56 protein-coding genes (2 of these 56 running past the window's edge) are annotated in these 55,212 nt (G+C 71.0%); 23 read left to right on the top strand and 33 right to left on the bottom strand.

Going from position 1 to position 55,212, the window contains the following annotated elements; all coding sequences use genetic code 11:
• A protein-coding gene (locus tag OG798_RS46485; RefSeq protein WP_095850937.1) for a GlxA family transcriptional regulator crosses the window boundary here: on the bottom strand, window positions 1–17 show its start. The gene continues 940 nt to the left of window position 1, outside the view; only the first 17 of its 957 coding nucleotides appear in the window; it begins with the start codon at window positions 15–17; its stop codon lies off the left edge, out of view.
• A 69-nt stretch (window positions 18–86) separates the two neighbouring features.
• Between OG798_RS46485 and OG798_RS46480 the strand changes: the two genes are divergently transcribed.
• Window positions 87–1,037 (top strand): NADP-dependent oxidoreductase, encoded by a 951-nt coding sequence (locus tag OG798_RS46480; RefSeq protein WP_095857550.1) that lies wholly within the window; start codon window positions 87–89, stop codon window positions 1,035–1,037.
• Window positions 1,038–1,083: 46 nt separating this feature from the next.
• Here the strand turns inward: OG798_RS46480 and OG798_RS46475 are convergent, their stop codons facing one another.
• Entirely contained in the window at window positions 1,084–2,190 is a 1,107-nt protein-coding gene (locus OG798_RS46475; protein WP_095850938.1) for an NAD(P)-dependent alcohol dehydrogenase, read from the bottom strand.
• A 32-nt stretch (window positions 2,191–2,222) separates the two neighbouring features.
• Window positions 2,223–3,680 (bottom strand): aldehyde dehydrogenase family protein, encoded by a 1,458-nt coding sequence (locus OG798_RS46470; protein ID WP_120986609.1) that lies wholly within the window; start codon window positions 3,678–3,680, stop codon window positions 2,223–2,225.
• Between the two features lie 105 nt (window positions 3,681–3,785).
• Here OG798_RS46470 and OG798_RS46465 point away from each other — a divergent pair, with 105 nt between their 5' ends.
• Both OG798_RS46465 and OG798_RS46460 read left to right on the top strand, forming a co-directional pair.
• Window positions 3,786–4,223: a MarR family winged helix-turn-helix transcriptional regulator gene (locus tag OG798_RS46465; protein ID WP_095850940.1), complete on the top strand. Its 438-nt coding sequence runs from the start codon at window positions 3,786–3,788 to the stop codon at window positions 4,221–4,223.
• Window positions 4,224–4,387: 164 nt separating this feature from the next.
• Window positions 4,388–4,768 carry an anti-sigma factor antagonist gene (locus OG798_RS46460; protein WP_095850941.1) on the top strand — a complete coding sequence of 127 codons (381 nt, stop codon included), beginning with the start codon at window positions 4,388–4,390 and terminating at the stop codon, window positions 4,766–4,768.
• 68 nt (window positions 4,769–4,836) lie between these two features.
• On the opposite strand, the gene OG798_RS46455 is transcribed toward OG798_RS46460, so the two are convergent.
• Both OG798_RS46455 and OG798_RS46450 read right to left on the bottom strand, forming a co-directional pair.
• Window positions 4,837–5,019, bottom strand: coding sequence for a hypothetical protein (locus OG798_RS46455; protein WP_147474129.1), 183 nt, complete (start codon window positions 5,017–5,019; stop codon window positions 4,837–4,839).
• Window positions 5,020–5,608: 589 nt separating this feature from the next.
• A complete protein-coding gene (locus OG798_RS46450) occupies window positions 5,609–6,514 on the bottom strand; it encodes a LysR family transcriptional regulator (protein ID WP_328759083.1) in 906 nt (301 codons plus the stop codon).
• 135 nt (window positions 6,515–6,649) lie between these two features.
• Here OG798_RS46450 and OG798_RS46445 point away from each other — a divergent pair, with 135 nt between their 5' ends.
• Window positions 6,650–7,489 (top strand): inositol monophosphatase family protein, encoded by an 840-nt coding sequence (locus OG798_RS46445; protein ID WP_121414008.1) that lies wholly within the window; start codon window positions 6,650–6,652, stop codon window positions 7,487–7,489.
• Window positions 7,490–7,537: 48 nt separating this feature from the next.
• Complete coding sequence (locus OG798_RS46440; protein WP_121414009.1) at window positions 7,538–8,134, top strand: NADPH-dependent F420 reductase; 597 nt, start codon at window positions 7,538–7,540, stop codon at window positions 8,132–8,134.
• 53 nt (window positions 8,135–8,187) lie between these two features.
• Here the strand turns inward: OG798_RS46440 and OG798_RS46435 are convergent, their stop codons facing one another.
• The 4 genes from OG798_RS46435 to OG798_RS46420 all read right to left on the bottom strand — a co-directional run bounded on the left by OG798_RS46435 (window position 8,188) and on the right by OG798_RS46420 (window position 11,437).
• Window positions 8,188–8,388, bottom strand: a complete 201-nt coding sequence (locus OG798_RS46435) for a hypothetical protein (protein ID WP_328759081.1) — start codon at window positions 8,386–8,388, stop codon at window positions 8,188–8,190.
• A 115-nt stretch (window positions 8,389–8,503) separates the two neighbouring features.
• The gene (locus OG798_RS46430) at window positions 8,504–9,388 is read right to left on the bottom strand and encodes an NmrA/HSCARG family protein (RefSeq protein ID WP_121414011.1); all 885 of its coding nucleotides are present in this window, start codon (window positions 9,386–9,388) and stop codon (window positions 8,504–8,506) included.
• Window positions 9,389–9,980: 592 nt separating this feature from the next.
• Window positions 9,981–10,307, bottom strand: a complete 327-nt coding sequence (locus OG798_RS46425; protein WP_328759080.1) for a hypothetical protein — start codon at window positions 10,305–10,307, stop codon at window positions 9,981–9,983.
• A gap of 176 nt (window positions 10,308–10,483) precedes the next feature.
• Window positions 10,484–11,437: a ribose-phosphate diphosphokinase gene (locus OG798_RS46420; RefSeq protein WP_095850964.1), complete on the bottom strand. Its 954-nt coding sequence runs from the start codon at window positions 11,435–11,437 to the stop codon at window positions 10,484–10,486.
• A 247-nt stretch (window positions 11,438–11,684) separates the two neighbouring features.
• Here OG798_RS46420 and otr(A) point away from each other — a divergent pair, with 247 nt between their 5' ends.
• The 3 genes from otr(A) (at window position 11,685) to OG798_RS46405 (ending at window position 15,154) form a co-directional block, all read left to right on the top strand.
• Window positions 11,685–13,568, top strand: coding sequence for a tetracycline resistance ribosomal protection protein Otr(A) (gene otr(A) / locus OG798_RS46415; RefSeq protein ID WP_328759079.1), 1,884 nt, complete (start codon window positions 11,685–11,687; stop codon window positions 13,566–13,568).
• 185 nt (window positions 13,569–13,753) lie between these two features.
• Window positions 13,754–14,416: a DUF4230 domain-containing protein gene (locus OG798_RS46410; protein WP_095850966.1), complete on the top strand. Its 663-nt coding sequence runs from the start codon at window positions 13,754–13,756 to the stop codon at window positions 14,414–14,416.
• 156 nt (window positions 14,417–14,572) lie between these two features.
• On the top strand, window positions 14,573–15,154 hold the full coding sequence (locus OG798_RS46405) for a VanZ family protein (RefSeq protein ID WP_095850967.1): 582 nt from the start codon (window positions 14,573–14,575) through the stop codon (window positions 15,152–15,154).
• A gap of 105 nt (window positions 15,155–15,259) precedes the next feature.
• Here the strand turns inward: OG798_RS46405 and OG798_RS46400 are convergent, their stop codons facing one another.
• The 4 genes from OG798_RS46400 to OG798_RS46385 all read right to left on the bottom strand — a co-directional run bounded on the left by OG798_RS46400 (window position 15,260) and on the right by OG798_RS46385 (window position 17,263).
• A complete protein-coding gene (locus tag OG798_RS46400; RefSeq protein WP_373558896.1) occupies window positions 15,260–15,637 on the bottom strand; it encodes a peptidase inhibitor family I36 protein in 378 nt (125 codons plus the stop codon).
• The gene (locus tag OG798_RS46395; protein WP_328759078.1) at window positions 15,634–16,362 is read right to left on the bottom strand and encodes a hypothetical protein; all 729 of its coding nucleotides are present in this window, start codon (window positions 16,360–16,362) and stop codon (window positions 15,634–15,636) included. The genes OG798_RS46400 and OG798_RS46395 overlap by 4 nt, the downstream gene beginning before the upstream one ends.
• Window positions 16,363–16,365: 3 nt before the next feature.
• The gene (locus OG798_RS46390; protein WP_121414015.1) at window positions 16,366–16,752 is read right to left on the bottom strand and encodes a hypothetical protein; all 387 of its coding nucleotides are present in this window, start codon (window positions 16,750–16,752) and stop codon (window positions 16,366–16,368) included.
• Window positions 16,753–17,026: 274 nt separating this feature from the next.
• Entirely contained in the window at window positions 17,027–17,263 is a 237-nt protein-coding gene (locus tag OG798_RS46385; protein ID WP_328759076.1) for a hypothetical protein, read from the bottom strand.
• Window positions 17,264–17,390: 127 nt separating this feature from the next.
• On the opposite strand from OG798_RS46385, the gene OG798_RS46380 reads away from it, so the two are divergent.
• Window positions 17,391–18,428, top strand: a complete 1,038-nt coding sequence (locus tag OG798_RS46380) for a PHP domain-containing protein (protein WP_095850971.1) — start codon at window positions 17,391–17,393, stop codon at window positions 18,426–18,428.
• Between the two features lie 475 nt (window positions 18,429–18,903).
• Window positions 18,904–19,863, top strand: coding sequence for an SDR family NAD(P)-dependent oxidoreductase (locus tag OG798_RS46375; protein WP_328759075.1), 960 nt, complete (start codon window positions 18,904–18,906; stop codon window positions 19,861–19,863).
• Window positions 19,864–19,876: 13 nt separating this feature from the next.
• On the opposite strand, the gene OG798_RS46370 is transcribed toward OG798_RS46375, so the two are convergent.
• Complete coding sequence (locus OG798_RS46370; protein WP_328759074.1) at window positions 19,877–20,710, bottom strand: alpha/beta fold hydrolase; 834 nt, start codon at window positions 20,708–20,710, stop codon at window positions 19,877–19,879.
• A gap of 179 nt (window positions 20,711–20,889) precedes the next feature.
• Complete coding sequence (locus OG798_RS46365; protein WP_097223736.1) at window positions 20,890–21,255, bottom strand: MerR family transcriptional regulator; 366 nt, start codon at window positions 21,253–21,255, stop codon at window positions 20,890–20,892.
• A 91-nt stretch (window positions 21,256–21,346) separates the two neighbouring features.
• Here OG798_RS46365 and OG798_RS46360 point away from each other — a divergent pair, with 91 nt between their 5' ends.
• The 3 genes from OG798_RS46360 (at window position 21,347) to OG798_RS46350 (ending at window position 23,528) form a co-directional block, all read left to right on the top strand.
• A complete protein-coding gene (locus OG798_RS46360; protein WP_183127008.1) occupies window positions 21,347–21,826 on the top strand; it encodes a hypothetical protein in 480 nt (159 codons plus the stop codon).
• A gap of 319 nt (window positions 21,827–22,145) precedes the next feature.
• Window positions 22,146–22,697, top strand: a complete 552-nt coding sequence (locus tag OG798_RS46355; RefSeq protein WP_121414019.1) for a DUF3455 domain-containing protein — start codon at window positions 22,146–22,148, stop codon at window positions 22,695–22,697.
• Window positions 22,698–22,934: 237 nt separating this feature from the next.
• Window positions 22,935–23,528, top strand: a complete 594-nt coding sequence (locus OG798_RS46350; RefSeq protein ID WP_328759073.1) for a hypothetical protein — start codon at window positions 22,935–22,937, stop codon at window positions 23,526–23,528.
• A 52-nt stretch (window positions 23,529–23,580) separates the two neighbouring features.
• Here the strand turns inward: OG798_RS46350 and OG798_RS46345 are convergent, their stop codons facing one another.
• The gene (locus OG798_RS46345) at window positions 23,581–24,963 is read right to left on the bottom strand and encodes an ROK family transcriptional regulator (RefSeq protein WP_328759071.1); all 1,383 of its coding nucleotides are present in this window, start codon (window positions 24,961–24,963) and stop codon (window positions 23,581–23,583) included.
• A 175-nt stretch (window positions 24,964–25,138) separates the two neighbouring features.
• Here OG798_RS46345 and OG798_RS46340 point away from each other — a divergent pair, with 175 nt between their 5' ends.
• From OG798_RS46340 to OG798_RS46325, 4 genes are read left to right on the top strand one after another with little or no spacing between them, the layout of a single operon-like run.
• Window positions 25,139–26,455 carry an ABC transporter substrate-binding protein gene (locus tag OG798_RS46340; protein WP_328759070.1) on the top strand — a complete coding sequence of 439 codons (1,317 nt, stop codon included), beginning with the start codon at window positions 25,139–25,141 and terminating at the stop codon, window positions 26,453–26,455.
• Window positions 26,456–26,469: 14 nt separating this feature from the next.
• Complete coding sequence (locus OG798_RS46335) at window positions 26,470–27,471, top strand: carbohydrate ABC transporter permease (protein WP_120987653.1); 1,002 nt, start codon at window positions 26,470–26,472, stop codon at window positions 27,469–27,471.
• On the top strand, window positions 27,464–28,357 hold the full coding sequence (locus OG798_RS46330; RefSeq protein WP_121414022.1) for a carbohydrate ABC transporter permease: 894 nt from the start codon (window positions 27,464–27,466) through the stop codon (window positions 28,355–28,357). The genes OG798_RS46335 and OG798_RS46330 overlap by 8 nt, the downstream gene beginning before the upstream one ends.
• Before the next feature lie 29 nt (window positions 28,358–28,386).
• Window positions 28,387–29,745: a GH1 family beta-glucosidase gene (locus OG798_RS46325; protein ID WP_328759069.1), complete on the top strand. Its 1,359-nt coding sequence runs from the start codon at window positions 28,387–28,389 to the stop codon at window positions 29,743–29,745.
• 79 nt (window positions 29,746–29,824) lie between these two features.
• Here the strand turns inward: OG798_RS46325 and OG798_RS46320 are convergent, their stop codons facing one another.
• Complete coding sequence (locus tag OG798_RS46320) at window positions 29,825–30,808, bottom strand: phosphotransferase family protein (RefSeq protein WP_328759068.1); 984 nt, start codon at window positions 30,806–30,808, stop codon at window positions 29,825–29,827.
• Between the two features lie 21 nt (window positions 30,809–30,829).
• Complete coding sequence (locus OG798_RS46315) at window positions 30,830–34,009, bottom strand: cytochrome P450 (protein ID WP_328759067.1); 3,180 nt, start codon at window positions 34,007–34,009, stop codon at window positions 30,830–30,832.
• A gap of 160 nt (window positions 34,010–34,169) precedes the next feature.
• Here OG798_RS46315 and OG798_RS46310 point away from each other — a divergent pair, with 160 nt between their 5' ends.
• Window positions 34,170–34,802 (top strand): PAS domain S-box protein, encoded by a 633-nt coding sequence (locus tag OG798_RS46310; RefSeq protein ID WP_328760167.1) that lies wholly within the window; start codon window positions 34,170–34,172, stop codon window positions 34,800–34,802.
• On the opposite strand, the gene OG798_RS46305 is transcribed toward OG798_RS46310, so the two are convergent.
• On the bottom strand, window positions 34,742–35,635 hold the full coding sequence (locus OG798_RS46305; RefSeq protein ID WP_328759066.1) for a DUF3626 domain-containing protein: 894 nt from the start codon (window positions 35,633–35,635) through the stop codon (window positions 34,742–34,744). The genes OG798_RS46310 and OG798_RS46305 overlap by 61 nt on opposite strands.
• 85 nt (window positions 35,636–35,720) lie before the next feature.
• The gene (locus OG798_RS46300; RefSeq protein WP_095850983.1) at window positions 35,721–36,719 is read right to left on the bottom strand and encodes a quinone oxidoreductase family protein; all 999 of its coding nucleotides are present in this window, start codon (window positions 36,717–36,719) and stop codon (window positions 35,721–35,723) included.
• Between the two features lie 134 nt (window positions 36,720–36,853).
• Here OG798_RS46300 and OG798_RS46295 point away from each other — a divergent pair, with 134 nt between their 5' ends.
• From OG798_RS46295 to OG798_RS46280, 4 genes are all read left to right on the top strand, one after another.
• Window positions 36,854–37,483, top strand: a complete 630-nt coding sequence (locus OG798_RS46295; RefSeq protein WP_328759065.1) for a CGNR zinc finger domain-containing protein — start codon at window positions 36,854–36,856, stop codon at window positions 37,481–37,483.
• A gap of 130 nt (window positions 37,484–37,613) precedes the next feature.
• Window positions 37,614–38,885, top strand: a complete 1,272-nt coding sequence (locus tag OG798_RS46290) for an aromatic acid exporter family protein (RefSeq protein ID WP_328759064.1) — start codon at window positions 37,614–37,616, stop codon at window positions 38,883–38,885.
• Between the two features lie 52 nt (window positions 38,886–38,937).
• Window positions 38,938–39,978 carry a hypothetical protein gene (locus OG798_RS46285; protein ID WP_328759063.1) on the top strand — a complete coding sequence of 347 codons (1,041 nt, stop codon included), beginning with the start codon at window positions 38,938–38,940 and terminating at the stop codon, window positions 39,976–39,978.
• A gap of 137 nt (window positions 39,979–40,115) precedes the next feature.
• Window positions 40,116–41,345 (top strand): lactonase family protein, encoded by a 1,230-nt coding sequence (locus tag OG798_RS46280; protein WP_328759062.1) that lies wholly within the window; start codon window positions 40,116–40,118, stop codon window positions 41,343–41,345.
• Here the strand turns inward: OG798_RS46280 and OG798_RS46275 are convergent.
• Together OG798_RS46275 and OG798_RS46270 are read right to left on the bottom strand one after the other, a co-directional pair.
• Window positions 41,313–42,038, bottom strand: a complete 726-nt coding sequence (locus tag OG798_RS46275; RefSeq protein WP_120987647.1) for a DUF2470 domain-containing protein — start codon at window positions 42,036–42,038, stop codon at window positions 41,313–41,315. The two genes, OG798_RS46280 and OG798_RS46275, sit on opposite strands and share 33 nt — an antisense overlap.
• Before the next feature lie 98 nt (window positions 42,039–42,136).
• Entirely contained in the window at window positions 42,137–42,754 is a 618-nt protein-coding gene (locus OG798_RS46270; protein ID WP_095850987.1) for a TetR/AcrR family transcriptional regulator, read from the bottom strand.
• A gap of 122 nt (window positions 42,755–42,876) precedes the next feature.
• On the opposite strand from OG798_RS46270, the gene OG798_RS46265 reads away from it, so the two are divergent.
• The gene (locus OG798_RS46265; protein WP_121414026.1) at window positions 42,877–44,361 is read left to right on the top strand and encodes a cytochrome P450; all 1,485 of its coding nucleotides are present in this window, start codon (window positions 42,877–42,879) and stop codon (window positions 44,359–44,361) included.
• Here OG798_RS46265 and OG798_RS46260 read toward each other — a convergent pair.
• From OG798_RS46260 to OG798_RS46210, 11 genes are all read right to left on the bottom strand, one after another.
• On the bottom strand, window positions 44,329–45,171 hold the full coding sequence (locus OG798_RS46260; RefSeq protein WP_328759061.1) for a pentapeptide repeat-containing protein: 843 nt from the start codon (window positions 45,169–45,171) through the stop codon (window positions 44,329–44,331). The two genes, OG798_RS46265 and OG798_RS46260, sit on opposite strands and share 33 nt — an antisense overlap.
• A gap of 298 nt (window positions 45,172–45,469) precedes the next feature.
• Window positions 45,470–46,372, bottom strand: a complete 903-nt coding sequence (gene sigJ / locus OG798_RS46255; RefSeq protein ID WP_328759059.1) for an RNA polymerase sigma factor SigJ — start codon at window positions 46,370–46,372, stop codon at window positions 45,470–45,472.
• 31 nt (window positions 46,373–46,403) lie between these two features.
• Window positions 46,404–47,705 carry an alpha/beta fold hydrolase gene (locus OG798_RS46250; protein ID WP_121414029.1) on the bottom strand — a complete coding sequence of 434 codons (1,302 nt, stop codon included), beginning with the start codon at window positions 47,703–47,705 and terminating at the stop codon, window positions 46,404–46,406.
• A 147-nt stretch (window positions 47,706–47,852) separates the two neighbouring features.
• A complete protein-coding gene (locus OG798_RS46245) occupies window positions 47,853–48,878 on the bottom strand; it encodes a LacI family DNA-binding transcriptional regulator (protein WP_328759058.1) in 1,026 nt (341 codons plus the stop codon).
• A 76-nt stretch (window positions 48,879–48,954) separates the two neighbouring features.
• The gene (locus tag OG798_RS46240) at window positions 48,955–50,379 is read right to left on the bottom strand and encodes a BNR repeat-containing protein (protein ID WP_328759057.1); all 1,425 of its coding nucleotides are present in this window, start codon (window positions 50,377–50,379) and stop codon (window positions 48,955–48,957) included.
• A 72-nt stretch (window positions 50,380–50,451) separates the two neighbouring features.
• The gene (locus OG798_RS46235; protein ID WP_067360338.1) at window positions 50,452–50,772 is read right to left on the bottom strand and encodes an L-rhamnose mutarotase; all 321 of its coding nucleotides are present in this window, start codon (window positions 50,770–50,772) and stop codon (window positions 50,452–50,454) included.
• A gap of 17 nt (window positions 50,773–50,789) precedes the next feature.
• On the bottom strand, window positions 50,790–51,875 hold the full coding sequence (gene rhaS, locus OG798_RS46230) for a rhamnose ABC transporter substrate-binding protein (protein WP_120986579.1): 1,086 nt from the start codon (window positions 51,873–51,875) through the stop codon (window positions 50,790–50,792).
• A 100-nt stretch (window positions 51,876–51,975) separates the two neighbouring features.
• Window positions 51,976–52,956 (bottom strand): ABC transporter permease, encoded by a 981-nt coding sequence (locus tag OG798_RS46225; RefSeq protein WP_095850995.1) that lies wholly within the window; start codon window positions 52,954–52,956, stop codon window positions 51,976–51,978.
• On the bottom strand, window positions 52,949–53,989 hold the full coding sequence (locus OG798_RS46220) for an ABC transporter permease (RefSeq protein WP_328759055.1): 1,041 nt from the start codon (window positions 53,987–53,989) through the stop codon (window positions 52,949–52,951). The genes OG798_RS46225 and OG798_RS46220 overlap by 8 nt, the downstream gene beginning before the upstream one ends.
• Entirely contained in the window at window positions 53,986–54,204 is a 219-nt protein-coding gene (locus tag OG798_RS46215) for a hypothetical protein (RefSeq protein ID WP_328759054.1), read from the bottom strand. Before OG798_RS46215 ends, OG798_RS46220 begins: the two co-directional genes overlap by 4 nt.
• A protein-coding gene (locus tag OG798_RS46210; RefSeq protein WP_095850996.1) for a sugar ABC transporter ATP-binding protein crosses the window boundary here: on the bottom strand, window positions 54,201–55,212 show its 3' portion. It continues 506 nt past the right edge of the window; the window shows 1,012 of its 1,518 coding nt (coding positions 507–1,518); the start codon falls outside the window, past its right edge; the stop codon is at window positions 54,201–54,203. The genes OG798_RS46215 and OG798_RS46210 overlap by 4 nt, the downstream gene beginning before the upstream one ends.

Here is a 55,212-nt window from a genome sequence, read left to right as displayed (position 1 = left end):
CGCTCCACTCGGCTCATGGCACGATCTTATCGAAGGTTGGCAATCTTGCCATTTCGCGGAGCGTGCCGGCCCGGCACGCTGTGTTCATGAGCACTGCGAACACGATGCGCGCGATCAGTCAGGACGTCCTCGGCGGGCCCGAGGTACTCAAGGAAGTGGAGACGGAGCGGCCGGCACCCGGGCCGAGCGAGGTACTGGTGCGGGTGCGGGCGGCCGGGGTCAACCCGACCGACTGGAAGCACCGGGCGACGGGCGGATTCCTGGGGCAGCCGCCCTTCGTCCTGGGCTGGGACGTCTCCGGAGTGGTGGAGGCCGTCGGGGTCGGCGTCACCCTGTACGAGCCCGGCGACGAGGTCTTCGGCATGCTGCCCTACCCGTTCGGACACGGCTCGCACGCCGAGTACGTGACCGCGCCCGCCCGCTCCTTCGCGCCCAAGCCGGCCGGGATCGACCACACGGAGGCGGGCGCCCTGCCGCTGGTCTCGCTGACCGCCTGGCAGGCGCTGGTCGACACGGCCGATCTGCGGCCGGGGCAGCGGGTGCTGATCCACGCCGCGGCCGGCGGCGTCGGGCATGTCGCCGTGCAGATCGCCAAGGCGCGGGGCGCGTATGTGATCGGCACGGCGAGCGCGGGCAAGCACGAGTTCCTGCGCGGCCTCGGCGCCGACGAGCTGATCGACTACCGGGAGACCGACTTCACCGAGGCGGTCCGGGACGTCGACGTCGTCCTGGACACGATCGGCGGGGAGAACACCTTCCATTCGCTGCGTGTGCTGCGCGAGGGCGGGATCGTGGTGTCGATCCTGCCGATGGGGCCGGAGGAGCTCTACAAGGAGGCCGCGGCGCTCGGTGTGCGGGCGGCGCGGATGCTGGTGGAGGCGGACCACGCGGGCATGCGGGCGGTCGCGGACCTCGTCGACGCGGGCAAGCTGCGCGCGACGATCGCCGGGACGTTCCCGCTGGCCGACGCCGCCGAGGCACACGCGCTCGGCGACACCGGCCGGACCACGGGGAAGCTCGTGCTCACGGTCGACTAGAACGCAAGTACGGGGTGCCGACTAGAAGGTCAGCACAGGTTGTCGACTAGAAGGTCAGTACGGGCTTGATCGTCTTGCCCGCCTTCATGTCCCGCACCGCCTGCTCGATGTCCGCGAACGGATAGTGGCTGATCAGGCGGTGCAGCGGGAGCCGCCCCTCCTTCACGAGCTGGACCAGCGCGGGGATGATGGTCTGGGTCTCGCCGTCCCCCAGGGTGAGGCCGACGATCCGCTTGCCGGGGATCAACCCGTTGACGTCCAGGGCGACTTCGGTACCGAAGGGTGGGGCGCCCACCACGACCAGGGTGCCGCGCGCGGCGAGCGCGTCGGCGCCCTGGCGCAGTACGGCGACGCTGCCGGTGGTCTCCACGACACCGTCGGCACCGTGACCGTCCGTCAGCAGCGCGACGACCTCGCCGAGGTCGGCCTCGCCCGCGTCGATCGTGTGCGTCGCACCCAACTCCTTGGCCAGGGTGAGACGTTCGGCGACCCGGTCGACCGCAATGATCCTCGTGACGGGGGTCAGGGCGGCGGCCATCACCGCCGACAGGCCGACCGCTCCGGCGCCGAGCACGACGAGGGTGTCGCCGAGCCCGGGCTTCAGCACGTTCCAGACCGCACCGACCCCTGTCTGCACCCCGCAGCCCAGGGGAGCGACGGACTCCAGCGGCACATCGGGGTCGACCTTCACCAGGCTGCGCGCGTCGACCAGCGCCCGCTCGGCGAAGGAGGACTGCCCGAAGAAGTGCCCGCCGAGCGGGGCCCCGGCACGGCTGATCGTGCTGGTGCCGTCGGCGCGCCGGCCACCGATGAGGTTCAGCGGCAGCCAGGTGGCGCAGTAGGCGGGATGCCCGTCACGGCAGTTGCGGCAGCCGCCGCAGGAGGTGAAGGACAGGACGGCATGGTCGCCGGGGGCGACGCCGGTGACGTCCGGTCCGACGGCCTCGACGACGCCCGCTCCCTCGTGGCCGAGGACGCCGGGCAGAGGGAAGGGCAGACCGCCGCTCGCCACACCGAGGTCGGTGTGACACAGGCCGGTCGCCACCATACGGACGAGGACTTCGCCGGAGCCGGGCTCGTCGAGTTCGACATCGGCGAGCGTGAACGGCGCGCCTGAGGACTCGACCACGGCCGCGCGGGTGGGGGTGGACATCGTACGAACTCCCTTTGGTGATGGTGCGCGGCTCAGTCGAGCGAGACGACGACGGACTTGACCTTGGTGTAGGAGGCGAGGGCCTCGGGCCCGTACTCCCGGCCGAAGCCGGAGTCCTTGACCCCGCCGAAGGGGACCGCGGGGTCGAGCATCGCCCAGTCGTTGATCCAGACGATGCCCGCCTGGAGCCGGTCGGCGACGCGGTGCGCGCGGGTGAGGTCGGAGGTCTGGATGCCCGAAGCCAGGCCGTACGGGGTGGAGTTGGCCAGTTCGACGGCCTCGTCCTCGGTGTCGAAGGGCTGGACGGTGAGGACCGGGCCGAAGATCTCCTCCTGGATCACGCGGGAGTCGTTCGGCAGGCCCGCGAGGACCGTGGGCTTGTAGTAGTAGCCACCGTTCAGTTCGAGCCGCTCGCCGCCGCAGACGATGCGGGCGCCCTCCTTGCGGGCCAGTTCGACGTACTCCTCGACCTTCCTGAGGTGCCTCTCCCCCGCCATCGGACCGACGACGGTCTCGGGGGCGCGGGGGTCGCCGACCGGGACGCCGGGGACGGCGTCGGCGAGGATGTTCAGCAGGGTGCTGTACACCGAGCGTGCCACCAGCAGCCGCGGGCCGCCCATGCAGAACTGCCCGGTGTTGAAGACGAATCCCTTGATGACCGCGCCGACCGCCTTCTCCAGGTCGGCGTCCTCGAAGACGACGTGGGCCGCGTTGCCGCCCAGTTCCATGGTGACCGGCTTGAGCGCCTCGCCCGCGACGCTCGCGGCGTGCCGGCCGACGGCGGTCGAACCGGTGAAGGCGAGCTTGTCGATGCCGGGGTTGCGCAGCAGCGCCTCGCCCGCGACCGGTCCGCTGCCGGTGACGACGTTCACCACGCCGTCCGGGACCCCGGCCTCCTGGAGCAGGCGGGCCATGTACAGGGCGCTGAGCGGGGTCTCGTCGGCGGGCTTGTGCACCACGGTGTTCCCGGCCGCGAGAGCCGGGGCGAGCTTCGAACTGGAGAGGATCAGCGGGAAGTTGAAGGGCGTGATCGCGGCGACCACGCCGAGCGGTCCCCGGCGCGTGTAGGCGAAGGCGCCCAGCGGGGTGTCGCGGGTGGCGCCGTCAAGGGTCTGGGCGAGCGCGGCGCAGTACTCGTACTCGTCGGCCGCCGTGAGCACGTCGACGGGGCGGCACAGGGAGAGGGGCTTGCCGACGTCGAGGCTCTCCAGGGCGGCGAGCTCGTCGGCGTTCTCGCGGATGAGCTCCGAGACGCGGTGCAGCACCCTGCCCCGCTCCCGTCCGCTCAGGCCGGCCCAGGGGCCGTGGTCGAAGGCCTCCCGTGCGGCGCGTACGGCGGCGTCCACGTCCGCCGCACCCGCCTCGGCGACCGTCGTGACCACCTGGCCGGTGGACGGGTCGATCACGTCCGTACGCGCTCCGTCGGCCGCCTCGCGCCACTGTCCGCCGATGAACAGCCGCCCGGGCCCGCTCTCGAAGGTGGTCGTCATTGCCCACTCCTCAGCCTTGATCGCCAAGATTTCAACCAACAGGATTCCTGTTGGTTCGCAGTTTCATTACGGACAGGATTCCTGTCAATGGCTTAGGCTGAACCCATGGTCGGCACCCAGGCAACGAAGGCACCTCCGTCCCTGCTCTACATGGTCAAGCAGGTGGAGCTAGTCGTACGCTCCCACCTCGACGAACTGGTGAAGCCGGCGGGGATCACCGCACTGCAGTACACGTCACTCACCGTGCTGGAGCGACACGACGGCCTCTCGGCGGCACAGCTCGCGCGGGACTCCTTCGTGACCGCGCAGTCGATGGCCGACCTGGTGCGCTCACTGGAGAACCGCGGACTGATCCGCCGCGAGCGCAATCCGCACAACCGGCGCGAGCTGCTGATCCTGCTCACCGACGAGGGGCGTGAGCTACTGGCGCGGTACACCGACGCGGTGCGTGAGCTGGAGGAACGCATGGTGCGCGAGCTCAGCGCACACCAGACGGATCAGTTCCGCCAGGCTCTGTCCAAGGCGTGGCACGCTCTGTCGTGATCCGCGTGGCCGACCCGAGGGGCGACTCGCCCTGCAAATCACAGACATATGTCAATCGAACATGCTGGAATTCACTCCAACGAGGGTAACTTGCAGAGCAGGGAACGGTTTTGCGGGCCCTGCCACCAGGAGTGGGTCAGCAGCCGGTTGGAGGCGATGTCGCCGTGACGTACGACCCCGCACCGCCCACCCGTCATCTGCGCGTCCGCCTGGACCGGGGTCACACGGTGCTGGAGTTCCACGGGGAGATCGACATCGTCGCGGCGCTGGAGATCACGCCGTACCTGGACGCCGAGACGGGGCACCCGGAGCCGCAGATCGTGATCGACCTGCGGCCCGTGGAGTTCTTCGACTGCTCCGGGCTGCGTCTGCTGTACCGCGCCAGGAGCCGCGTTCTCGACCGGGGCGGCCGGCTGCACCTGGTCTGCACCCGGCCGCTGACGTTACGCGTCCTCAAGGTGACCGGCCTGGCCCGGCTCCTGCCGCCCTCGGCGTCGCTGGACGCGGCGCTGGGGCAGCCGGAGGCCACGTCGGGCACGTTATGACCCCTGCTGCCCTCCCGGATGGCGCACTTCAGGCCTTCCTCCATGGCGACGGGGGATGAGCTACACGTTCATGTGCCGTATGCCTGAGCCGTGTCGATATGCCGGTAACCGGCGTCGAGAGCCCAGCTCACGGCGTTGACGCACGCGCGCCCGGCCGGTACCTGCCAGACGCCGAGGCCGAGCACCGGCACCTGGTTCCCGTCCGCCAGCAGGCGCGCGCCGCCCCCGGATGTGGCTGCGTTCAGGTTCATGAAAACCAGCATCCGGCAACGCACCGTGGGGAGGTATCAGCAACATGACTGCAACCGGCCGCGCGGCTCGGGCTCGCAGTGCAGTCAACATGCTGATACTCCGCCGCCGTCCGCCGGAGTGATCATGAGGTCAAGCCGAGTCAGCGATGCCGGAGGACCGGAGAAGACGATGAGCCTTGACTTCGACGTGTTCGTGGTGGATCCCAAGCCGATCCCGAGTGCGGTACCGGGATTCGAGGAGGTGGTGGGCCGGCGACCTGGCCGCCGGCCACAGCGACGCTGATTGGCCGAGTCCATCCCCGCGATGCAGGAGCAGATCTCAGCGGGGTACATGCAGATCTGGGGCGGGTTCTTCCCCGGCCAGTTGACCGGCAAGCCCGTCCCGCCAGGGCCGCTGACCGGCCGCACGATCTCGATCGGAGGATCGTCGGCCACGGTCCGGTCGGCGCCTATGTCCGACGCCGTCGCCTTGAGACGGCACGCCAGGAGTTGACCGCCGGGCACGCTGGGCACGCCGTCTCGGAGGTCGCGGCTCGCCGGCAGGTCGCCGACATCGGCAGGTGTCAACGTGCCGTTTGACGCAGTCCTCTCATCGCGTCATCCCACTGGTCAACGCGGTCCGTGCCAGATCGCGTAGCCAGATGTGTGCGGGGTCGGTGTCATAGCGCTGATGCCATGACAGGTACACCGGGGCCGGCGGCAGATCGAGCGGGAGCGGGAGCAGGACCAGGCCGAGATCCACGGCGGCCGAACGCGCCGTGGATTCGGGGGCTGTGACGAGGAGGTCGGAGCCTCGCACGAACTCGAACGCGGCTCCTTCGGTGGGCGCGGTCGCCACCACACGTCGGGTGAGGTCCAGTCGCGCGAGAACGTCGTCGAGAATGTTGCTCACCTTTCCGCGCCGCGAGACGGTGATGTGCTCGGCCGAGGCGTACCGCGCGGCGGTGACGGCCTTGACACGGGTGAGCGGGTGTCCCCGCCGCACGACGATGACGTGCTGGGTCTCGGCCACCCGATCGGCGCGGATCTCGGGTGCCGTCGGGCGGTCCGCGTTCGCGGCGAGGTCGACCTCGCCGCGGCGCAACTCGGGTGTGTCGATGCTCGATTCCGCGATGAAGCGCAGCCGCACACCCGGCGCCTGCTCACACACGGCAGCGAGAAGCGCGGGGCCGCTGAGGGCGACGAGTGCGTCGTGCCAGCGGAGTGTGAAGGTGCGTTCGAGCGTCGCGAGGTCGAGTTCACGGCTCGGCGCCAGCACGCCCCGGACCTGCTGGAGCAGGTCGTGCACCTGTTCCCGGACGGCGATCGCGTACGGCGTCGGGGTCATCGTGCGCCCTGTGCGCACCAGGATCTGATCGCCCGTCGTGCGCCGGATCCGGCCGAGGCTGCGGCTCATCGCGGGGGCGGTGACGTGCAGGCGGTCGGCGGCGCCGGCCACGCTGCCTTCCTCCAGGAGAGCGTCGAGCGCGGCGAGCAGATTCAGATCCAATTGCATGGGAGTCATCCTAGCCGTGCTTTACATGCACTTGAAGTTAACGATGGCCGCTTCTACCTTCGAGATGCGGGCGCAAAAGAACCTGGTTCTCGCCCGGTTGGTCTCAATCACCCCTGCTCAGACGGGAGTACCGCCATGCCCGAGTCGATTCAGAACACCGGTAGTACCGCAGCCGCCGACTCCGCCCCCACCTCCGACGCCGACCTGCTCGCACGGACAGCGATCGCCGTACGCACGGCGGGCTCGGCGCTGCAGGAGCGCTTCGGCGACGTGGTCCGCTACCAGAGCCGCGAAGAGCTGATGCGCGCGCTCGCCGCCAACGACGACACGGCCCTCGACATCCTGCGCCCCCGCCTCACAGCCCTGCGCCCGGACGCCCGCTGGGTGGAGGACGAGCTGGCGGGCGGCGCTCTGCCGTCCGGCGAATGGTGGGTCGTGGACCCGGCCGAAGGCAACGTCAACCACCTGCACGCCCTGCCGGAGTGGGCGGTGACCGCGACCCTCGTGCGCGACAACCAGCCGGTGCTCACCGCGGTCCACCTGCCGTTGACCGGCGAGACCTACACCGCGCTCACCGGCGCCGGCGCCCACCTCGACGGCCGGCCGCTGCACGTGTCCCGGACCACGGACCTCGGCCTGAGCATCGTGGCCACGAGCCAGGCAAGGCCGGACGAGGACGAGAAGGTCGTACGGCGCGTCGGCTCCTCGATCACCGAGATGCTCCTCGACGCGCTCGTGGTGCGGACATCCGTGCCCGCCACCCTGCACCTGCTGAACGTGGCCGCAGGCCGGATCGACGCCTTCTGGCAGTTCGCCGGGGCCCGCGCGGACCTGCTTCCCGGGGCGCTGCTCGTCGCGGAGGCCGGCGGACGGATCTCCGACGCCGAGGGCCACCCCTGGACCCCGGAGAGCGAAAGCTTCCTGGCCGCGGCATCCGGCGTGCACGCCGATGCGGTTGCCACGCTGTCCCGCTGACCCCTGACCACTTGCGAGAACCAGAAAGACCAGGAGGACCAGTTCAGCATGAGCAAGATCACCGTTCTCGGCGGCGGCCGCGTCGGCGGCGGCCTGGCCACCGCCCTCACTCGGGCCGGGCACGAGGTGACCGTGGCGGACCGCTCGCCAGGCGCTGCCGCCGAAGCCGTCCGCACAGCACAGATCGTCATCAACGCCACGCCGGGCGCCGGCTCGCTGGAGCGGCTCGCCGCACTGCGCACGGAGCTGCGGGGCAAGATCCTCGTGGACGTCTCCAACGCCACTGTCGACGGACCGGACGGACTGCCCGCCGATCTGCTCTACCCCGGCTCAAGTCTCGCGGAGCAACTCCAAGACGCGCTGCCGGAGACGCTCGTCGTCAAAACGCTCAACACGATGCTTCACTCGGTGATGACCGCCCCCGCCGCGCTCGCCCAGACGCCAACCGCTTTCCTCTCCGGCAAGGACCCGGAGGCCAAGCAGGTCGTCCACGAGCTTCTCCTGGACCTCGGCTGGCACCAGGAGTGGATCACAGACCTCGGCGGGATCGAGACCGCGCGGGCTGTCGAGGCCGCGATCCTGTTCGTACCGCACGTGATCCGGTCCAGCGGATTCGCGCCGTTCGCGATCTCGATCGCCCGCTGATCCGCACACAGACAGGCCAGGGCTCCCTACACCACGAACGTCACCACATCGCCCTACGTGACAAGCTCGAATTCAAGGCCATCACCGAGGACGGCGGTGATGGCCGACAAGGCCGAGCCGAGTTTCGTCCCGGCCTTGTCGGCCACTTGTACTTTGAAGCGGAACTCGACCACGATGCACAGATCCACCGCGACGTCATCGCCGCCGCCAGCAACCCCGCCGCCGTGCTCCTCGCCTCGGGCTGGGACGCCCAAGCCCTGACGACGGCAAGCCGTCCCTCAGTGCCGACCACCGTGCTTTGACGCCTTCAAAGCCGGCTGTATCTCGGTATCCGACTCGCGAAGCTGTTGGCGTACCTCGGCATCTCCTTTACCGGGCCTCCAGATCCCAGTGCTGGGCGGCTGCCCAGTCGGCGAAGCTCCGCCAGCCCACCTCGGGGTGGTCGCGCCGCAGCTCTTCGACGTCCACGTCGAGACCGGTACCGGCGAAGTAGCGGAACATGGTGGCCAAATCAGCGGAGTACGCCTCGATCTCAGCGAGGGGGACCGGCGCGAATTCGATCGGACGACCGCAGGCGGTGGAGAGGGCCTCGGCGATCTCGGAGCACGTGACACGATCGGAGGCGAGGTCGATGCGCCGACCGGCGAACTCCTCGGGATGCCGGAGGGCGAGCGCCGCGAACGCGCCGATGTCGGCGGCCGAGATGAACGGCAGCGGCAGGTCGGCGGGCAGAGGCAGGGCGAACCGGCCCTCGCGCAGGCCGCTCATCGTCCACTCGCCGGTGTAGTTGTCCATGAAGACGCCCGGGGCGATAACCGTCCAGGGGATGCCCAGGCTCCGCAGGTGGAGCTCGATGCGGTGCTTGCTGTCGAAGTGGGGGATGCCGGTGCCGCGGTCCGCGTTGGCGGCCGAGGTGAACACGATGTGCCGGACGGTCCCGCTCGCGGCGGCGGCGTCGAGCAACGTGACCGCCTGCCGCACCTCGGCGTCGATGTCGGTGCCGAAGGGCGTGGACATCGCGAACAGTGCGTCGGCCCCGGCGAGCGCGGCATCCAGGCCGACGCGGTCGTCGAAGTCGGCGTACGCCACCTCCGCGCCGAGTCGGCGCAACTGCTCGGCGGCCGCGGACGACGGGTTACGGGTCAGCGCGCGGACCCGTAACCCGTGGCCGAGCAGGGCCCGAGCGGTAGCGCCGCCCTGGGCGCCGGTCGCGCCAGTGACAGCGACGGTGGGTTGGGAGATTCTCTGCGTCATGCAGCCAATGTACAAGACATTCTCTGCGCCGCGCAGATATTAAGCCACGAGACGACCAGGCGGTGGCCGACCACCTGGGAATGCACCCGACGGACGCGCAGTGCCTCAACCCGAGCTGAACCACCCCGATGCCGAACCCGGCCACGACCCCGCAGGACACCTGAGCCCACGGTGGCAGCGCGAGCGCGTCCAGGGCGGTGGTGTGCGTGACCATCAGGGCGGTCGCCATGAACACCATCAGGGCCGCCAGCACCTTGTACAGCGTGGAGCTGCGCATCCGCACCGCCCAGGACGCTCCGGCCCACGCGCCCAGCAGGCTCCCGGCCAGCAGGTTGACCGCGACCGGCCGGCGCGCGGCCACCTCGGCGGCCGGGACCGCCGCCAAGCGGGCGGGCAGGGTGACCAGGGCCACGACCAGGCTCATCGCCTTGTTCAAGATGACCGCGGAGAGCGCGGCGAACCCGAACAGGCTGATCAGCAGCGGCAGACGGAACTCCGCGCCCCCAGACCGCCCATCCCGCCCAGAACGTCGAGACGGCCCTGGACCGGATGGGCGCCCTGGGCGGCGTCGAGGGCGTCGTGGTGAAGCCTGTCATCTGGTCGTGTCCGTCGAGGCTTTGTCGTCGCTCACTGCCGTGCAGACGGTCACGATCGACGCCATGACGTCCGCCTCAGTCGGGCCAAGGACCCGCAGCCACGCGAGTTCCGGCAGCCCGTCGCATCGTCGGACACGGCCGGCAGCGTCTCCGGGCCAAGGGCGCGGGGTCTTCTGGAGATGGATCAGGGAGATTGCGTCGATGAAGCAGCCGGAGATCTCAGGGGGCTTCGAGACGGAGATGTAATGGAGGTTGGAGAGCTCGATCAGGACGTCGGGGCTCGCCGGTCCCTTTCTGAGGATGATCTCCAAGGAGTCGGTCACAGCGAGAGGCTAGGAGCCTGGCCGGCCTGGGTCTCGGTCCGCTCGAGCTTCGCCTTCGCCGCTGCGAGCCCTCCTGATCACCTGGGTGACGCCGAGTGTTGCTGCGCCGCTTCCTGGCGGGGGGCCGAGTGAGGTGCAGAGCGCTGAACGAGGTCAGGAAGGGGCGCTCTTCCTGTTCATTCGCTCGGGGGCGCGTCGAACAGGGCGCTGACTGACTCACCGTTGTGAATGCGGCGCACGGCCTCGGCGAGCGCCGGGGCGATGGACAGGATCCGCAGCTTCTCGGTGTGTTCCTCGACCGGCACCGGCACGGTGTTGGTGCACACGATCTCCAGGATGTCCTCCTGCTCGCTCAGCCGCTTGAGCGCGCCCGCCGCGAACAGCCCGTGGGTGCAGGCGACCCGGATGGACCGCGGCCCCAACTCCCGCAGCCGCTCCAGGAGTTCGAGGACCGTACTGCCCTTGGCGATCTCGTCGTCGAGGACGATGACATCGCGCCCGGTGATCTCACCGATGACGGAGCTGATGCTCACCCGGTCGTCGGCGAACCGCTGCTTGGCACCGGCTGCCACCTGGGCGCCGATCAGCCGGGCGAAGGCCGCGGCCTCCTTGGCGTTGCCCAGGTCCGGCGACACGACCGTCGTACGCGACAGATCGTGACCGCGGAAGTGCGCGGCGAGTTCTCGAAGGGCGTGCAGATGGTCGACCGGCACCGAGAAGAACCCGTGGACCTGCGGGGAGTGCAGCGTCATCGCGAGGACGCGACTGGCCCCGGCCGCCACCAGCAGGTCGGCGACCAGCCGCCCGCCCATGGAGATCCGGGGCATGTCCTTCTTGTCCGAACGGGCATACGAATAGTGGGGCATGACCACGGTGATCCGCCCGGCGGAGGCACCGCGCGCCGCGTCGCACATCATCAGCAGTTCGACGAGGTGCTCCTGCACCGGGGTGACGAGCGGCTGCACGAGGAACACATCGCGCTCGCGACAGTTGGCCTGGAGCTGGACCTCCAGGCAGTCGTTGGCGAACCGGCTGACCCGGGTCGGGCTGAGGGGCACGCCGAGATGGGCGCAGACCTCTGCCGCCAGCTCGGGATGGGCACTACCGCTGAACACGGCGATGTCACGCACGACCGCTCCTCGCAAGATCGATCCGGGTGCGCCGCCGGTTGGCATGATCGACCCGGGATGCGTGCCTCATGCTACTGGCCCTCGCCCGGGTACTCCCACCGGGGGAAATTCGGTTGCGCACGGTCACGGGGCATACGCCAGGATGGACCCGCCAGCGCCCCTCACCCATGGGAGAAGGACATGCGCCGATTCCTCGGAACTTCTCAGCGCCCCCACCGGACGACTGTTCCCGAGGACTCGACCACGCATGGACACTCTGAACATCGGCATTCTGGCCCACGTCGACGCGGGTAAGACCAGCCTCACCGAGCGGCTGCTCTTCGACGCCGGCGCCATCGACCGGCTCGGCAGCGTCGACGCCGGTGACACCCGCACGGACGACGGGGAGATCGAGCGCCGGCGCGGGATCACCATCCGCTCGGCCGTCGCCGCCTTCACCATCCGCTCGGCCGTCGCCGCCTTCACCGTCGGCGACGTCCAGATCAACCTCATCGACACCCCCGGGCACGCCGACTTCATCGCCGAGGTCGAGCGCGCTCTGGAGGTCCTCGACGGCGCCGTGCTGCTTCTGTCCGCCGTGGAGGGCGTGCAGGCACAGACGCGCGTCTTGATGAAGACCCTGCGACGGCTCGGGCTGCCCACCCTGATCTTCGTCAACAAGATCGACCGGGCGGGTGCGCGGGAGGCGGGACTCCTCGACGACATCCGGCGCCGCCTCACGCCGTACGTCGTCCCGCTCGTCGGTGTGCGCGGCCTCGGCACCGCGCGTGCCCGGATCGTCCGGCGTCCGCTGGACGAGACGGCGGCCGGCACACTCGCGGAGGTGGACACGGACGTCCTCGCCGCGGTCGTGGACGGCCCTCCGCCGACCCCGGACGACCTGGCGGCCGCGCTCGTCGCGCGCACCGCCGACGGCTCCCTCCACCCGGTCTTCTTCGGGTCCGCCCTGGGCGGGCAAGGGGTCACCGAGCTGGTCGAGGGGCTGAGCCTGCTCGTCCCGCGCCCGACGGCCCCCGACTCCGCCGAGCCACGGGGCACGGTCTTCGCCGTGCGCCCCGGACCCGGCGGCGAGCGCACGGCGTATCTGCGGCTGTACGGCGGTGAAGTGACGCGTCGACAGCGGCTCGCGTTCACCCGGCGCGAGGCCGACGGGCGCGCCACTCGGGTCCCCGGCCGGGCCCGGGAACTGGAGGTCGTGGGGCGGCCGGGGGCCGCCACCTTGACCGCGGGCAACATCGCCGCGCTCCGGGGCGTCGCCGGCATCCGCGTCGGCGATCGGCTCGGCGAGGTCACCGACCGCGCGCCGCAGTTCGCGGCGCCGACCCTGGAGACCCTCGTCCGGGCCCGGCACCCCGACCAGGCGGCCCCGCTGCGCTCGGCCCTCCTCGCGCTGGCCGACCAGGACCCGCTGATGCACGCCCGGCCCGCCGCGTCCGGCAGCACCGCGCTGCTCCTCTACGGCGAGGTCCAGAAGGAGGTCCTGGCGGCCACGCTAGCCCAGGACTTCGGCATCGAGGCGGAGTTCGAGCCGAGCCGGGTGCGGTTCCTGGAACGGCCGGACGGCACCGGCGAGGCCTGCGAGGAGATCCAGCGGCACGGGCACGTCGGGTTCTGGGCCACGGTCGGGCTGCGGATCGAGCCCGGTCCGCACGGCTCCGGAGGCGTCTTCACGTACGAGACCGAGCTCGGTGCCCTGCCCCGGGCCTTCCACCAGGCCATCGAGGACACGGTCCACGCGACCCTGCTCTCCGGTCGGCACGGGCGGCCGGTCACGGACTACCGGGTGACGCTCGTCCGTTCCGGATTCGTCGCGCCGCTCAGCACGGCCGCCGACTTCCGCGGCCTCACCCCGGTCGTGCTGCGACGCGCGCTGGAGCGGGCGGGGACGCGGGTGTACGAGCCGTACCACGCCTTCGAGGTGGAACTCCCGCTCGATGCGCTGGCCCCGGTCACCGCTCGGCTCGCCGCGCACGGCGCGCAGTTCGGGGAGACGACCGGCGGCCGGACCTCCTGGCTCGTCACCGGCGAGCTGCCGGCCCGGCATGTGCGGGAGGTCGAGCTGCGGCTGCCGGGCCTCACCCACGGAGAAGGGGTCTGGTGGTCCCGCCCGTCGGGGGACCACCGCGTGTAGTGCGGCGGATGCGGTACGGCGGGCGGACGCGGCGCTCATTCGGCGTACGGCGAAGTGCGGTGGCCGGTGCCGCCACCGTGGACGCGCTCCCGCCCGCGCTCCCCGTCAGCGACGTCAATCCGCCAACAGGGCGGCCTAGTAGGTGATTTGGGGGGCATCCGGTGAGCAGGAAGGGGGACCGTCGAATGACAACGTCCATCAAGCGCCTGCCCAAGCGCATGCCCGCGTGGGCCAAGGCGATCACTGCCGTCGTGCTGGTGCTCGTGGTGCTGTTCGCCGGGCTGCGCCTGGCCGTTCTGCCTGGGCTGCGCGACCTGTTCGGCACCCAGACGCACGACCGCTCCGGACCAGCCCTCCTCAAGTCGATCCAGGACATGAGCCGTTACGACGCCGCCTCGGGCAACTTCCAGGTGGTGGTGGACCTGGAGAAGGATGCCAAGTATCTGCCCGACGCGATCCGCGGCACCCGCACGCTGTACGTGGGGGCCGGCACGGTCGAGGCGTATGTCGACCTCGGTGCGCTCGCCAAGAAGGACGTGACGGTCGACGCCGACCGCACCACGGCCACCCTGCGGCTGCCGCACGCGTTCCTCGGCAAGCCCGCGCTCGACCCCAACCGTTCGTACGCCGTCTCCAAACAGCGTGGGCTGCTCGACCGGCTCGGCGACTTCTTCTCCGACAACCCGGACAGCGAACAGGCCGTGCAGAAGCTCGCGGTCAAGCACATCGGCGACGCGGCGAAGGACAGCGAGCTCACCAAACGGGCCGAGGAGAACACCACCGGCATGCTCGACGGCCTGCTGCGCTCCCTCGGCTTCAAGGAGGTGAGCGTGAGCTACGGCGCCTGAGCCGGGCCGCACTCCGGCGAAGGTCCGGTGGGGCGAGGCCGTCGCCCCACCGGGCCCCGCCTCCACCCCCTCCTTCCGTCGCGCGGGGCTCGGCATCGAAGGACGCTCTGCGGGTAACCGCCCTACCTGGAGAACAGTTGAAACCGGGAGAATCGAATGGTCCGTACGGCGTCACTCTTGAGCACCCTGCGCACCACCGGTACGGCGAAATCCGGTCGACGGCCATCGGTACCCGCGCAGGAGCGCAAGTCGCTCCCGCTGCCCGTGCGGCTGCTCGTGATGCTGCTGGCCTTCGTGGCCATGGTGGCGTTCGCGGTCGCGCTGGCCCGGCTGACGCTGGAGCCGTCACCGGCGTCGAAGGCGCTGATCCACACCAATCTGCACCCCGGCAGTTCTCTGCGGGCCTATCTCGACCAGCCGGCGCTACGCGACGCCGTGAAGCAGATCGGCGGGAACGTCGTGCTCGGTGTGCCGTTCGGCGTGCTGGTGCCCGTGCTGATTCCGAAAGCCCGGGGAATCCTGCGCGTTCTTCTGCTCACCGCGGTGGTGATGCTGCTGGTCGAGTTGGTCCAGGGCACGCTGATCACCGGACGCGCCTTCGACATCGACGATGTCATCCTCAACACGTCCGGAGCGCTGGTGGGTTATCTGCTGCTGGGACGGCGGATCGGCCGGGCGGTGCATCCCAAGCGCCGTCGGCAGGGCCGGCGCAACCGGCGCGGGGCCCCGAAGGCATGAGGGGCCGCACGGCATGACCCGTCCGCCCGCGGCCCCCACCGCGGGCGGACGGCGTTGATCGGCCGAAGTCGATCGGCTGGGGGGCGAGCGACTGAGGTCGGCCTCTCAGCAGCCCATGGACCAGGTGTGCGAGTCACCTCGGTCGTTCGCCACGGCGTTGTAGCCGACCTCCTCCCCCGGTCCGAGACAGATGGTCATGGCGCCGCCCTGCCAGGCGTCCTCGTAGACCTTCACGTGGTCCTTGACGCCGGGACCCGAGATGGCGTGGTTGGCCCAGGAGGAGTCGGTGTCGGCGATCCAGCTCTCCCACCACCCGTCATCCCCCGACCAGTTGGCGCGCTGGCCGTCGAAGTTGGCGTTCTCCCAGACGCAGAAGTTGCCGCTGGGGCAGTCGGCCGCGCCGGAGGGGGTGGCCAGGGCGAGGCCGCCGGTGAGGGCGAGCAGGGCCGCGGCGGCGGAGAGGGCGAGACGCTGGGTGATCACGAAGGGTCACTGCCTTTCTTCAGGGTTACCTGGACGGTCCGCTCGGCGTACAGATCCGCCGCGCGGCGCAGTGCGCGGGTGCGCAGCTGCCGGTAGGTGGTCAGTTGTCCGTGCCGCTCGGCGCGGACCCGGGCCAGCAGGGCCGGTTCCAGCCGCGCCCGCAGCCGGGTGAGGCCGCTCTCGTGTGCGCAGCGCGCGGAGACGGCGGGGTCGGGGCGGCCGGGGCGGGCCTCGTGCGCCGGGGTGACGCAGCGGGTCCAGCGGGCGGTCGCGGCGCGGTAGTCGGGGTCGCGCTTCATGCGCTGCTGGGCCTCGGCCCGCAGGTTGTTCACCACGACCCGGGTACGGAACCAGAGCCGCTGATCGCCGTAGAGATCGCGCTCGGCGGCGGCGAGGCAGCCGTCCGTGTGGGCGGTGACGGTATAGCCGGTGGCGAGGGCGACGGAGAGTTCGGGGTGGCCGCGGCCGAAGAGGGCGCCTTGCAGTCGGCGGTCCTGCGGGGCCGAGGCGCTGTGGTCCTGCGGGGCCGAGGCGTTCGGGAGGGTCAGTCCCTGCCGGGCCAGACAGCGGTCGACGAGCACCTGCTGGGCGGTGTCGATGAGGTCGTTGCGGTCGCGCTCGGTCCTGGGCAGCGGGGGCACGGCCCGCTGCGCCGTCGCCGTGGAGCACCCCGTCAACGCCAGCACCGCGAGCGCGGCGGCGGCGAACGCGCGAAGGAGTCGCACGGGTCAGCCGACCTCGCAGCCCATCATGGTGTCGGCGACGCCGTCGAGCCGGGCGCCCCAGGGCCAGTTGTCGGCCAGGTCGTGCGCCCGGATCAGCCGGGCGTAGCAGGTGCCGCGGCCCCAGTCGATGGCGTACACGGCGGTGTCGGCGTTGGACCTGAAGGATGCGGCTTTGTCGTGCAGGAACTCCGGGACGTCCGTATAGCCCGGTGGGGTGTAGCACCACGACGAGCCGTGCTGTCCGGCGGCGGTCCAGAAGCACACGTCTCCGGCCCGCGACGCGCCGTGCGTCGCCGCGCTCGCCGGTACCGCGGCGAGGAGGGCGGTCGAGGCCAGCAGACCGGTCGAGGCGAGGAAGGCGGCGGCGGGCACGGCGAAGCCACGGGGCATGACGACTCCCGGAGGGAAGAGGGGGCGCCGGGGCGGTCGCGATCACCCGGCAAGATCAACCGTGCCCTCGCGGGAATCGGCTCATGCCGGGTTCCCACCCTTTGGTGATCTTTCCTGGGGTGCGGGGTCACTCCTCCCGCGACAGCTCACACCGGCGCGAACCCCGAGGTCCGCGCGCTCCCCGCCCCGCGATCCAGCTGTCCGGCGCCGCGCCCTGATCCGCCGGTGCCGACAAGGCACCGTCGCTTCCCGCCGACCGATCCGCCGGACAGGCCTAGCGCAGCGCCCAGGTGAACTTGTCGCCGCCCACCCAGCGCACCACGTCCGGGTCGTCGAGATCGTGGATGTGGATCCCGTGGGAGCCGGCGATCGTCAGGACATCGGTGATCGACTTCGCCTCACCGACCATTTCCCCGTCGATCTCCATGATGCGAAACGGCGGGTCGCACGGCTGCACCCCGAGCACCATGACCCGAGGGTAGGAGATGTGGGGGCTCGAGATTTCGGTCATGCCTAGAGCGTAGATCGATTCCCGCGAGCGGGCCGAGGTGAGTGACACCCCGCCGTGCGGGCCGACGGCGGCTGGGCAAGGCTTGAAGGGCTTGAAAGGGGTGAGGAGCTCACGGAAGGTGGTGCCGATGGATCCCGTCGAGGCCCTGGACCGGATCGCGTTCCTGCTGGAGCGCACCCAGGCCCCCACCTATCGCGTACGGGCCTTCCGCACCGCGGAGGCCGTGCTGGCCGCGCTGCCCGCCGGGGAGGTCGACAGGCGCGTCGCCGCCGGAACCCTGGAGTCGCTGAAGGGCATCGGGCCGAAGACGGCGCAGGTCGTGCGTGAGGCGGTGGCCGGTCGGCTGCCCGGCTATCTCGAGACGCTGGAACAGGAGGCCGCGGGCCCCCTCGCCGAGGGCGGCGAACGGCTGCGAGCGCTGCTGCGCGGCGACTGCCATCTGCACTCCGACTGGTCGGACGGCGGCAGCCCGATCGAGACGATGGGCCGGACCGCCGCGCGCCTCGGGCACGAGTGGGCGGTGCTCACGGACCACTCGCCGCGGCTGACCGTGGCGCGGGGCCTGTCCCCCGAGCGGCTGCGCGAGCAGGTGGCGGTGGTGGCGGAGCTCAACCGCCGGTGGGCTCCCTTCCGGCTGCTCACCGGCATCGAGTGCGACATCCTCGACGACGGGTCGCTCGACCAGGAGCCGGAGTTGCTGGAGTCGCTGGACGTCGTGGTGGTGTCGGTGCACTCCAAGCTGCGCATGGACGCCGGGGCGATGACCCGCCGTATGGTCACCGCCGTACGCAATCCGCTCGCGGACGTGCTCGGGCACTGCACGGGCCGGCTGCTCACCGAGCGTCGGCGGCCCGAGTCGGAGTTCGACGCGGACGCGGTCTTCGCCGCCTGTGCGGAGTCCGGTACCGCCGTGGAGATCAACTGCCGCCCGGAACGGCTCGACCCACCGCGCCGGCTTCTGCGCCGGGCGCTCGACGCGGGCGTGCTCTTCTCGATCGACACCGACGCGCACGCCCCCGGCCAGCTCGACTGGCAGATCCACGGCTGCGCGCGGGCCGAGGAGTGCGGGGTGCCCGCCGAGCGCGTGATCACCACCTGGAGCGAGGACGAGCTCTTGGCCTGGACGCGATCGCGGACGGCGCCGGCCCGTGTAACCGGCACCTGACGGGCGTACTCTGGGAGGCGAGAGCACATCCGAGCCCGAGCGCCCGGACGCGTGAAGCCGTATGGCGAGCCGAGACGTGAGTTGTACGGCGACCCGAGAACCGTCCGCCCCTCTTGCCCCCTCCGGGTGACACAGATCACCGCGCCTGCCCTGGTCACGCGGGAACACCCATCGGTAGTTCCCCGTTAAACCAACCGTGGGTGCGGATGGGACAGTGTCCCCGGGCCTCACCTTTTGCCCACAGGGACGATCGTTCGGCTGAAGCCCTGTGGAGCCTCTCGCCGAGAGGTGACCGCCATCCGTGCCCACCACAGACGGCCCCGACCGAGATTCCCCCGTCCGGTCGGGGCCTTTTCATGTCTGGCGCCATGCCCGGCCCGCCCTGCGTTGCTGTCCCCAGCCCTGCGCTGCTGCCCCTCCGTGGGCGGCGGCCGCCGCTTGACTTCGAGTGCTCTCCAATCCGTAGCGTCGAAACATGACCACTGCACAGCACAAGATCGGCTCGGGGTTCGGCGCCCACAGCACCGCCGACGACGTCCTGCAGGGCGTCGACCTCACCGGGAAGCTCGCGATCGTCACCGGCGGGTATTCGGGGCTCGGACTGGAGACCACCCGCGCGCTCACCAAGGCGGGCGCCCACGCCGTCGTCCCGGCGCGCCGCCCGGACGTGGCCCGGGAGGCCGTGGAGGGCATCGAGGGGGTCGAGGTGGACGAGCTCGACCTCGGCGACCTCGACAGCGTCCGCGCCTTCGCCGAACGCTTCCTCGCCTCCGGCCGCACCATCGACATCGTCATCGACAACGCCGGGATCATGGCCTGCCCGGAGACCCGCGTCGGTCCCGGCTGGGAGGCCCAGTTCGCGACCAACCACCTCGGCCACTTCGCGCTCGTGAACCGTCTGTGGCCCGCGATCGAGCCGGGCGGCGCGCGGATCGTCTCCGTCTCCTCGGGCGCTCACCACAACTCGGGGATCCGCTGGGACGACGTGCACTGGCGCACCGGCTACGACAAGTGGGAGGCGTACGGGCAGGCGAAGACCGCGAACGTCCTGTTCGCCGTCCACCTGGACCGGCTCGGCCGGGAGTCCGGCGTACGGGCCTTCGCCCTCCACCCCGGCGGCATCCTCACCCCGCTGCAGCGCCACCTCGCCAAGGAGGAGATGGTGGAGCGCGGCTGGATCGACGAGGACGGCAACCCGCTGAACCCGTCCGGCTTCAAGTCGCCCCAGGAGGGTGCGGCGACCCAGGTGTGGGCCGCGACCTCACCCCAGCTGGCCGGCCTGGGCGGGGTGTACTGCGAGGACTGCGACATCGCCGAGGTCGCTCCGGCGGACGGCGAGCGGACCGGCGTACGCGACTACGCGATCGACCCCGAGCAGGCCGCGCGGCTGTGGACGCTGTCGGCGGAGCTGACCGGGGTGAACGCGTTCGCGTGACGCGCCCGGGGCGTCAGTCGCGGGCCATGAACTCCCGTAGATCCGCGAGGAGTTGTTCCGCATGCGTGGCGAAGAGGCCGTGGCCCGCGTTCTCGTAGACCTTGAGTGTGCCGTCGGGGAGCAGTTCGGCCGCCCGGCGGCCGGTCAGGTCCAGCGGTGCCGACGTGTCGTGGGTGCCGTGGACGACCAGTGCGGGCAGGTCGAGCTTGGCCAGTTCGGGGGCGACGTTCAGGGTGGCCGCGAGGTCTCCCAACGCCGCCCCGCCGCGCGCGGTGGCGCCGTGACAGCGGTTGATCATGGACTGCACATAGGCCGGGGAGAGTTCGTTCCCGGGGCGGTCGAGGGCGAAGAACGAGCGGGCCCCGTCCACGAAGAAGGCGGCCCGGTCGCGGCGGAAGACCTCGTTGCCGGCCTCGACGACGCCCGGGTCGATGCCCTCCGGATGGTCCGCGGACCGGACGGCCCCGGGCGCCATGCCCGCGACGAGTGCCACCCTCGCCACCCGCTCGACGCCGTGCCGGGTCAGGCAGCGTACGACTTCCGCGGTCCCGATGGAGTGCCCGACCAGTGTCACCCCGGACAGGTCGAGGTGGCGCAGCAGCCCGTCGACGTCGTCGGCCAGCGTGTCGAGGTCGAACCCGTCCCACACGTCGTCGGACCGGCCGTGGCCGCGCCGGTCGAAGCCGACGCACCGGTAGCCCTCCGCGGCGAGCGGCAGCATCTGGTACTCCCACATCTCCGTGCCGAAGTAGGCGCTGTTGACGAACACGATGACCTGTCCGGCGGCGGGACCGTAGTCGACGAAGTGCAGTCGGGTGCCATCGACGGGGCTCTCGAAGTACGGCATGGGAAACCTCCCGGAATCCGGTGGCGGGACGAGTGGGTACGTCCTTCATGGTTCCGGAGGGCCGGGGCGGGGTCGATTACCCCCGAGGTCATGCCCGAAGGCGCCGCCGGGCAGAGCGCAGTGCAACGCCCGCCCGCGGTCGGACAGTTACCGGGCCGCCCGCGCGCCCGACCTCGTGGTCAGCTCGGTCGGCCGATGGCCCGCAACGGGCACCCGGTGTCGACGCGCGTGGCGAGTTCGGCCCGCAAGGTGGCGAGTTCGGCCATGCGGGCGTCGATGACCTGGATCTTCTGCTCGAACAGCACGGACAGCGCCTCCGCGGAGTCCGGCGCCTCCCGCAACTCCTCGCCGTGCCGCGCGATCTCCGCGAGCGAGAATCCCAGCGTCTGCGCGGTGCGGACGTACTGCAACCAGGGCACCGCCTCGGGCGGGAAGTCGCGATAACCGTTGGCCAGCCGCCGACCCGTGACGAGGCCGACCTTCTCGTAGAACCGAATGGTGTCTCTGCTCATGCCCGCCTGCGCGGCGAGCTCTCCGATACGCATGTCCCTCCCTCGGACGGCGGGCTTGACCTTGGACCGTACTCCACTGTTTAGCGTGAGGCGTCGCTGCCCCGAGACCAGTTGGAGCCTCATCGTGATCCGGACCCTCGCCCCCGAACGCCCCGCCTATCTGCGCGCCGTACGGGCCAGCGCCTGGTACGACCTCGTCGTCACCGCGGGCTTCGCGACGCCGTGGACGTACGCGCTGGTGCACGATGCGCTGTCGTCGTCGGGCAACGCGCTCGGGCTGGGAGCCCTGCCCGAACTCGACCCGGTGCAGACCCTGTACGCGAATCTGATGGGCTCGGTCGTGGTGGTCTGGGCCGTCCTGCGCATCGTCCGGCCGCTGCCGGTGCACGGACTGCTCGACGGCATCGCACGCACGCTGTTCGCGGCGTGGCAGGCGTACGCGCTGGCCCACGGTGCCATGCGGCTGCTGTGGCTGTTCTTCGGCGTCGAGGTGATGTTCGGCCTCGTGCAGCTGGTGCCGTGGTGGCGAACTCGGAACACGAACCTGTTGAGCACCGAAGCCGCCCCGGCCGTTGGGCATCCACTCCCCACAGAGGGCCAGTGACACCCGTCTTGAGGCACATGCACCGACGCCCCGAGTACGCGGCGGCGTGCCCGGCCACGTGCCCCATAGACCCTCGTCGAGCCGAGACCCGTACGGCGATACTTCCTACTCGTCATCGCGTCGACGATCCCGGTATGGGCGGGAACGCCCCTCGGTGATCCCGACAAGGACGCCGTGGCTGTCGCCCGGTCCAGCGCGGCCGAAGAACACCGAGTAACGCCGAAGAACAGGGCGTGGCCGTGTGCGCACCGACGACAGCCCGCCCAGCCACCGCGGTGCCACTCGACCTCGTTCAGAAAACGTTCTGGAGACAAATCCGATGAAGTTCGCCAAGCGTCTCGTCCTCACCACGACAGCTCTCGCCGCCGTGACGGCCGGCACGCTGTTCAGCGCGACGGTCGGCCAGGCCGCCGCCTCGCAGCCCGCCCGCACCGGCGTCGACGCTCCCGCCGCGCTGAAGGTCCCCGACGGCAACCGGCTCACCGGCGTCTTCTCCGCCGCGGGCGTCCAGACCTACACCTGCGCCGACGGCGCCTGGAAGCTGCTGGAACCCGCCGCCACCCTGTGGGCCAAGAACGGCCGCGCCCACCGCCCCCTCGCCCTCCACTCCCGCGGCCCCGTCTGGGTGTCCACGGTGGACGGCAGCGCGGTCAACGCCGCCGCCATCGCCAACTCCCCCAAGACCGGCACCATCCCCGAGCTTCTCCTGCAGTCCACCGCCACGCGCGGCACCGGGGTCTTCGCCGGCGTCTCCTACGTCCAGCGCCTCGACACCCACGGCGGCGTCGCCCCCACCACCGCCTGCACCGGTACCGACCAGATCAGCGTCCGTTACTCCGCCACCTACGCCTTCTACAAGCCCGCCAAGTGATGCGGTAAGAGCTACGGCAGGGGCCCTCCGAACGATCCCAAGGGCTCCTGCCCCGCTGCGGGCAGCCGGGATCCGAGTGTCCTCGACCGCACCGCACACCTCACCGCTCAGCCTCAAAACCCATCCCGTCCGCCGAGCGGACGATCTAGCCTGCTGCTCGCATGCGGATCCGGGCAGGGTGCCCCGGCAGGCGCAGCGCCGGAAGAGACCACGACGGCCAGGGTGCAGGGCAAGTCGTTGAACAAGGCGGACCTGGAGCGGGCGGTGATCACCGAAACGGATCTCGACGGCTACGAGGTCAACCCGACCCTGGCTGGTCCGTCGGCGTCTCGCCGGACGGCGGATCCTGCGGCATGCACGCCCGTCGTTCAGGCCCTGGGCGGAAGCAGCGGCTTCACAGCCACCGCACCCACGGGCCGGGTCATCTTCTCGAAGAAGCACGGTCCCGGAGCATCCATGATCCTGTCGTCGCACAGCGCCGGGGATGCCGCGCGGGTGATCGACGCATTCCGCACGGCCGCCGAGCGATGCAAGACCTTCAAGGACATCAGGGCGGACTTCCGCTACGACGATGCCGACCTGCGGCCCGACCCCGGCTACGGCGATGAATCCGTGTCCCTGCGACTCACCCAGCTCGCGGCGGACAGTGCGGACGAGGACCCCGTCCGGGTTCCCTTCGCGGTGGTGGCCGTTCGGCAAGGAACGGCCGTCGCCATGTTCTACGCGTTCAACCTCCCCGCGGGGCCAAGGGGCAAGGAGCCGGCCGTCATACCGGAAGCGATCATCAAGGCGCAGCTGAACAAGCTCGGCAAGCTGACGGATTCCAAGTGATCGCGGCCGACTCACCGTACGGGAACGGGCGTCGAGAACCCCCGGCTGTGGGTCAGTGCGGGGCGCGCTCCTCCAGGGCGGTGCGCCAGGCCGGGGAGGGGCCCTCGCTCACCGGCTCGGCGCGTCGGCCGCCCCGCGCGAAGAAGTCGGCGAGCGGCAGGATCGCGGCGCCGACGGTGACCGCGTCCGGGCCGAGCCGGCCGAGGTCGATGGAGACGCGCTCGGCCGGGTAACGCAGGGCGTACGAGGCCGCGTACCGGCGGACTGCGGGCAGAAAGCGGGTGCCGAGCTGGAGGCCCGCCCAGCCGCCGATCAGGATCCGCTCGGGCTGGAAGAGGTTGATCAGGTCGGACAGGCCCGCGCCCAGGTACTCGGCGGTCTCCTCCAGGACGGCGAGCGCCACGGGGTCGGCCTCGACGCCCTCCTCGGTCGGGTAGGCCGCGGTGAGCATCGCGGTGAGTGCGGTCTCCTCGTCGGTGCCCTCGGGCGGGCGTCCGCCCTCCTCGCGCCAGCGGTCGAGGAGCGCCTCCGCGCCCGCGTAGGCCTCCAGGCAGCCCAGGGCACCGCACCGGCAGCGGCGCCCCCTGACCCGTACCGTCAGGTGGCCCCACTCCACCGAGCGGCCGTGCTCCACGTCCTCGGTGACCAGACAGGCGCCGACGCCCGAGCCGAAGAGGACGACGACCGCGTTGCGCGCACCGCGTCCGGCGCCGAACCACATCTCGGCCTGGCCCAGGGTCCGGGCTCCGTTGTCCGCGAAGTACGGGACGGTGTCGGGGAGTTGGCAGGCCGAGCGGAGCAGGGACTCCAGCGGGACGGCGTCCCAGCCGATCGTCTGACCGTGCACCACCGCACCCTCCTCGGGCGTACGGGCGACGATTCCCGGGACGCCGATACCGACGCCGAGCAGCCGCTCGGGAGCGATGCCCGCCTCGTCCAGCACCTCGGCGACGCCGTCCCGGATGTGCCCGACGATGACATCGACGTCGTACTCCCGACGCTTCGACGACGGTCCGCCGCTCAGCGACGGGTCCTCCCCCTGAGCCTGTCCGTCGCCCTCCGTCGCCCAGTCACCCCCGTACGTCCGCCGCTCCAACGGCCGCTCCGTGCGGGCGAGTTCGGTGAGGGTCAGGTCGAAGAGTTCGACGCGGACGCGGGTTTCGCCGACGTCGACGCCGATCATGTGGCCGCTGCCCGGTACTACCCGCAGCAACGTGCGCGGGCGGCCGCCGTCGGAGTCGACGCTTCCGGCCTCTTCGACCAGACCGTCCGCGACGAGTTCCGCGACCACGTTGCTGACGGAACCGGAACTCAGGCCGGTGGCCGGGCCCAGCTCGAAGCGGCTCATGGGGCCGTCGAAATACAACCGTTGCAACACGGCGGTGCGATTGCCGCGCCGCAGGTCACGCACTGTTCGCCCGTTCCGCACCGCCATGTGAGTCCCTCCTGGCCCGCCCGACCTGCAAGATACCCCTGCGCGATCCCTTGACGCGACTTTCTTCCGGGTCTTAACTCACGTCCTAAATTAAGACATGAGGGTCGTTCGAGAAGTGAACGCGAACGCGGGCGCCCCTCGTGGCTCTTCCTCCGGGAAAGGGACATACGCAGCCATGCGCAGAATCCGAGCCGCGGCCGCCGGTGCGGTCACCGTCTCCCTGCTGACCGCCGTGACCGCCTGTGGTGGCGGCTCGTCGACGGGCGGTGGGTCCAACGACTCGCCGAAGACGCTCACCTACTGGGCCTCCAACCAGGGCGCCAGCATCGAGGTCGACAAGAAGGTCCTCCAGCCCGAACTCGACAAGTTCGAGAAGCAGTCCGGGATCAAGGTGAAGGTGGAGGTCGTCCCCTGGTCGGACCTGCTGAACCGGATTCTCACCGCGACCACGTCGGGTCAGGGCCCCGACGTCCTGAACATAGGCAACACCTGGAGCGCCTCGTTGCAGGCCACCGGCGCTCTGCTGCCGTGGGACGCGAGCAACTTCGCCAAGATCGGCGGCAAGGACCGCTTCGTCGAATCCGCGCTCGGCTCGACGGGCGCGCAGGGCAAGGACCCGGCCGCGGTCCCGCTGTACTCGATGGCGTACGCGCTCTACTACAACAAGAAGTTGTTCGCCGACGCGGGAATAGCGAAGCCGCCGGCCACCTGGGACGAGCTGATCGCCGACGGCAAGAAGCTGTCCAAGGGCGGCAAGTGGGGCCTGGGGGCGGAGGGTTCGAACCCCTCGGAGAACATCCACCACACCTTCGTCTTCGCCAAGCAGCACGGGGCCGACTTCTTCACGGCCGACGGCAAGCCGGACTTCACTTCGGACGGCACGGTCGCGGCGGTCAAGCAGTACGTCGACCTGATGGCCAAGGACAAGATCATCGCGCCCGGCAACGCCGAGTACGCCCAGAACCAGTCCGTGAGCGACTTCGCCAAGGGCAAGAACGCGATGCTGCTGTGGCAGTCGGCGTCCGCCAACCTCAAGTCGCAGGGCATGAGTGACGACGCGTACGGCATCGCCCCGGTCCCCGTGCAGTCCGGCACCCCGGGAACCGGCACCAACGTCAACTCGATGGTGGCGGGCATCAACCTGGCCGTCTTCAAGAACAGCCACAACCTCGACGGCGCCACCAAGTTCGTGAAGTTCATGACCAGCGACGCCGAGCAGAAGATCCTCAACACGGCGTACAGCTCGATCCCGCCGGTGAAGACGGCCCAGACGGACGCCACCTTCAACACCCCGGCGAACGCGGTCCTCAAGGACACCCTGGCCAAGAGCGCCGCCGCGCTTCCCCAGGTCGCCGACGAGTCCCAGTTCGAGACGACGGTCGGTACGGCCGTCAAGACACTGTTCGCGGCCGCGGCCGCCGGACACGCGGTGACCACGGAGTCGGTGAAGGCTGAGCTCGAGAAGGCCCAGCAGCAGATGCCTGCGAAGTGAGCGCGGACTCCCTCATGACCACCACGACCGCCGCCTCCGCCGATTCCGGCGAACGGGCGGTGCCCAAGGACTCCCCCGGGACGGCGCGCGGACCGCGCCGCCCCGGGCGGATCCGGCGCATCGCACTGCCCTATCTGCTGCTCCTGCCCGCCCTGATCCTCGAACTCCTGGTCCACCTGGTGCCGATGGTGATCGGCATCTTCATGAGCTTCAAGGAGCTCACCCAGTTCTACATCCGCGACTGGGGCACCGCGCCCTGGTCCGGCTTCGACAACTACAAGGTGTCGGTGGACTTCAGCGCGCCCGTCGGCAAGGCGCTGCTGCACTCGTTCCTCGTCACCGTCGGCTTCACCCTGCTGTCGGTGGGCCTGTGTTGGCTGATCGGCACGGCGGCCGCGATCTACATGCAGGACACCTTCCGCGGACGCGGTCTGCTGCGGGCACTCTTCCTCATCCCGTACGCGCTGCCCGTGTACGCGGCGGTCATCACCTGGGTGTTCATGTTCCAGCACGACAACGGTCTGGTGAACCACGTCCTGCACGACCAGCTGCACCTCACCGACAAGCCGTCCTTCTGGCTCATCGGCGACAACAGCTTCTACGCCCTGCTCACCGTGTCGGTGTGGAAGGGCTGGCCGTTCGCGTTCCTCATCGTCATGGCGGGCCTCCAGAACATCCCCGGGGAGCTGTACGAGGCGGCCGCTCTCGACGGTGCCGGTCTGTGGCAGCAGCTGCGGCGCATCACCCTGCCGTCACTGCGCCCGGTCAACCAGGTGCTGGTGCTGGTCCTGTTCCTGTGGACGTTCAACGACTTCAACACGCCGTTCGTCCTGTTCGGCAGGACCGCTCCGGAGGCCGCGGACCTCATCTCGGTGCACATCTACCAGGCCTCGTTCGTCACCTGGAACTTCGGCACCGGATCCGCGATGTCGGTCCTGCTGCTGCTCTTCCTGCTCGTCGTGACGGGCGTCTACCTGCTGCTGACCTCCCGAGGAAGGAAGACGGCCGATGTCTAGCACCGCGCAGACGGCGTCCCGCGCCTCGAAGGCGCCCCGCTCGCCGATGGCTCCCCCGCGGTCCTTCCTCTGGTCCCGCAGGATCTTCCTCACCCTGCTCACCGGCTTCGTCCTGGTACCGGTCTACGTCATGGTCTCCAGCTCGCTGAAGCCACTCGCGGACGTCTCGGGGAAGTTCCGCTGGCTGCCGAGCGGGCTGACGATCCGCCCGTACATCGACATCTGGTCGACGGTCCCGCTGGCGAGGTACTTCGTGAACTCGCTGATCGTGGCGGGCGCGGCGACGGTCTGCTCGGTGGTGATCGCGGTCTTCGCGGCGTACGGGGTGAGCCGCTACAGCTTCCGCGGCAAGCGCGTCTTCACGGTGACCGTGCTGTCGACACAGATGTTCCCCGGCATCCTTTTCCTCCTCCCGCTCTTCCTTCTCTACGTCAACATCGGCAACGCCACGGGCATCGCGCTGTTCGGCTCGCGCGGCGGCCTGATCCTCACGTATCTCACTTTCTCCCTGCCGTTCTCGATCTGGATGCTGATCGGCTACTTCGACTCGGTGCCGCGCGATCTGGACGAGGCGGCGCTGGTGGACGGCTGTGGGCCGCTCGGCGCGCTGCTGCGGGTGGTCGTGCCCGCAGCGATCCCCGGCATCGTCGCCGTCGCCGTCTACGCCTTCATGACCGCCTGGGGCGAGGTGCTGTTCGCGTCGGTGATGACCAACGACACCACCCGCACGCTCGCCGTCGGGCTCCAGGGCTACTCCACGCTCAACAACGTGTACTGGAACCAGATCATGGCCGCCTCGCTCGTGGTGAGCGTCCCGGTGGTCGCCGGGTTCCTGCTGCTCCAGCGCTACCTCGTCGCCGGCCTGACGGCCGGAGCCGTCAAGTGACCGACTCCTCATCCCCTGAAGGGACTTCCGTGACCATCGACCTTGCCGCACTCCCCGAGGACTTCCTGTGGGGCACGGCCACGTCGGCCTACCAGATCGAGGGAGCCGTCGCCGAGGACGGCCGCTCGCCGTCCATCTGGGACACGTTCTCGCACACCCCGGGCAAGATCGACAACGGCGACCACGGTGACATCGCCTGCGACCACTACCACCGCTGGCGCGAGGACATCGGGCTCATGCGCCAACTGGGCACCAACGCCTACCGGTTGTCGATCGCCTGGCCCCGGGTGGTGCCGGGCGGCGACGGCCCGGTCAACGCGAAGGGGCTCGACTTCTACGACCAGTTGATCGACGGCCTGCTGGAGGCTGGCATCACCCCCTCCGTCACCCTCTACCACTGGGACCTGCCGCAGGTGCTCCAGGACCGCGGCGGGTGGGCGGCACGCAACACGGCACACCATTTCGCCTCGTACGCGTCGGTGGTCGCGGAGCGCCTGGGCGACCGCGTCCAGCACTGGACGACGCTGAACGAGCCGCTGTGCTCGGCCTGGATCGGCCACCTGGAGGGCCGGATGGCCCCCGGCTTCGCGGATCTGGAGGTCGCGGTCCGCGCCTCGTACCACCTGCTCCTGGGCCATGGCCTGGCCGTGCAGGCCATCCGCGCGGCCGCACCGGGCGCCCAGGTGGGCATCGTCAACAACCTCTCCAGCGTCGAGGCCGCCACCGACCGTCCCGAGGACGTCGCGGCGGCCCGCCGACTGGACGGACACACCAACCGCTGGTGGCTGGACCCGGTACACGGCCGCGGGTTCCCCGCGGACATGCGCGAGGTCTACGGCGTCGAACTCCCGGAGCTGCCGGGCGACTTGGAGACCATGGCGCAGCCCCTGGACTGGCTGGGCCTCAACTACTACTTCCCGTCCACCGTCGCCGACGACCCCTCCGGGCCCGCGCCGCGCGTACGCACGGTGCGCCGCCTGGGCGTTCCCCGCACCGGCATGGACTGGGAGGTCGACGCCTCCGGCATCGAGCGCCTGCTGCTGCGCCTCACCGACGACTACGGCGCCCGCAAGCTGTACGTCACCGAGAACGGCTCCGCCTATCCCGACGTCGTCCGCCCCGACGGCACCGTCGACGACCCCGAGCGCACGCGGTACCTGGAGCAGCACCTCGCCGCGTGTGCCGCGGCGGCCGGTAAGGGCGTTCCCCTCGGCGGATACTTCGCCTGGTCGCTGCTCGACAACTTCGAGTGGGCCTATGGCTACGACAAGCGCTTCGGCCTCGTGCACGTCGACTACGAGACCCAGCGGCGCACGGTGAAGGGGAGCGGGCACCGGTACGCGGACATCATCCGGGCCCACGGGGAGCGCAGGCGCAGCGCGGCCTGACGTACGTCCCGGCCTTCGTGCTGGACGCGGGTGTTGACTCGACCGGAGCCCGCGTCCAGCCGAAGGTGAGGGTGCGAGGTCATCCGATCGACCGGCCGGCTCCATGCCGGCCGATGTCGTCCAGGGCCGCCACGAGCTGCGGAGCCACCACCTTCCGGGTCCAGACGACATCGTCGTCACCCACGGCGCGGGGCACGGTCTCGATGAGCATGATCAGGTAGAGGTAGCTGCGGTAGAGGGCGAGGCGTCGGCGGGCCGCGGGGCCGAAGTCCGCGCGGCCTCCCGCCTTCCGATAGCCGGTCAGGAAGGCGGTGTCGTCCTCGATGTCGCCGAGGAGGGCGAGGGAGACGAAGTCCGCCAGGGGGTCGCCCCAGAACATGCGCTCGCCGTCGATCAGGCCGCCGATCCGGGGTGTTCCTTCCGGCCGGTCCACGAGGATGTTGCCCGGCCACAGGTCGAAGTGGACCAGGCGCGGGGTGGTGACCTCGTCCAGGGCGTCGTACGCCTCCTTCGCGGTGCGGGCCGCCTCGTCCACGGGCCGGGGCAGCCAGGCCCGATAGTGGCGGGCGTCGTCCAGGACGGCGTCGTACATGGTGGTGAAGGCGGTGCGCCAGTCGGGGGCGAGTGGGCCGAGGGCCCCGGAGGGGTAGCCGAAGCCGGGTCCGGTGACCTGGTGGAGCCGGGCCACCAGACCGCCCAACTCCACACGCAGAGCGGTCTGTTCAACAGGAGTGAGCGTGCCGTTCCACGACTGGCCCGGGCAGGCCGTCATGAGGAGGTGACGGCCGCCGGTCGCCAGGACGCGCGGCGCCGGTACGTCGACGGTGGCCGCCGAGCGGTAGAACTCCGCCTCGGACAGCAGGAGTTCGCGCTCATGGCGCATGCCCGGGTTGGTCTCCGGGGGCGGGACCTTCAGCACATGGCGGGTGCCGTCGGTGAGGAGGAGTTCCTCGACGGTGTTGTAGGTGCCGCCGTCGAGCGGGCGGCAGCGGGCGAGGCGGTCCGGCGGCAGTCCGGCCGCCGCGAGGATGCGCCGCGCCCGCTCCCAGGAGTCCTCCGTCATGCGCCCCACCCGCCCCTTCGGTCACCCGGCCGCGTACACGTCCTCCACGAAACGCCCGTTCGCGATCAGCTCGTTCAGCCACCTCTCGGCGGTCGCCTCGTCCGCGTCCGGCGTACGGTCCCGGTACAGCGTACGGAAGGCCTCGCGGACGCCGGGTGCCATGCGCGAGCCGTCGCCGCACACGTACACCCGGGCTCCGGCCCGCAGCAGCTCCCAGACCTCGTCCGCCTCGGTGGCGATGCGGTGCTGCACGAAGGTCACACCGTCGACGGGCGCCGCGCTGAAGGCCGGGCGCAGGGAGACCGCCCCGACGGCCTCGGCGGCGTGGAGTTCCTCCGCGTGGAGGTAGTCCGCGTCCGGGGCGTCGCAGCCGAAATAGCAGACGGCGGGCGGTAGTTCGGCTCCCGAGGTCAGCCGGGCGCGGCGGTCGGCGATGGCGCCGCGGAACGGGGCGAGTCCGGTGCCCGCCGCGACCATCACGACCGGCGCGCAGGCGTCGATCCGGAAGGCCTCCCGGCACGACTGGACGCGGGCGAGGACGGTGTCGCCCGGCTTGACCGTGTGGAGATGGCCGGAGCCGACTCCGGTGTACGTGCCCAGGCCGGAGCGGGCCGGGGCCTCCAGCAGGGAGACCATCAGGTCGGCGTGGCCGGGGTCGGTCGCGGGTGAGGACGACACCGAGTAGTGGCGGGGCCGCAGCGGGGTGAGGAGGTCGAGCAGGGTCGGCCAGTCCAGCGCGCCGCGCAGGGCGGGGTAGGCCTCGAACACCTCGATCAGGGTGCGCGGGTCGTCCACGAGCGCCGCGAGAGCCGTTCGTTCCGGCGGGCACGGGTTGGCCGCGGCTAGGACGGTGAGCTGGTCGGGAGTCGGACATCCCTGCAACTCGACGTGATGCGTGAGGAGTTGACGGACCGTCAAGGGGCGGTCGACCGCAATGCCGTCGCGTCGCGGGCGGGTGGCCCGGATGTCCAGGACCGCGTCGAGGTCGAGGCCGAGGGCGGCAGCGGTCCGCTCGACGAGGGCCGGGTCGTTGACGGGAAGCACCGTGAGGTGGTCACCGGTGCGGTAGGTCGTGCCGTCGGGCAGGGCCAGCCGGACGAAACGCTTCGTGCGCGGGTGCGTCGGCGCGGTGAGGTCGTAGGCCTCGGTGACGGTCATGGGGAGCAGTCCGTGCCGCTCGGCGAGGGCGTCCAGGGGGCCGCCGGTCAGCGCCCGGACCTCGTACGTCGCCGTGGGTTCCGCGGTGCCGGTGGCGTCCGGGTCGCCGTACCGCTCCAGCAGCGCGGTGCGCAGCCGGGCCGTGAAGGTGCGGACGGTGCCGGCCAGGTCGCCCGAGGCGTCGGCCGCGGCGCGCTCCAGGAGCCGGGTGCCGCCGCCTTCCGCGAGGCGCTCGTCGATGCGGGCCGGAACGTGCTGGTAGGTGGCGGCCCAGTTGCGGTCGCCGACGCCCAGGACGCCGTACGTCACGCCGGTGGCCTGCGGGGCGGTGTCGAGCCAGGCCGCGAAAGCGGTGGCGTCGTCGGTGGGCTGCCCGTTGTAGGAGGCGGCGGCGATGACGACGGGGCGGTCGGTGGGCAGCCCGTCGGTGTACGCGTCCAGCGGCGCCACCTCGGTGTCGCAGCCGATCCCGGCGGCCTCGTCGGCGAGCGAGGCGGCGAACTCGCGGCAGGTGCCGTAGTTGCTGCCGTGCAGGAAGAGGGCGCGGGTGCCGGGACGCACCCGGGTGGGCAGGGTGGACGCGTCGGCCGAAGCCTGCGCCGGGTGCTGGGCGACGGCGCCGGGCAGGGGCGCCAGGGCGCGGTCGGCGGACGTGCGCGGGGTGAGCCTGAGCGTGAACCCCTCGGGCTTGAGGGTGAGCGTCTCCTTGACCGTCAGCGCGTAGTCGGCGTGGTCGTGCAGCCGGTAGCGGTGGACGAGCATGGCGAGCAGCATGGTGGCCTCGTGCAGGGCGAACTGACGCCCGATGCAGGCGCGTTCACCGGTGCCGAAGGGCTTGAACGCGTGCGGGGAGCGCGCGGCCTCCGCCTCCGCCGTGAAGCGCGAGGGGTCGAACAGCTCGGGGTTGTCGCCCCACACCGGCTGCCGGTGCAGCATCGGGCCGAGCACGGTGACCGTCTGTCCGGCGCGCAGCGGGATCCGGCCGCCGAGCAGAGTGTCCTCCCGGGCGTACCGGCTGAATGCGGCGGCGGTCGGCCACAGTCGCAGCGCCTCGTTGAGCACCTGCCGGGTGTAGGTGAGCCGCCCGATCTCCTCGAACGTCGGCTCGGGGTCCGCCGCGTCGCCCCACAGCGCGTCGGCCTCGCGTTGCACGAGCTGGAGCACGGCGGGGTGCTTGGCCAGGTAGTAGAGCGCGAACGACATCGCGCCGGAGGTGGTCTCGTGGCCGGCGATCAGGAAGGTGATCACCTGGTTGCGGATGTTGGCGGTGTCGAGCGTGGTGCCGTCGGCGGGGTGCTCGGCGGTGAGCATCAGTCCGAGGAGGTCCCCGGCATCGGCCGCGTTCGGTCCGGAGTCCACGCGGGCGGCGATCACCTCGTCCACGACCTGCGCGAGGTGGTCGGCGTCCGCGCGGAAGGCCGCGTCCGCCGCCGAGTGGTCGGTGCCCGGCGTGCGGCTGAGCCGGGTCATGCTCCACTCCAGGCAGCGGACCATGGACTCGACGAAGGGGTGGGGTTCGGCGCATCCGAAGGAGCCGAAGTCGTAGCCGAATCCGGCGAGCCCGATGGTGTCGAGGGTCATGCGGGTCATGTCGTCGGGGACGTTCACGGGCTGTCCGGCGCGGGCGCCGCGGTCCCAGGAGTCGATCAGCCGGCGTGCGACACGCAGCATCACGGGGTGGTAGGTGCGCAGGGAGCCCAGTGCGAAGGCCGGCATGAGGATGTCGTGCGCCTTGGCCCAGTTCGGCTCGTCGTTGTAGGCGGTGAACAGTCCGTCGGCGGCGAACGCGCGGACGTTCTCCAGGGCGGGTCCCACGGCCTTGGCGAACCGGGTCTCGTCGGCCAGGTCGGTGACCAGGTCGAGATCGCCGACGAAGAGGGTGTCGCGGCCGTGCAGCCGTCGTACGAGCGCGGGGCCGTGCGCGCGCATCAGCTCCATCACCTGCTGGAGCGGGGTTCGGCCGGGTCCGGTGTCGGATATGTCGACGACCGGTATGCCGTGGGGGGAGTGTGGGGGTTGCGGGTGCGGCGCGGTGGGGGACATGGCGCGACAACTGCCTTTCACGGTACGGAAGTCCTGCCCTCCCAGCTTGATCGCCGGACCCGGCGTACCGGCACCGCCCCCCTACATGATTCTGTAGTCATCGGGGCCGGGTCGCGCTTGCCACGGCCGCGGCGGGACGGCAGGAGGCCGGGAGGTGGCAATGGACGCGGTGGACGCGGTGGTGTGGCGCAACCGGGCCATGACGTTGTTCGACCGCATCCCCATGCCGGTCGCGGTCTGTGATGTGTACGGGGCGGTCATCCTGGCCAATCCGGCGATGGCGGCGGAGTGGGGCGCCACGTCGAGCGGGCTGCGGGGGCGCAAGGTCCTGGACCTGTTCCGGCCTCAGGAGCCCTGGCAGATCGAGCGGATCGCACAGGCGTTGCGGCTGCGCCGTCGCTCGCGCTATCCGGTCTCGGTGCGCTGGGACGCGGCCGACGGGGTGCGGCGCGAGGGCGAGCTGACCGCGGACCCGGTCAGTGACTCCGTCGAGGCGAGCACCGCACTGCTGGTCATGGTCCGCGTGCTCGGCGAGTGCCCGGTCGTGGAGCAGTCGCCCGAGCCGGCGGCGGGCACGGCCGAGATCCGCATTCTGACGCTGCTCGCCGGGGGCGCGACCACCGCGCGGGCCGCCCGGGAGACGGGCCTGACCGTGGACGGCGTCAACTACCACCTGCGGCGCCTGTCCGAGCGCTGGGGCGCGGCCAACCGTACGGAACTGGTCGCGCGCGCCTACGCGCTGGGCGTACTGACTCCCGGAGTGTGGCCGCCCGCGGCCGTGCCCGCTCCCTGAGGGGCGCCGAAGCGCGCGAGGCAGTGCCACACCCTCTTCAGGTCCTGGAGTTCGTGGCGGCCGGTGCGGGCGGCGTCCCCGATGATCCTGGGGTCGAGCAGGCCGTCCTCGGCGATCCGGGCGCCGAGCGCGACGAACTCCGGGCCACGGAAGTCCGGGTGGCGCCGCAGTTCCTCGACCGGGAGCCGGTAGCCGGGGTGCCACTCCACGGGGCACGGGAGCCGCCGGGCCGCCACCTCGACGGCCGTGCCGCGGTAGCTCGCGTCCAGGACCAGGGCCTCCATGTCCCTCGCCAGGTCGACGGGGCCGTGCACCTGCGCCTCGATGTAGTCGTCGAGCGCGTCCTGCTCGTCCGCCTCGGCCAGCTCGATCAGGGACATCCCGGCGGCGACCCCGAACGCGGACGGCTCGGCCGCGCTGTCGGGATAGCAGAAGGTGGCCCGCCGCAGGGCCGCACCGGTCAGCCGGAAGTGCGAGGAGCCGAAGCGGGGCGCCGCGCCGACGAGTTGGCGCCGGAAGTTCAGTCCGCCGTACACGGGTCGTTCGTGCGCGGGTTCGGCGTCGTACGCCGCGCCGAAGATCCGGCTCTCCCAGCGCCAGCGGTCGCCCCCGGGGTGCGCGGTGAGCCCGCCGTTGCTCGTTCCCGTGACGAACTGCGAGACATACGCGCCGTCCCGGGCCAGTACCTCCAGGATCGGGAGCTCACCCACCAGCCGGTCGGGGTGGAAGTTCAGAGTGATGCGCAGCGCCGGGTTCACCGCCGCGCCCCGGGAGAGAGCCGCCACATGGCGCAGCGCCCGCTCCTGGGGTGTGCGCCCGCCCCTGAAGTCCACGTGACCCCTCCCCGCCCTGTTCCCGCACCTCTTCGCCCCACTCCGGGACCCTTAGAGATCACTCGTCGGGCGGGACATCCGCAACTCATTTCTCCTGAACGGCCAGCACGATCTTGCCCCGGTTGTCCCGCCGCTCCAGACGTTCGTGGGCCGCGCGCGCCTGGTCCAGCGGGATCACCGTCTCGACCGGCACGCGGTACGTGCCCGCCGCGACCCGCCGGGCCAGCTCGCGCAGGTCCTCGCGGGGGTCGTAGCCGTGGATCTGCAGATTGGTGAGCTGGAAGCCGAGGACGGCGGCGTTCTTCGGATAGAAGTCGCGGGTGTCGATCGTGCTCGGCTCCAGGGCGACGTTGGCGAGGGCGACCACTCGCCCGCCGTGTCCGACCTCGCGCAGACTCCGTCCGAAAGCGGGGCCGCCGACGGTGTCGAGGACGACGTCCGCACCGCGCCCGTCGGTCAGCCGCAGCACCTCCTCGACCTCCGCGTCGCCCGGGTGCGCGGAGGTGTCGAGGGTGTCGTGGGCGCCGAATCCGGCGGCCCAGGCGGTCTTGTCGGGTGAGCCCGCGAGCGCGACGACACGGGCGCCGGCCTCGGCGGCGATCTGGACGGCCGCGCTGCCCACCCCGCTCGCGGCGGCCTTCACCACCACGGTGTCGTCCTTGGTCACCTTCGCCAGATGGCGCAGGCAGTACCAGGCGGAGAGCCAGGCGACGGGCAGGGCGGCGGCCTCGGTCAGCTCCAGACCGTCCGGCACGACCGTGACCTGCCGGGCGGGCACGACGGCCAACTCGGCGTAGAAACCAGGTGCGTTCACCCCGTCCAGGGCCATGACCCGCTGTCCGACCTCGATGCCGGTCACCCCCTCCCCCACCGCGGCGACGACGCCGGCCGCCTCCACGCCCGGGATCAGCGGTGGACGTCCGGCCCGGTGGTACCGCCCGGCACGGACCAGCGCGTCCGCCCGGTTCACCCCCGCCGCCACGACCCGCAGCAGCACCTGGCCCGGGCCCGCGACCGGGTCGGGGACCTCCATCGGCACCAACACCTCGGGCCCGCCGAACTCGTCGATCCGCACCGCACGCATACCGCACCTGCTTCCTGGTGGACGCACCGGAGCACCGCGGAATCCGAGGAGGCCCACGAGAGCGGTGACACCGGTTGAAGTGGTGTCACCATGCGACACCACTTCAACCGGTGTCAAGGCGTTACACTCGGACCATGCCCTCCGCTCCCGCCGCCGTCCCCGAGCCCGCCTCGCCGTTCCCCTTCATCGGCGGACGCCCCTGCCTGAACTTCGTGGCCACGCTCGGCAAGCGGCACGCCACCCCCCTGGAGCGGCTCCCGGACCCCGACGCCCTCGCCCGCTGGATCACCGAGGCGGGCCTGAGCGCCGGGGCCGACGACACCCCGGTGCGCGTCACCGAGGGCGACCTCGTCCACGCCCGCACCCTGCGCGAGGCCCTCTACCGGCTCGTTCACGCCGCGATGGCCGGGGAGGCACCCGACCCGGCCGATGTCACGCGGGCCAACGAGGCGGCGGCCCGCCCCGACCTCGCCCCCCAACTCGCCGAGCCGCAGGACGAGGGCGCGGACCCCCGGCAGCCCCTGCGCTGGACGGCCGAGCGTCCCGGACCCGCGGCCCTCGCGACCGTGGCCCGGGACGCCGTCCTACTGGTCGGCGGCCCGCTCCTTGCCAGGGTCAAGGAGTGCGAGAACCCCGAGTGCTCGCTGCTCTTCCTGGACGACTCCCAGGCCCGTCGGCGCCGCTGGTGCTCCATGGACCGCTGCGGCAACCTCGCGAAGGTGGCCGGTTACCGGTCCCGCAGCCGCGCCGACTCCAGCCGGTGACGGCGCCGACCAGCCCGAATCCGACCTCTTCCGGCTTACCCGGGGGGCGGCCACCTCGCTCACCCTTGCGGACAGCTACGGTCCTCGATCAGCACGTTCGGTACGCCTGCGAAAAGGGAAAAGGCCAAGGATGCGAGACGTACGTGGTGCGTGGGCCGTGGCAGGCGCACAGCTCCGGAAGTGGCACGAGGAACCCGTGGTCGTCCAGTCGGTGCGGTCGGCGGGGGCCGCGACCGTCGCGTACGTGATCGCGCTGCGGCTCAGTCCGGAGCCCGCGCCACTCACCGCCCCGCTCACCGCGCTCCTGGTCGTGCAGGTCACGCTCTACGCCACCCTCACCACCGGCATCCGCCGGGTGAACTCCGTGGTGGCGGGTGTCGTCGTCGCCATCGCCTTCAGCGTTCTCGTGGGTCTGACATGGTGGAGTCTGGCCCTGCTCATCCTCGCCTCGCTGGCCGTCGGCCATCTCGTCCGGGTCAGCGAGTTCGTGCCCGAGGTGGCGATCAGCGCCATGCTCGTGCTCGGCGTGACCAGGGTCGGGGACACGGCCTGGGCCAGGGTGCTGGAGACACTGATCGGCGCGGTGGTCGGACTCGGCTGCAATCTGCTCTTCGCTCCCCCGGTGTGGGTGGGTGCGGCCGGCGAGTCCATCGAGGATCTGGCGCGGCGGGTACGCCGGTTGATGCTGCGCATGGGCGAGGAGGCGGCCGGCCGCACCCCCGTCGAGCACGCCACCGCCCGGCTGCACGAGGCGCGCCGCCTGGACCACGACATCGTCCAGGTGGACGCGGCGCTCCGGCAGGCCGAGGACAGCCTCAAGCTCAATCCGCGCGTACGGGAGGGCCTGCTGCACCGGATCGTGCTGCGTACCGGCCTCGACACGCTGGAGATCTGCACGGTGGTGCTGCGGGTGCTCGCCCGCACCCTCACCGACCTCGCCAAGGAGCGCGATCCCGAGCCGCTGTTCGAGCCCCAGGTGGGGGCGACACTGGAGCAGCTGCTGTCCGAAGTGGGCGACGCCGTGGTGAGTTTCGCGGTCCTGGTGACCACGGACATCAGCCAGAACGCCGAGTCGGCCGAGTCCCGGCTCACCGCGGAGCTGTCCACCGCCACGGCGACCCGCGACAAGCTGGCCCAGCTGCTGCTCGACGAGGTGCAGCGGGACGCCCGGCAGTGGCAGCTGCACGGCGCCGTCCTCACCGAGGTCACCCGCATCCTGGACGAGCTGGACACGGAGCACCGCTCACGGCGGCTCATGGAGGAGCTCGACCGCGGCACCCGCGAAGAGCGCGAGCGCCGTGACCACCTCGTCCGACTGCGGCAGCGCCTTCGGATGTCCCGCAGGCCGCGACAGCCGCGCTCGGACCGGAACCGTCCCCCCGTCTCCGGTCGTTCTCTCTGAGGACAACCGTTCCGTTTTCGGGGACGGGAGCGACGACGGGGGGAGCGGATGGATGGCCGACGACGCTGTGCGGATCGACGGGAACACACTGCGCCTGCCGGGCGGGGTGCGGGTCCGGTTCATGCGGACGCTGCGCCTGCCCGAGACGGGCACGCACGAACTGCCGCCCGGGCTCGGCGAGTTCCCCGTGCGCCGCGTCGAGGACCACGCGGACACCGTGCCCGCCGAGTGGCGTGCGCGCGGCGGTGTGATGCTGCCGGTGTATCTGCGCGAGGCCATGTGGCTGAGCTTCGCGGGCTCGACCGAGCCGGCCGCGCTCCAGGTCGGCGTGGGCAAGGTGTGCGCGGTCTCGGGCAGGCCGTGGAGCTCCCTGCTCGCCCAGGACCCGCAGAACTACGTGGTGCTCCCCCGCCAGCCCTGGCTCGACGGCATCAACTCCGGGAAGGGCACGGTCCGCCAGTTCGTGGCCGTGCCGCTGGGGCTCGGCGCCACGGTCGAGGGCCAGGTCACCGGCGAAGAGGTGTGGGGCGGCCTGCAGCTGCAGTCCTTCCGGCTCAATGACGCCGAGCTCGCGAAGTGGCGTGAGTGGGAGCGCCGCCGGTCCGTGAGCACGAGGTCGGCGAAGAGCGCGTCCGTCTACGGCGCCGCCCCGCCGGCTCCCGGCGCCGCCATGGCCGCCGCGCCCGCCTCGGCGGCCCGCGCGAGGAGCGCCCCGGCCATGGGACTCGGCGTGGGAGGCTCGATGCGCCAGGAGGTCTACGCGGACGAGCGCTCGCCCGGCGCCTGGGCCAGGGAGCCCGCCGGCCGGGTGTTCGTGCATCTCGTGACTCCTCCCGAGTGGCGCCGCATCACGGGCGAGGCTCCCCCGCCGTCCCCCGTCGACCGCGCGGCGTACACCCGGGCCGGGCTGCCCTGGTTCGAGTACTACGACGACGCGGCCCAGGACGTCGCCCCCACCGACACCCTGGGCGCGGTGCGGCCGGTCGGCGAGTGGCTCGGCGACGACCACGAGCCCTGGCAGGAGCCCGCGCCCCACCAGGTGAAACAGCTGGGCGACGCGCCGGGCAAGCCGGTCGAGGACGGTGACTGGTAGGCGGCCCCACCCGGTCGTCGGGCAACCCCGCCCACCGTTGCGCAGGGCGCAACAAGCATTGCCGTTCTTGCACTTCTCGGGTGTCGCACGCCAAGGTGGCTGTGACGACCGAGGCAACCGACACCCGAGGTGCAGGTATGAACACTGGCGCGGATCCGGCGCGGGACGCGGGCGGCGGCTGGGGCAGGCGCCGGTTCATCGGAGCGCTGGCGGGGATCACCGCGGTGACGACGATTCCGGCACCGGCCGCGCCGCGCACCCGCCCCGCGGCCGCCACGAACCCACCCGCCGAGGGCTCCCCCGCCACCTCGGCCTCCGGACCGACCTCTTCCGCCCCCACCGTCCGCCGGCTGTTCCTCGGCACGTACACCTCGGTCGAGGGCGGCGGAAAGGGGATCGGCCTGGCCACGTACGACCCGGCGACGGGCGCCGTCACGGCCACCGGCACGCTCACCGGCATCGGCGACCCGTCGTACCTCGCCACGCATCCGAAGGGCCACACGCTGTACGCCGTCGACGAGCGGCCACAGGGCGCCGTGACGGCCGTACGGCTCACCGACAACAAAGTGCTGGGCACCCGGAGCACCGGCGGCGCGGGCCCCTGCCACCTCTCCGTGCATCCGAGCGGACGGTGGCTGCTGAGCGCCAACTACACCTCGGGCAGCGTGGCCGTGCACCCCGTCGACGTCTCGGGCGCACTCGGCGAGCGCACCGACCTGGTCACACACTCCAGTCCGGCACCGGGCCCCGGCCAGGACGGCCCGCACGCGCACCAGTTCGTGACCAGTCCGGACGGCGGGCACGTCCTCGCCGTCGACCTGGGCACCGACACGGTCTACACCTACCGCCTGGACCAGTCGAAGGGAACGCTCACCGAGGTCTCCCAGGCGCACACCCGGCCGGGCGCGGGGCCACGGCATCTCACCTTCCACCCCGACGGCCGTTTCGCCTATCTCGCCAACGAGGTCGACAACACGGTCGTGGTCTGCGCGTACGACCCGGCGAGCGGGCGGCTCACCCCGGGCGAGCCGCAGTCCACCGGCACGGGCGCGGGCACGAACTACCCGGCGCAGATCCTGGTGACGTCGAACGGGTCGTACGCCTATCTCGCCAACCGCGGCCACAACAGCCTGACGCGGTACGGGGTCGAGGCGGCCGGTGCCCGGTTGAGGCTCCTGGACACCGTGCCGGTCGGCGGCGACTTCCCGCGCCACCTCGCCTTCTCACCGGACGAACGGCTGCTGTTCACGGCGAACCAGCGCTCGAGCACGGTCAGTGTCTTCCACGTCGAGGGCGCAAGCGGTGAACTCCGGCTCGCGGGCAAGCCGTTCGCCTCACCCGTCGCCGTCTGTGCGCTGCCGCTGTAGCGCGCGGGGGCAGTTCGCGGAGCTCGCCTGCGTGAGCAGCACATGCATCCGCTCGGTGAGCTGCGAGACGTCGTCGGCGGGCGAGTGGAAGGACAGGCGTACGTCGCCGTTGCCGCGCGCCCGTTCGATCCGCAGCGTCAGTCCGTGCCGGTCGACGGCGAGCGGCTGGACGCGGACCGCGCCGTGCAGACCCTCGGGCTCGACGAGGCGGGTCAGCCGCTCGACGGCGTCCGGGTGCGCGTCGGCCAGGTGGGTGAGCAGGCTCGCCTCGGCCGTAGCGAGCGGATCGGGGACGGCGTCCGCGAACTCGTCGAGGTCCACCACGAGCGCGCCGGACGCCTCCCGCAGCACCACGCGCGAGGGCCGGAACTCCAGGTGGCCCTCCGCCAGGACGAACCGGCCGGCCATCCAGAGCCGGGCGCGGATCCGGTTGCGCACCGGCACGGGCGCGACGTCCGCGAACTCCAGGACGGCGGAGGGCTCTCCGCGCGGCGCGCTGACCGCCGCGGCCGTCAGCGCGCTGTCGTCCGGCACGTGCAGGAGAACCCGACCGTCCGCGGTGACGGTGTGCGCGCCGACGAGTTCCTCCCTGCCACCCTCCGCGGTCACCGCGCAGGACCATGCCGCGGCGAGCACCGAGCGGGCGCGCTCGGCAGCGGCGGGCGCGGCCGTCCAGTGATGACGGTCACCCATGCGGTCACCCATCCCAACCTCCATTAGGTAAGCCTTGCCTAACCTATCGGAGATCCGGGTGTACGCCAACCACGCCACACCTGCGTCCCTCGCACGAGTTACGGCGCGATGGCGCCCAGAAGCGCCCGCGCGCACAGATCCCGCAGCTGCTCCCGGGTCAGCTCCGCCCCCCTGAGCCACTCCAGGCACACGGCCGTGGTGAAGGCGAGCCAGCCACGGACGGCGATCCGCAGCTCGGGCCGGTCCTCGATCCCCCCGGGAACGTCGGGGTCCGCGTCGAGCGCCGCCAGGATCTGTTGCTCCTGCGCGGCCAGCGCCCGCTGATAGACCCTGCGCACGGCCTGGTCACCGGCCGCGTCGGCGCGATGGAAGGCGCGGAAGCCGTGCGCATGGGCCTCGACGTACGCCAGGAAGGTGTCGAGTCCGGCGCTCAACTGCTCGCGGACGGGAGTGCCGGGCACCGCCGCCGTCAGCCGCAGCATCCGCTCGCTCTCACGCTCCACGACGGCCGCGAAGAAGTCCCGCTTGGTCGGGAAGTAGTGGTACAGGAGCCCGCGCGAGACCCCGGCGATCTCGGCGACCTGCTCGATCCACACCTCGTCGTACGGGCTCTCCGAGAACAGCCGCGCCCCGACGGACAACAGCTGCTCCCTGCGCTCCTCGGTACTCAGCCGACGGCGCGTCCGTTCTCCTCGCTCCCCTTGTTCGCCCATCATGGCCGCACCTTACTTGACGTCGGTTCAACAACGGGATCACACTGAAAACCGCTATTGAACCCGCGTACAACATGGTCAGGACAGCAACGTCGACGTGCCGCAGGCACAAGGGAGATCGCGTCATGGCGGAGACGACAGGGGCCGTGCTGCCCAAGGGGTTCCGGAGCGCGGAGCTGGGCTGGCCCGAGCTGCACCGCATCCCCCGCCCGCCCTACCGGCTCCCCCTCGTCGGGGATGTGATCGGCGCGAACGTCCGCTCTCCGGTGCAGGACTCGATGCGATTCGGGCGCCGGCTCGGGCCGATCTTCCGGCGCAAGGGCTTCGGCAAGGAGATCGTCTTCGTGTGGGGCGCCGAGCTCGCGGCCGAGCTGGCGGACGAGACACAGTTCGCCAAGCACGTCGGTCTCGGGGTCGCCAACCTCCGGCCGGTCGCCGGGGACGGTCTGTTCACGGCGTACAACCACGAACCGAACTGGCAGCTGGCCCACGACGTCCTCGCTCCGGGCTTCAGCCGTGAGGCCATGGAGGGGTACCACCCGATGATGCTCGCCGTGACCGAGCGGCTGATGGAGCGCTGGGACGGGGAACGCGCGGCGGGCCGGGCGGTGGACGTACCCGGCGACATGACGAAACTGACACTGGAGACCATCGCCCGCACCGGCTTCGGCCACGACTTCGGCTCCTTCGAGCGCTCCAGGCCGCACCCGTTCGTCACCGCGATGGTCGGCACCTTGACCTACGCGCAGCGCCTCAACGTGCTCCCCGCACCACTGGCTCCGGTACTGCTGCGCGGGGCCACCCGGCGCAACGAGGCGCACGTGGCGTACCTCAACCGCACGGTCGACGACGTCGTCGCGGCCCGTCAGCACTCCTCCGGCGAGGGTGACCTGCTCGACCGGATGCTGGAGACCGCCCATCCCGAGACCGGGGAGCGGCTGACGCCCGAGAACATCCGACGCCAGGTGATCACCTTCCTGATCGCCGGCCACGAGACGACCTCGGGCGCACTCTCCTTCGCCCTGCACTACCTCGCCCAGCACCCGGACGTCGCCGCCCGCGCGCGGGCCGAGGTGGACCGGGTCTGGGGCGACACTCCCCTGCCCGCCTACGACCAGGTCGCCAAGTTGCGCTACGTCCGCCGGGTCCTCGACGAGTCGCTACGGCTGTGGCCGACGGCGCCCGGCTTCGCGCGCGAGGCCCGCGAGGACACCGTGCTGGGCGGGGTCCACCCGATGCGGACGGGCGCCTGGACCCTGGTCCTGACGACGCTGCTGCAGCGCAACCCGGAGGTGTGGGGCGCGAACGCCGAGGAATTCGACCCGGACCGCTTCGACCCGGGGGCCGTACGGTCCCGGCCCGCCCACACCTTCAAGCCGTTCGGCACCGGGGCGCGGGCCTGCATCGGCCGGCAGTTCGCGCTGCACGAGGCGACGCTCGTCCTGGGGCTGCTGCTGCGCCGCTACGAGCTGCGGCCCGAACCGGACTACCGGCTGCGGGTCGCCGAGCGGCTGACGCTGATGCCGGAGGGGCTGCGGCTGCACCTCGAAGACCGGGCACCCGCGGCGGACCCGGTGTCACTGCGTCCAGTGGCCCGGGCGGGTGACTGACCGCGGCAGCCTGGTCCCGGCGCTGCCCCTGGCCGCGTTCAGCTGGGGCTGGGTCAGGAAGAACGCGTCGGTCAGATCCGCGTCCGTGAGATCCGTGTCGCGGAAGTCGGCGCCGATCAGATCCGCGCCGCGCAGATCGGCGCCGGTGAGGTCGGCGGCGATGAGGTAGGCGCCGCGCAGGTTGGCACCCCGCAGGTCGGCGCCCTTGAGGCGGGCGCCCATGAGGTCGGCGCCGCGCCGCTCCTTCTTCTTGCCGCGGCCGACTCCCGCGCGCACGAGTTCGCTGGTCCGCAGCAGGAGGGTGTTGACCTGCTGCCGGTGCGCGTTCACGTCCAACGCCCCGAGTTCCTCCGGGGATCCGTTCGTCAGTCGCTCCGTCTCGGCGAGGGCGCGGCGGATGTCGGCGTGGACGGGGCGGGCCGGGGGGAGGGTCAGGGCCTCGTTCAGGTACCAGAGAAGTTCGTGGAGCTGGCGGACGACCGGGAACACGTCGAACATCTGCCGGGCCCGCTCCGGCGAGCCTGTGCGCCAGCCCTGCCCGCCGAAGGTGACCTGGGAGACCTGCTGGCCGGCGCCGAAACAGTCGTACACCGTGCACCCGTTGAACCCCTTCTGCCTCAGCTGCGTGTGGATTCCGCACCGGGAGTCCGTCCGCAGGTTCTGGCAGGGCTTTCCCGCGTCCTTGTCGATCGCGAAGTCCGCCGAGCGGGTGAAGGGCAGGGCGACACAGCACAACCCGAAACACCGACCGCAGTCGGCCCACAACTCCAGGAGCCGGTCATCGACTGCCGTCACGCTGTCTTCTCGCATGTCACCAGCGTACTGAGCCGACAGGCGCCCTCCGTGAGGGGTTCTCTCGCCCCCGCCGCCCCTCCCCCTTCCCATCCCTGGGGGCTCCGCCCCCAGACCCCCGGGGTGCGTTCCTCGGCTGCGGGTGGGTGGGGTCTGGGCGCGCAGTTCCCCGCGCCCCTTAAGTGCGCTGGCGCGCATCTTTCAGCCCGTCCGGCGTTTGAGGACAAGGCCGTTCAGGCCGATCGGGGGTTTGGGGGCGGAGCCCCCAAGTGGGGATGGGACGGGTAGGGGCGGCGGGGGCGAGGAACCCGATGGCTCAGCCCGCAAGGTCGGGGAGGGCCAAGTCGGACAGGCGGGCGGGGTCGGCGAGGATGTACATCTCGACGATGCGGCCGTCGGTGATGGTGACGCCCATGACGGACAGGGGGCGGCCTTCGGGGGCCGTGACGACGCCGATCGCCCCGTTGACCAGCGCGAGCCGGGAGAACTCCGCGAACTGGCGGAACATGAGGGCCTGTTGGGCGACGCCGGTCGCACCGTGGACCACCTTGGACGCCGCCGCCCCTCCGACGAGCACACCGGAGTCGACGCGGAGCACGACATCGGGATGGAGGACGGACACCAGCGCCTCGAAGTCCCCGGCACGCGAGGCCGCGAGGAAGGCCTCGAGGACCAGTTTCTGCCGGGCGGGATCGAGCTCGGGCTCCGGCGCGGCAGCGCCCCGTACCCGCCGCCGCGCCCGACTCGCCAGCTGCCGCGTCGCGGCCGACGAGCGGCCCACGACGGGCGCGATGTCGTCGAAGGGCACCGCGAACATGTCGTGCAGGACGAACGCGAGGCGCTCGGCGGGTTCCAGTGTCTCCAGGACCACCAGCAGGGCCAGGCCCACCGAGTCGGCGAGCAGCACCTCCTGCTCGGGATCGATCCGCTCCAGGGGGCTGACCAGCGGGTCGGGGACATAGGTGTCCAGCGGCTCCTCGCGGCGCGCGGCACGCGTACGCAGCAGGTCCAGACAGACCCGGCCGACCACCGTGGTCAGCCAGCCCGCGAGGTTCCTGATCTCACCGACGTCCGTGCGGCCGAGCTTCAGCCACACCTCCTGGACCGCGTCGTCCGCCTCACTCAGCGAGCCGAGCATCCGGTACGCCACCGCCTTCAGGCGACCGCGGTGCTCCTGGAACCGATCCGCAAGGTGTTCGAGGAGTTCGTCGTCGTCCATCGCGTTGCTCTCTCCCCCGAACGGCGCCCGGTCAGACCTCGTCGCGCGACAGCGCCAGCAACCGGTCCAGGACGCGCGACCCCCCGGCCCGTACACCGTCGTGCTCGAACTCGTCGGTCACCCAGGTCCGCAGACCACCGATGGCACGGGCCGTGCGCAGGGAGTGCTCCGGGTCGACGTACATGTCGTCGTGGTAGACCGCCGCGGCCACCGGCACCTCGTTGGCGGCGAGGCGGGCGGGGTCGTACAGCGGCCGCCAGTCGGTGCGTGCGGCGAGTGCCTCGGCGGTCTCGCGGAGGGGACGCAGCGCGGGATCGGTGTCGAACACCCAGGGGTGCACGGACTCGCCGGTGAACAGCAGCGGTCCCTCGTCCGCGAGGGCCTTCGCCGCGTCGAACTGGGGGAACTCGGCGCGCACCCGCTCGGCGGACCAGGCGGTCGGCCGGTCGTCCTGGGCGTAGCAGGCCTCGTGGACGAGCGCGTACAGGGGGTGGCCGGCGTACGAGAGGAGGCCCTGTACCTCCTCCTGGAAGGCGTCGGAGAGGGCCGGGCCCTGCGGGGTGCGGACGAAGGCCTCCTCCAGGAGGTAGTGCAGCCGGTGGCTGCCCTCGCCACTTCCGAGGAGGATGCCGAGGGACTGGAAGGCCTCGACGGTCAGGCGGTAGCCGTTGCTCAGGACGGTCTCGTGGCGGAGGAGGTGTTCGGCGATCTGCCGGGCCCGCTCGATGTCCTGGGGGTAACGCGCGTAGTGTGCCGCGACCTTGCGTTCGATACGGGGGTACGCGGCCCGGTAGACGTCGTCCGCGTGCGCGTCGAGGGAGGGCAGGCCGCCGGTGATGAGGGCCGCGCGCAGACCTTCGGGGGCGGTCGAGAGGTAGTGCACGACGCAGAAGCCGCCGAAGCTCTGGCCGAGTACGGTCCAGGGGTCGCCGCCGGTGAGCCGGGGGCGGATGGCCTCGCAGTCGCGGACGATGGAGTCGGCGCGGAAGCGCGCGAGGTAGTCGGCCTGCGCGCCGGGGCCGCCGCGCAGCGGCAGCGTCTGGCGATTGGCGGGCGTGGAGTGACCGGTGCCGCGCTGGTCGAGCAGCAGCACCCGGAACTCCTTCAGCGCGCGGCCGAGCCAGGCCTGCTTGCCGACGAAGCGGTTGGCGCCGAAGCCGGGGCCGCCTTGGAGGTAGACCATCCAGGGGAGGTCCTGGTGCGCCTTGTCGCTCGCGACGACCTCGCGGGCGAACAGTTCGATGCTCTCCCCCGCCGGGTCGTCGTGGTCGAGGGGCACGGTGAAACGGTGGTCGGTGAGGACGACACCGGGCTGGCGGTAGCTGACGGTCAACAGGGCTCCCGAGACGTACGGATCCAGGCTGCGTCCCAGTTGAGCACATGATCGCCGACCGGCCGAGACCGGGGATCAAGAAAGTCGTACTGAATGGTCGCTCAGCAGGCCAGGCGCGCGGACCGGCCGCGAGGACCGGGCCGCGCGTCAGCGCGCCGACAGACTGGAGCGGCGCACGACCAGCTCCGGCTGGAGCACCACGCGCCGGTGTTCGTGCGGTACGGGTGCCGTCTCGGCCTCCGTCTCCTCCAGCAGCAGTTCGGCGGCGAGGGCGCCCATGGTCATGGCGGGCTGCCGTACGGAGGTGAGCGGGACGGCCGCGGCGGCGGCGAACTCGATGTCGTCGTAGCCGACGATCGCGAGGTCGTCGGGGACGCCGACGCCCGCCGCGTACATGGCCTGCAGGACGCCGAGCGCGAGCAGGTCGTTGGCGCAGAAGACGGCGGTCGGGCGGTCGGCGAGGCCCAGCAGCCGGGCGCCCGCGTCGCGGCCCGCGGCCACGTCGAGGCGCTGGGTGGGCAGCTCCCGCATCGCCGTGGGCGGGAGGCCCGCCTCGGCCAGCGCGTTCAGGGCGCCCACGCGGCGGTCCCTGACCTGGTTGAGGCCGGGCGGCCCACTGACGTACGCGATCGATCGATGGCCCGCGTCGACCAGATGCCGTACGGCCAGCGCGCCGCCCGCCACGTCGTCGACCGAGACCGAGCACTCGGTGGTGCCCTCGGCGACCCGGTCGACCAGCACGAAGGGGATGCCGTTGCGGCGGAACGTCGCGATGTTGCGCCCGGTCGCGTCGGCGGGCGTCAGCAGCACGCCGCGTACCCGCTGCTCGGCGAAGAGCGACAGGTAGTCGGCCTCCTCGCTGGCGCTCTGCGCGCTGTTGCAGACCATCACGCCGAGCCCGGCGTCCCGCGCGGCGCGCTCGGCGCCGCGGGCGACGTCCACGAAGAAGGGGTTGCCCATGTCGAGGACGAGCAGGCCCATGATCCGGCTGCGTCCGGCCCGCAGCTGGCGCGCGGACTCGCTGCGGACATAGCCGAGCCGGTCTATCGCCGACTGGACACGGGCCCGGGTCTCGGAGGCGACGCTGTCCGGGCGGTTGATGACGTTCGAGACCGTGCCCACGGAGACTCCGGCGGCGCGGGCGACGTCCTTGATACCCACCGACTGTGCCATCAGGCAGGAACCTCCAGGGGGACGAGAAGCGGCGGGCGGGCCTTCACATTACCCGCGAGTCCGCCGACTGTGCTGGTCATGCGGGCAGCCGGAAATCGGCGACGTGGAGAGCCGAGGGCGTGGTCCCGCTGGACTTCTCCTGGTACATGACCGACAGCGTCCCGTCCTGTGAGACGCGCGTCTCGTCGATCACCACCTCGCCGAAGGCGTCGAGAGCGCTGCCGTCGTACAGGAGCTTCCAGTCCGTGTACCCGGAGGACTTCGAGGCGCCCGCGATCCGGCCGAAGGGCATGATCGCGTAGGCGTTGTCGTACGTGTCCAGGATCAGCTTCGTGCGCTGGCTCGAGCCGAGGGCGATCGGGATCTCGTTCTTGGTCCAGCTGCCCGAGGCGTTCTTGCGGAGGTGGAAGGCGCGGCCGTTGTTCGTCCGGTCGGTGACGTAGTTCGTGGTGCACTGGCCGAAGCGCCCAGGCACATAGCTGATGATCGCGTGCGGCAGGCCGGTGGAGTCGGTGGCCTGGCTCTCCTGGTTCATCAGGGAGTGGTCGGGGTTGAGCGCGTCGACGACGAGTCCGGCGTCGGTGACACCCACCGTGTCGGAGCCGCCCGTGGTGCCGACGAGGGTGCCCGCGTCGTTGCGCCAGGTGCGGCCGCGGTCGGTCGAGTAGACGTAGCCGGTGTCGTGGTTGGTGATGCCGCCGCTGTTGCACATCACGGCGCCGTTCTGCTCGCGCCAGGTGAAGAAGGAGTGCAGGCGCCCGTTGACGTCGTAGTCGATGCCGTGCAGGTACATGTTGCGGGCGGTGCTGGAGCCGTGCTCGCTGGTGTACGTGCCGGTCGAGCCGGACCACTCCCCGAGAGCGGTCCAGGACGAGCCGTCGTACTCCGCGAGGGCGTTGCGCCCGTTTCCGGAGATGCCCACGCGGTAGCTCAGCTGGAGCTTGCCGTCGGGCGTGGAGACGAACTGGGGGTAGGTGAACTGCGTGGTGAGCGCGAGGCCGTCCAGCGAGGTCTGTACGGCTCCGAAGACGGCGGAGGTCCAGGCGGTGGAGGCGGGGTTGTCGAGCAGCCCGGCCACCGACTTCACGTAGAAGAAGCCGTCGCTGTGGGAGTCCATGTTGAGGTGCAGCCGGCCGTCGGTCTTGGACACGCCCATGGAGATCACGTTGTGCGAGTCGGAGCTCGTGAGCCGATGGGCGAGGGTGACCGTCGACCAACCGGACGCGCCGAGCGCCCGGCGGGCGACGACCGCGCTGCGGTCGGTGGTGTACCAGACGGCGTACTGGTAGCCCTTGTAGGTCAACAGACCGTTCTTCTGGAACGAGTTGTTGTTGACCAGGCCGTCGTACGACACGAAGAACAGGGCCTGGGCGTCGAGTTGGGTGCTGCCGGTGAGGGAGACCGAGGGGCCGGGGTCGGCCGCGCGCGCCGTACCGGCGCCGATTCCGGGGCCTGCCACACCGGTCAGCAGGGCGGTGGCCAGCAGGGTGCGTCTCTTCATGTCCGGACTCCTGGGTAGGGCTTCGCGCGGGTGCCGGTGGGCGGCGGCGGGTGACGGGGGGCCAGAAAGGTGTCAGGCGAGGTGGAAGACCTCGGTGAGGGGCTTCATGGCCTCGTCGGGTCTGGCGCCGTCCAGCGATTCGAAGAACGGCGCCATCTCCGCCTGCCAACGGGCATTGATGTCGGTGGCTTCCATGCCGGCCTGCGCGGCCGCGAAGTCCTCGGTCTCCAAGTAGCCGACCAGCAGGCCGTCCTCGCGCAGGAAGAGCGAGTAGTTGTGCCAGCCGGTGGCCGAGAGCGCATCGAGCATCTCGGGCCACACGGCGGCGTGCCGCTCGCGGTACGCGTCGAGGCGGTCCGCACGGACCTTCAGCAGAAAGCACACACGCTGCATCAAGGGACCCCCGGATCCTAGAAGTTGAACTGGTCGATGTTCTTGGCGTCGAAGACGGTCGGCTTGCCCAGGTTGATCACGCCGCCCTTGCCGATGGTGAACGAGCCCATGTCACCGGCCTTGAAGGTCTCGCCCTCGGCGCCGGTGATCTGTCCCGAGGCGAGCGCCACGGCCGTACGCGCGGCGAGTTCGCCGAGCTTCGCCGGGTTCCACAGCTCGAAGGCGTCCACGGTGCCGTTCTTGACGTACTTGCGCATGTCGTTGGGGGTGCCGAGGCCGGTCAGCTTGACCTTGCCCTTGTACTTGGAGCCGGACAGGTACTGGGCCGCGGCCTTGATGCCGACCGTGGTCGGGGAGATGATCCCCTTGAGGTTCGGGTGCTCCTGGAGGAGACCCTGGGTCTGCTGGAAGGACTGCTGGGCGTCGTCGTTGCCGTAGGCGACCTTGACCAGCTTGACGTCCTTGTACTTGGGGTCCTTCAGCTCGTCCTTCATGAAGTCGATCCAGGTGTTCTGGTTCGTCGCGGTCTGCGCGGCGGACAGGATCGCTATCTCGCCCTTGTAGCCGATCTGCTCGGCGAGCAGCTGGACCTCGGTGCGGCCCAGGTCCTCGGCGCTGGCCTGCGAGACGAAGGCGTTGCGGCACTCGGGGTTGGTGTCGGAGTCGTAGGTGACGACCTTGATCTTGTTGCTCATGGCCTGCTTGAGCGCGGTGCACAGGGCGCCCGGGTCCTGCGCGGATACTGCCATCGCGTTGACCTGCTGCTGGGTGAGCGTGTTGACGTAACTCACCTGCCCGGAGGTGTCGGTGGCGCTGCTGGGGCCGACCTCCTTGTACTTGGAGCCCAGCTCTGTCAGCGCCGTTTCGCCGCCCTTGTCCGCCGAGGTGAAGTAGGGGTTGTTGACCGCCTTGGGCAGGAAGCCGACCGTGAGGCCCTTCTTGAGGGCGGCGTTCGGGTCCGCCTTGCCGCCGGTGACGGCCGAGCCGGTGTTCTCGTCCTTGACGTCCTTCTTCGTGGTGCCGCCGCAGGCAGTCGCGGCGAGGGTGAGAGACGTGACGGCGGCGAGGGCCGCGCAGGCACGACGGAGGGATGACTTGCGCATGGCATGGGGTCCTTTGATACGAGGGTGAGCGGGAGCGCCCCTTCAGGGGCGCGGGGAACTGCGCGACCAGCCACATCGGGGCCCGCAGACGCAGAACGACCTATCCGGTGGAGCGAGCCGCGGCCCTTGCCACAGCGACTTGCTGAGCAACCCGAGGGCCAAGCACGGAGACAACGAGCAGAACGCCGGTGACGACGATCTGCGACTGCGCGGAAACATTCAGCAGACTCATCACGTTCTGCAGCGCCCCGAGCAGAAAGACACCCGCGATCGCACCTCCCAACGTGCCCTTGCCGCCGTCGAAGTCGATGCCGCCGAGCAGGACGGCGGCGACGACGGAGAGTTCGAGGCCGTTGGCGTTGTCGTAGCGGGCGCTGGCGTAGTGCAGGGCCCAGAAGACGCCGGTGAGCGAGGCCATGAAGCCGGTGGCGACGAAGAGGATCAGCTTCTGCCGCTTGACGCGGATGCCGGCGAACCGGGCGGCCTCCTCGTTGGCGCCGACCGCGAAGGCCGAGCGCCCGAACGGGGTGGCGTGCAGTACCACCACGGCGATCGCGAGGAGTACGAGGAAGGGCAGGAAGGCCTGCGGGATGAAGGTGTTCCCGATGCGCCCGGACGCGAAGTCCTGGTACTGGGTGGGGAAGTCGGTCACCGCGTCCGAGCCGAGCACGATCTGCGCGATGCCCCGGTAGGCGGCGAGCGTGCCGATGGTGACGGCGAGGGACGGCAGCCCGAGCCTGGTCACCAGCAGGCCGTTGACCAGTCCGCACACCACTCCGAGGAGCAGGCAGATCGGGATGATCGTCTCGATCGCCATGCCCTGGTTCCACAGGGCGCCCATCACCGAGCCGGACAGACCGGCCGTGGAGGCGACCGAGAGGTCGATCTCCCCGGCCACCACGAGCAGCGTCATGGGCAGCGCGATCAGCGCGATGGGCAGTGTGTTGCCGATCAGGAACGACAGGTTGAGGGCGTTGCCGAAGCCGTCGACGAAGCCGAAGGAGAACAGCAGCAGGACGATGAGGAGGGCGCCGACGACCGTGTCCCAGCGGACGGCGCGCGCGAGGGACGAGTCAGCCATGGCGGGCGTTCCTCTTCTTCAGTGCGGAGGCCACGCGCAGCGCGACGATCCGGTCGACCGCGATGGCGAGGATGAGCAGGATGCCGTTGATGGCGAGCACCCAGACGGAGCTGACGCCGAGGGCGGGCAGCACACTGTTGATGGAGGTCAGCAGCAGCGCGCCGAGCGCGGCGCCGTAGACGCTGCCGGAGCCGCCGGTGAAGACGACACCGCCGACCACGACCGCGCTGACGACGGTGAGTTCGTAGCCGGTGCCGGTGCCGGAGTCGACGTTGCCGAACCGGGCGAGGTACAGGGCGCCCGCGAGTCCGGCGAGGCCGCCGCACACGATGTACGCGGTGAGGATCCGCTTGCGGACGGGGATGCCGGCGAGCCGGGCGGCCTCCGGGTTGGAGCCCAGCGCGTACAGCTCGCGGCCGCTGCCGAAGTGCTTGAGGTAGTACGCGGTGACCAGCAGGACCGCCAGCGCGATCAGGGCGAGGTACGGGACCGCGGAGATGCCGCCGGAGCCGAAGTCGACGAAGCCGCCGGGGAGGTCGGCCGCGGTGATCTGGCGGGAGCCGACCCAGATGGAGTCGACGCCCCGGATGATGTAGAGCGTGCCGAGGGTGACGACCAGCGCGGGCACCTGGCCGAGGCTGACCAACAGCCCGTTGACCAGTCCGCAGCCGATGCCGAGCAGGACGGCCAGGAAGACCGCGACGACGGGGTTTCCGCCGCCGTGCAGATAGGTGCCGGCGGTGAAGGCGCTGATGCCGAGGGTGGAGCCGACCGACAGGTCGACGTTCCGAGTGATCACGACCAGCGACTGACCGGTGGCGACCAGCACCAGGATCGTCGCGTTCAACAGCAGGTCCTTGATGCCCTGTTCGGACAGGAACTCGCTGTTGCCCATCTGGGTGATGGCGATCATCACCAGGAAGACGACCAGGATGGCGAGTTCACGCATCTTGAAGACACGGTCCACCAGCCGGGTGCCACTCGACTTGGGCACCTCGGCGGCGGGCGCGGGATTGGGTGCGGTCACCGTCATACGGCGGCCCTCCGGGGGATGTTCGGGGTCTGGCTGACGACCGTCGAAGTCGGGGGAACGGCTCCCTGGGGGGAGGCGGGTGTGGCGCGGGCGGCCGAACCGGCGGCTCCGAACTCCCCAGCGGCGGCCCGCTCAACGTTCGCGGGGGCGAACCAACCGCCCGCCCCGGCCGCTGCCGGTGCTGCGTCGAAGGTGGCGCGCCCAGTGGCCGTCACGCGGCAACCCTCCCCGTCGCGGCGGCCATCACGGTCTCCTCGCTGGCTTCGGAGCGGGGTATCTCGGCGGTGAGCCGGCCCTCGTGCATCACCAGCACGCGGTCGGCCATGCCGAGGATCTCGGGCAGGTCGGAGGAGATCATCAGGACGGCCACCCCGTCGGCGGCCAACTCGGAGAGCAGCCGGTGCACTTCGGCCTTCGTACCGACGTCGATGCCTCGGGTGGGCTCGTCGACGATCAGCACCTTGGGGCCGGTCGCGAGCCACTTGGCGAGGACGACCTTCTGCTGGTTGCCGCCGGACAGGGTGTTGACGGTGTCGGCGATCCGGGCGTACTTCACCTGGAGCTTGACGGCCCAGTCGAGGGAGCGGCTGCGCTCGGCGCCGCGGTCCACCAGCCCCGCCTTCACGGTCGTACGCAGCCCGGTGAGCCCGATGTTGCGCTCGATGGACATGTCCATCACCAGGCCCTGGGCGCGCCGGTCCTCGGGGACGAGGGCGAGCCCCGCGGCCATGGCCGTGGAGGGCGCCCCGTTCGTCAGCGGCTTCCCGTCGACCTCTACCTCTCCGGCGTCCCAGCGGTCGACGCCGAAGACGGCCCGGGCGACCTCCGTACGCCCGGCGCCGACGAGTCCGGCGAGACCGACGATCTCGCCGCGCCGCACGTCGAAGGAGACGTCGGTGAAGACGCCCTCGCGGGTCAGCCGGCGCACGCTCAGGGCGACTTCGCCCGCCTCGACGTCCTGCTTGGGGTAGAGCTCGTCGAGGTCGCGGCCGACCATCCGGCGTACGAGGTCGTCCTCGGTCATGCCGTCGAGGGGCTCGCTGGAGATCAGGGCGCCGTCGCGCAGGGTCGTGACCCGCCGGCAGATCTGGAAGATCTCCTCCAGGCGGTGCGAGATGAACAGCACCGCCGAGCCCTGCTCGCGCAGGGTACGCACGACACCGAAGAGGCGGGCCACCTCGCTGCCGGTCAGGGCGGCGGTCGGCTCGTCCATGATCAGGACG

It is taken from the genome of Streptomyces sp. NBC_00271 (genome assembly GCF_036178845.1).
Taxonomy (GTDB): domain Bacteria; phylum Actinomycetota; class Actinomycetes; order Streptomycetales; family Streptomycetaceae; genus Streptomyces.
This window is presented reverse-complemented; position numbering and strand designations above follow the sequence as displayed.

Bases quoted from the DNA above. Each gene is read 5' to 3' on its own strand.
- OG798_RS46295 (WP_328759065.1), top strand. From the start codon at position 36,854: ATGCCCTCCGCTCCCGCCGCCGTCCCCGAGCCCGCCTCGCCGTTCCCC.
- OG798_RS46300 (WP_095850983.1), bottom strand. From the start codon at position 36,719: ATGCGTGCGGTGCGGATCGACGAGTTCGGCGGGCCCGAGGTGTTGGTG.
- OG798_RS46450 (WP_328759083.1), bottom strand. From the start codon at position 6,514: ATGCAATTGGATCTGAATCTGCTCGCCGCGCTCGACGCTCTCCTGGAG.
- OG798_RS46260 (WP_328759061.1), bottom strand. From the start codon at position 45,171: ATGCGAGAAGACAGCGTGACGGCAGTCGATGACCGGCTCCTGGAGTTG.
- OG798_RS46390 (WP_121414015.1), bottom strand. From the start codon at position 16,752: ATGCCCCGTGGCTTCGCCGTGCCCGCCGCCGCCTTCCTCGCCTCGACC.
- OG798_RS46445 (WP_121414008.1), top strand. From the start codon at position 6,650: ATGCCCGAGTCGATTCAGAACACCGGTAGTACCGCAGCCGCCGACTCC.
- OG798_RS46455 (WP_147474129.1), bottom strand. From the start codon at position 5,019: ATGAACCTGAACGCAGCCACATCCGGGGGCGGCGCGCGCCTGCTGGCG.
- OG798_RS46280 (WP_328759062.1), top strand. From the start codon at position 40,116: ATGAACACTGGCGCGGATCCGGCGCGGGACGCGGGCGGCGGCTGGGGC.
- sigJ (WP_328759059.1), bottom strand. From the start codon at position 46,372: ATGGACGACGACGAACTCCTCGAACACCTTGCGGATCGGTTCCAGGAG.
- OG798_RS46430 (WP_121414011.1), bottom strand. From the start codon at position 9,388: ATGACGCAGAGAATCTCCCAACCCACCGTCGCTGTCACTGGCGCGACC.
- rhaS (WP_120986579.1), bottom strand. From the start codon at position 51,875: ATGCGCAAGTCATCCCTCCGTCGTGCCTGCGCGGCCCTCGCCGCCGTC.
- OG798_RS46320 (WP_328759068.1), bottom strand. From the start codon at position 30,808: ATGACGGAGGACTCCTGGGAGCGGGCGCGGCGCATCCTCGCGGCGGCC.
- OG798_RS46285 (WP_328759063.1), top strand. From the start codon at position 38,938: ATGGCCGACGACGCTGTGCGGATCGACGGGAACACACTGCGCCTGCCG.
- OG798_RS46335 (WP_120987653.1), top strand. From the start codon at position 26,470: ATGACCACCACGACCGCCGCCTCCGCCGATTCCGGCGAACGGGCGGTG.
- OG798_RS46240 (WP_328759057.1), bottom strand. From the start codon at position 50,379: ATGAAGAGACGCACCCTGCTGGCCACCGCCCTGCTGACCGGTGTGGCA.
- OG798_RS46315 (WP_328759067.1), bottom strand. From the start codon at position 34,009: ATGTCCCCCACCGCGCCGCACCCGCAACCCCCACACTCCCCCCACGGC.
- OG798_RS46220 (WP_328759055.1), bottom strand. From the start codon at position 53,989: ATGACGGTGACCGCACCCAATCCCGCGCCCGCCGCCGAGGTGCCCAAG.
- OG798_RS46245 (WP_328759058.1), bottom strand. From the start codon at position 48,878: ATGGCACAGTCGGTGGGTATCAAGGACGTCGCCCGCGCCGCCGGAGTC.
- OG798_RS46270 (WP_095850987.1), bottom strand. From the start codon at position 42,754: ATGATGGGCGAACAAGGGGAGCGAGGAGAACGGACGCGCCGTCGGCTG.
- OG798_RS46225 (WP_095850995.1), bottom strand. From the start codon at position 52,956: ATGGCTGACTCGTCCCTCGCGCGCGCCGTCCGCTGGGACACGGTCGTC.
- OG798_RS46405 (WP_095850967.1), top strand. From the start codon at position 14,573: ATGGTCCGTACGGCGTCACTCTTGAGCACCCTGCGCACCACCGGTACG.
- OG798_RS46310 (WP_328760167.1), top strand. From the start codon at position 34,170: ATGGACGCGGTGGACGCGGTGGTGTGGCGCAACCGGGCCATGACGTTG.
- OG798_RS46475 (WP_095850938.1), bottom strand. From the start codon at position 2,190: ATGTCCACCCCCACCCGCGCGGCCGTGGTCGAGTCCTCAGGCGCGCCG.
- OG798_RS46340 (WP_328759070.1), top strand. From the start codon at position 25,139: ATGCGCAGAATCCGAGCCGCGGCCGCCGGTGCGGTCACCGTCTCCCTG.
- OG798_RS46365 (WP_097223736.1), bottom strand. From the start codon at position 21,255: ATGCGTATCGGAGAGCTCGCCGCGCAGGCGGGCATGAGCAGAGACACC.
- OG798_RS46330 (WP_121414022.1), top strand. From the start codon at position 27,464: ATGTCTAGCACCGCGCAGACGGCGTCCCGCGCCTCGAAGGCGCCCCGC.
- OG798_RS46410 (WP_095850966.1), top strand. From the start codon at position 13,754: ATGACAACGTCCATCAAGCGCCTGCCCAAGCGCATGCCCGCGTGGGCC.
- OG798_RS46290 (WP_328759064.1), top strand. From the start codon at position 37,614: ATGCGAGACGTACGTGGTGCGTGGGCCGTGGCAGGCGCACAGCTCCGG.
- OG798_RS46265 (WP_121414026.1), top strand. From the start codon at position 42,877: ATGGCGGAGACGACAGGGGCCGTGCTGCCCAAGGGGTTCCGGAGCGCG.
- OG798_RS46380 (WP_095850971.1), top strand. From the start codon at position 17,391: ATGGATCCCGTCGAGGCCCTGGACCGGATCGCGTTCCTGCTGGAGCGC.
- OG798_RS46465 (WP_095850940.1), top strand. From the start codon at position 3,786: ATGGTCGGCACCCAGGCAACGAAGGCACCTCCGTCCCTGCTCTACATG.
- OG798_RS46480 (WP_095857550.1), top strand. From the start codon at position 87: ATGAGCACTGCGAACACGATGCGCGCGATCAGTCAGGACGTCCTCGGC.
- OG798_RS46345 (WP_328759071.1), bottom strand. From the start codon at position 24,963: ATGGCGGTGCGGAACGGGCGAACAGTGCGTGACCTGCGGCGCGGCAAT.
- OG798_RS46375 (WP_328759075.1), top strand. From the start codon at position 18,904: ATGACCACTGCACAGCACAAGATCGGCTCGGGGTTCGGCGCCCACAGC.
- OG798_RS46385 (WP_328759076.1), bottom strand. From the start codon at position 17,263: ATGACCGAAATCTCGAGCCCCCACATCTCCTACCCTCGGGTCATGGTG.
- OG798_RS46275 (WP_120987647.1), bottom strand. From the start codon at position 42,038: ATGGGTGACCGTCATCACTGGACGGCCGCGCCCGCCGCTGCCGAGCGC.
- OG798_RS46355 (WP_121414019.1), top strand. From the start codon at position 22,146: ATGAAGTTCGCCAAGCGTCTCGTCCTCACCACGACAGCTCTCGCCGCC.
- OG798_RS46470 (WP_120986609.1), bottom strand. From the start codon at position 3,680: ATGACGACCACCTTCGAGAGCGGGCCCGGGCGGCTGTTCATCGGCGGA.
- OG798_RS46235 (WP_067360338.1), bottom strand. From the start codon at position 50,772: ATGCAGCGTGTGTGCTTTCTGCTGAAGGTCCGTGCGGACCGCCTCGAC.
- OG798_RS46440 (WP_121414009.1), top strand. From the start codon at position 7,538: ATGAGCAAGATCACCGTTCTCGGCGGCGGCCGCGTCGGCGGCGGCCTG.
- OG798_RS46370 (WP_328759074.1), bottom strand. From the start codon at position 20,710: ATGCCGTACTTCGAGAGCCCCGTCGATGGCACCCGACTGCACTTCGTC.